The following is a 56,877-nucleotide window of genomic DNA, read 5'->3' on the forward strand; positions in this document are numbered from 1 at the left end:
TACCTCTGCGCTGGTGAGCTTCTACGGTCTGGATCCGAATGAAACCTATTCGGCCGAGATCCTGAAGATCACCAACGGCGTGTCGGATAACGTCACCTGGAGCGGTCTGGAGGCGGGCAACGGCAAAGAGGGCTACGTCCTGACGGCCGAAGCCGCCACCGGCGGACACAGCGGGACCATCACCGGGACCGGGTATAACGACACCTTTATCGCAGAGAACGGCTCCTATACCTACAACGGCTCCGGCGGCTGGAATACCCATTCCGACTACGACACCTGGAGCAACACCGGCGGGATGGACGTGGTGGATTACCGCAATGCGACCTCCGGCGTGACCGTTGATTTGCGCCTTTCTACAGCGCAGGACACCGGGTTCGGAACGTCACGACTGCTCAACATTGAGGGGATCAACGGCTCGAACTTCGACGACGTCATTACCGGCAACAGCGGTGATAACCAGTTCGAAGGCCGCGGTGGGAACGACACCTTCAACATCGGCAGCGGCGGTCACGATACGTTGCTCTACAAGCTGATCAACGCCTCGGATGCAACGGGCGGTAATGGCCACGACGTGGTGAACGGCTTTACGGTCGGCACCTGGGAAGGGACCGCGGATACGGATCGCATTGATCTGCGCGATCTGCTCTCCGGCAGCGGCTATACCGGCACGGGCTCGGCGAGCTACGTGAACGGCGTCGCCACCCTGGACAGCAGCGCGGGCAATATCAGCGATTACATCCGCGTGGTGCAGAACGGCAGCAATACCGAGATCCAGGTTGACCTGGACGGTACCGGCGGTCAGTTCTCGCCAACCACGCTGGTGACCCTGAACGGCGTCCAGACGGATCTGGCAACGCTGCTGGCGAACCATCAGCTGTTAATCGCGTAAACCAACGCCGCGGGGAGCGATCCCCGCGGCCTTTTGCGTTTCTTTACATGAATAGCGATAACCCTATATTTCACATGATTATTTTGCGGGCTCGTTTAGAAAGTGTTCGATTTTTAATCATTCCGTAAAGGTATCATTTCAGTGCGAAATTATCGCTCTGGACAGGACGTAGCATTATGAAGACACATCCACAGTACGAACCCTGGCTGCAGGGCATGCTCATCATCGCGAAGCACTACCGGCTGGATTTCTCAGCGGAGCATGTGCGGGTCACGATTAACCATGAAAGCCAGTCTCCGCGCCAGCTGGTGCTGGAGGAGATGGCGCGCCAGCTTGGGCTGGGGATGCGTATGGTGGCGGCTGAAGCGGTATCCCTCGATCCGTGGCGCCTGCCGCTGCTGGCGGAATTCACCGGCGGACAAATCGCGGTCATTAACCGCATGGACAGCGAAGGCAACGTCAGCCTGCAGTTTAGCGGCGACGGCGGCCTGGAGACCACGCTGACGCGTGACGAGCTCGGGGCGCGGTTAAAAGGGCTGATGGTGTTGCGCCCGCTCGAATCCACGCCGGATGCCCGCGTGGACGACTACATCAAACCCTATGAGAAAAACTGGTTCTGGCAGCTGGCGCTGAAGGACTGGCGACGCTACAGCGATATTATGCTGGTGGCGCTGGTCGCCAACGTGCTGGCGCTCTCCGGCATGGTCTTCTCCATGCAGGTGTACGACAGGGTGGTACCGTCGCAGTCGGAAGCCACGCTGTGGGTCCTGTTTGGCGGCGTGATGATCGCCATCGTGTTCGAATTCATCATGCGCATGCTGCGCGTGCATATTTCCGACGTGGTGGGGAAGCGCGCCGACCTGCGCATCTCTGAACGCGTTTTTGCCCACGCGCTGCGGATTAAAAACGGCGCGCGATCCAAATCAACCGGATCCTTTATCGCCCAGATCCGCGAGCTGGAGTCGGTGCGCGAGCTGATCACCTCGACCACCATTGCGGCGATTTCCGATCTGCCGTTCTTCCTGCTGTTCGTCTTTATTCTGTGGATGATTGGCGGGCCGCTGGTGCTGGTGGTCCTGCTCGCCGTGCCGCTGCTGCTCATCCCCGGCCTGCTGGTGCAGCGCCCGCTGGGGAAACTCTCCAGCGAAGGGATGCGTGAATCCGCCATCCGCAACGCCACGCTGGTGGAAGCGGTGCAGGGCATTGAAGACATCAAGCTGATGCGCGCCGAGCAGCGTTTCCAGAACCAGTGGAATAATACCAACGACGTTGCCGCCAGCGTCGGCATGAAGCAGCGCTGGCTGACGGGCCTGCTGCTCACCTGGACTCAGGAAGTGCAGTCCATCGTCTACGCGGTGGTGCTGCTGGTGGGCTGTTACCTGGTCATCAGCGGCGACATGACTACCGGTGCGCTGGTGGGAACCTCGATTCTGGCGTCGCGCACCATCGCGCCGCTGTCGCAGATCTCAGGCGTGCTTTCGCGCTGGCAGTCGGCAAAGGTGGCCCGCAAGGGGCTGGACGACCTGATGCAGCGCCCGATTGACGATCCGCAGCACGGCAAGAAGGTGCACAAAGCCCACCTGCGCGGCGACTATGCGCTTGAGGACGTCGGGTTTTATTACGACGAGGAAGAAAAACTCACCGTGCTCAATATCGGCAAGCTGCAGATCCGCGCCGGAGAGCGCGTGGCGGTGCTCGGGCGCAACGGTTCCGGTAAAAGCACGCTGTTACAGCTGCTGGCGGGCATGCAGGAGCCGCAGCAGGGCAGCATCCTGCTCGACGATATCGCCCTCAATCATCTGGACCCGGCCGACCTGCGTCGCGACATGCAGCTGCTCAGCCAGCAGGCCCGGCTGTTCTTTGGCTCCGTGCGGGACAACATCCTGATGGGGAACCCGTTAGCCACCGACGATGAGATTCATCAGGCGCTGGTTAACAGCGGCGCGCTGGAGTTTGTGCGCAAGCAGAAAATGGGGCTGAACTACATCATCAACGAGGGCGGGGCTGGCCTCTCCGGCGGACAGCGTCAGGCGCTGCTGCTGGCGCGAGCCCTGATTACCTCGCCGACTATCCTGCTGCTGGATGAGCCTACCGCCTGGCTGGACGAAATGAGCGAGAAGCAGTTTATTCAGCATCTTCACAAATGGCTGGGTAAACGCCGGACGCTGGTCGTGGCGACGCATCGCCTGCCGATCCTGGACCTGGTCGACCGCATCATCGTGCTGGAAAACGGTAAGGTGGTGATGGACGGCCCGCGCGATGCGATCCTGCATCAGCACGGCATGGCGCCGCAGAAAGCCGCGCAGCGCACCGTGACCATGAAGCCGGCGGCGGTTGCAGAGGAGGGCGCGGCATGAATGATTTCTCTCGTTTCAATAGCCGACTGAAGGAGCCACGCCTGCCGCGCTCGTCGCTGGTGGCATGGTCCCTGTTCGCCCTGCTGGCGGTGTTTATCGCCTGGGCAAGCCTGTTCCATCTGGATGAAGTGACGACCGGCAGCGGCAAGGTCATACCGTCTTCGCATGAGCAGGTCATCCAGTCCCTGGAAGGCGGCATCATTCACAGCCTGATGGTGCGTGAAGGCGACATCGTGGAACGCGGGCAGCAGCTCGCGCAGCTTGACCGGACAAAAACCGAGTCGAGCGTGCTGGAGAGCGAGTCTCGCCTGAATGCGGCGCTGGCGACCGCTGCGCGCCTGAAGGCTGAGGTGAACGACACGGAGCTCGCGTTTCCGGACGAGCTGGATGACGACGTTGAGCTGGTCAAACAGGAAACGGCGCTCTACCAGTCCCGTCGTGAAAGCCTCGAAAAAGGGCTGGCCGGGTTGCGTCAGGGCGCCGAGCTGGTGCAGCGCGAGCTGTCGTTAACTCGTCCTCTGGTGACCCAGGGGGCGGCCAGCAAGGTTGAGGTGTTACGTCTTGAGCGTCAAAAAAATGAGCTTGAGAATAAAATCACCGAGATGAAAAACCAGTATTACGTTCGCGCCCGTGAAGAGCTGGCAAAAGCCAATGCGGAGATTGAGGCCCAGCGTTCGGTGATGAAAGGGCGTGAGGACTCCCTGACCCGGCTGACCTTCAATGCCCCGGTTCGCGGGATCGTGAAGGATATTGACGTCACGACCGTGGGAGGCGTTATTCCGCCGAACGGCAAGCTGATGAGCCTTGTCCCGCTTGACGATCAGATGGTGGTTGAAGCGAAAATCTCGCCGCGTGATGTGGCGTTTATCCATCCCGGCCAGAAAGCGCTGGTGAAAATTACGGCCTATGACTACTCCATTTACGGCGGGCTGGAAGGGGAAGTGACCATGATTTCGCCGGACACCCTGCAGGATGAGGTGAAAAGGGATGTCTACTACTATCGCGTCTATATCCGTACCGACAGTAACCATCTGACCAATAAGCAGGGTCAGGAATTTCCGGTCTTTCCGGGCATGATTGCCACCGTTGATATTAAAACCGGCAGCAAAACCATTCTGGATTATCTGTTGAAACCTCTGAACAAGGCAAAAGAGGCGCTGCGGGAACGATAGGGGAATGGCGTTCGGAACTCCGAACGCCTGCTGGATTATACGGTTGACGTCACGTTGTGAGCGTGGCGTCGCTCTTTAGGCACAACGTTGATGTAATGCGTAACATACGCAAAATATAAACCGGCATAATTTTCGACAAGGTCGATAAACGCCGGGTATATCGACATCCGACCATCACCACGATCTTTAAGATAACCCGCCTCTTGTGCCGATTTGACAATTCGGTTGACATGGATGCGCGAAACAAAAAATTCCTTTGCGAGCGTGCTGGCTGAATAGTCAATGACCGCACCGTGAGCGGATTTATTTTTCATGGCCTGCAGATAGATATAAAGCATAATCATGCGGCCGCCATCTTTATCAATAAATAACCCCACCTCAGGTAACACCTTTCTGAACGTTAATCCCCGAAAAAGATATTCAGCCGCGCGGCGGAAAAAGTTGTTTCTCAAAATATCATTATCCAGCAGGTTAACATTAATATTAAATGCCGGATAAAGAATGCTGACGGGCAAAAAAGCGCCGGACATATAGCGCTTAAGTTCATTGAGTCCTTTTTCGGTTGGCGCGATTCTCGTTTTGCGTCGGTCATCCGTGCAGCGCCAGGTCCTGATGCGCCCGGTGGTTCTCAGTATCGTAATGATCGCAATCACGCTGTTGGGGCTGGCTATTTTATAGCGAGAGCATAACTCTTTAATCTCTGAAACTGACTCGGCCTGATTTCCAAAAATAAAACAACACATGGAGAGGATAATGTTAAACCGTGATTCCTGCAGCATTGTCTTATAGAACAAAGGTTGTTTTTTGTAGAAGGTGTCATTAATTGTGTAGTGCTCTAATATTGCCTCACCGAATCGCGGATTGTTCTTTATAACATCCCTTCGATGTAGCAAGGCCCTGGATGAGATGTGATTATCCATAGCATTTTTCTCGTATTTGAATGAGCCGATAGATGAAGTGTCCACTCTTCTTTTTCGGAATTTTCATTATACCCTGAGAATAAGATATTTGCCGTTGTTATTTGCAAAGAAAAGTATATTTAAACGACGGTGATTAACGCAAAGATGTTCCTGTGAGTTCAGCGGATAACTGTTTCTTACCCTGAGGCTGTACTGTAAAATTAATGTTTATAACAGGTGCGTTAAATTTTACGTATTCACAAATGGAAATGGCGCCTCAGTGCCCAGGAGCAGTTTATGACCCACACAATTTCTCTCAGAAATGAGGCGTGCGATGAACATAAATTTGTCATCTCCGCCTGCGGTTTTACGTTCCAGGGATATCGTCTGATCCTTAACCAGTACGGAATACAGGCTTCGCATATTCACTTTGACGGGGATGAGGTATCCCAACAGGATCTTGAAAATATCCTTATAAATCAGAGTGCTCATATTGTGGTGTTTCTCGGAAAAGGTATCGTCAGTCTCCTGGAGAGCCTGAAGAGACTGGCGTCCGTACTCAATGCACTTCCCGTTATTCGACGCGTCACCCTGTATGGCGACCTGCCGGATAGCTGGCTATATCGCACCCTGGGCACTCTTTTAAATAATAGCTATCAATTATCATTGATTCGACTGGCCCGCGTTTCAGATGTCATAACCTGTATTCATACACACCATCATGTTTTTAAAGATCGTTCGTACGTATTACGCGATCGCTACAAGGATAATTCTTCGCAAGAAACCGTAAAGTGGCTAACAAAAAGAGAAATTGACGTTTTATTAAATTTCTACCGCGGCATGTCCGTAAAAGAAATGTGCGACGAAATGGGGCTTTCTAATAAAACGGTTTATACCCACCGTAAGGAAGGCGTGCTGAAATTACGCTTAATTAAGCGGTGGCTAAACGATTCGCACAATTTCAGCGCGGAAAGACGTATCAAGCGGCGGAACCAAAATACGGATTTTACGGATAAAGAATCAGAAATTTTTAATGCATTATATAAAGAAGAGATCTTCCCCGCTTATCAGATCATTACCGATCGTGACAAAAAGGGCGTAGGCTTTGAGATACTGATCCGCTGGAATAAAAACGGTAAAATTGTCAAGCCGGCCAGTTTTCTCACGGATATTTCAAACCATGAGATATGGTTGAAAATAACGGCGTTAGTCATCCATGCCGCCGTGTCAGGGATTAATAAGTATAATGGAAAATACTATTTTTCTGTAAATATTCCGCCTCGTCTGGCTTCCGGAAATGCATTGCCTGATATGGCAAAGAAAGCTATCGACATGCTGCTCAAGCCGCAGTGGGCCGAAAAGCTGGTCTTTGAATTTGCTGAAGATATTGACGTGACGAAGGACAAAAGGATCCCTGAAACCATGCGGCATTTGCGTAATACGGGGTGTCGATTATTTCTGGATGACTGCTTCTCTAACCATCAAACCATGTTCCCGGTGCGGCAGGTGCATTTTGATGGACTCAAGCTGGATCGCGACATCGTTGAGCATTTTGTGGCAAACGACAATGACTATAACCTGATTAAAGCGATACAGATTTATAGCGACATGACCGGAACGGACTGTATTGCCGAGGGGGTTGATAGTGAAGAAAAGTTTGAAAAATTAGTCGCGCTGGGCGTCAAAAATTTTCAGGGGTATTATTTATCGCGGGCCGTGAAAGAGGAAGAGTTAGACCGCATGGTCAGAATTTTTAGCTAAGAAAAAATAAAGCCCCGAAGGGCCTTTTATTATTTTCGACCGAGCAGCAGGCCGAGAACAATACCGACCGCACCCGCTGCGACGAGGCCGGTGAGGGGGTTATTTCTGACAGCTTCAGTGACGTCGGAAACGGCATCGCTGGCCTGCGCGGCATATTTTCTGGCCGCACCTTTTACCTGATGCTTTGGTGAATCAACGAATTCACCAAACTGCTGCTGCGCTGAACCTGTAAGCTCGTCAAATTTATTTTTAGCTTTATCTTCAGCAAACTGGGTGTTTTTATCAGTACCGAAATCAGACATTTTTGCCTCCTTTTGTTGATTATTAAAGGATAGCCGCTCTTTGTGGATGTGGGAGACGTTAGGCTAAATTCGGTACATATCAGGGCTGTTTTCGGATATATCTCTATACCGGGAACCCGTTATTTCTCATTGTCATCCTGACCGTAATACAGTTTCCCGATGCGAATCAGCGGGCGGCCCTGAGACTTACGATGCAGGTTACTGTCCCTGAGCGAATAAACGCACCCGCAGTATTCCTGCTGGTAAAACTGCTCCCGCTTGCTGATCTCAATCATGCGAGAGGAGCCGCCCTGTTTACGCCAGTTATAGTCCCAGTAAACCATACCCGGATAGCGCGCGGCAGCACGCTGGCCGCAGTCATTTATCTGCTGCATGTTTTTCCAGCGGGAGATCCCCAGCGAGCTGCTGATGACGCGGAATCCATTTTCTGCCGCATAGAGCGCCGTACGCTCGAAACGCATATCGAAGCACATGGTGCAGCGGACGCCGCGCTCGGGTTCCCATTCCATGCCTTTCGCACGCTCAAACCAGTTATCGGTGTCGTAATCGGCATCAACAAACGGCACGCCGTGTTTTTCCGCAAAGCGAATATTCTCCTCCTTCCGAATGAGGTATTCCTTCTGTGGATGGATATTGGGGTTGTAGAAGAAAATCGTGTAGTCAATCCCCGAAGCCTGGATAGCCTCCATCACTTCACCCGAGCAGGGGGCGCAGCAGGAGTGCAACAGCAGCCTGTCGGCACCGTCTGGCAGGGAAAGTTGTGGGCGGATAAAAGGGGCTGTCGTCATGGCGTTCTGCAATATGTTTATGAAATTTATGGAAGGGTAGCATAAATTCATCATCTGTTGAGACGGGATTAAGGCAGGTCAGAGCGACCCCGCGGGGCGGGATCATCTCGGGTACCACGTGTTGCTATTCGGCAAAACTCAGCAGCGCGTCGCCATCAAGACGATAGCGAACCCATTCGGACTGCGGCAGCGCGCCTATGCTCAGGTAAAAATCAATGGCGGGCTGGTTCCAGTCCAGCACGCTCCATTCAAGGCGGCCGCACTGCCGTTTTACCGCGAGCTGCGCGATATGTTTCAATAGCGCTCTTCCCGCGCCTTTACCGCGATACTCCGGGGATACGTACAGGTCTTCCATATAAATCCCGTTGCGTCCGAGCCAGGTCGAATAGCTGGTGAAGAACACGGCATAGCCGGCGATCTTACCTTCACATTCCGCGATCAACGCTTCGGTTTGACTGCCGGTCCCAAAGAGCGTTTCCCGGATCTCCTCTGGCGTGGTCACCACTTCTTCCGGTGCTTTTTCATATATCGCCAGCTCATAGATCATGGCGTAAATTGCCGCCGCATCTTCGGGATGGGCCTGACGAATGGTGATGCTCATTGTTTTTCCTGTGTTTTAGCCTGTGTTCGATTGATGGCGTTAAGCATACGGAGTATTGTCCGAAGAATTAAGTGCAATGAAATCAACAGATGATGAATATTATGCATCCGGTACTAAGGCGTCTTGATTTAAACCTGCTGCCCGTTTTCGACGCGATTTACCGCCACCGTTCCGTTCGGCTGGCCGCTGACGAGCTGGCGATGAGCACATCGGCACTGAGCCATGCGCTGTCGCGTTTGCGCATCACCCTTAATGACCCGCTCTTTTTTCGGGAAGGGCATCGCATGTCCCCCAGCGTGTATGCCTCTCAGCTTGCGCCTTCCATTGCTTCCGCATTGTCGTTCCTCAATCATGAGCTGACCCCGCAGCCGGAGTTTGACCCGGCCAGCAGTACCGAAAGCTTACAAATTGGGATTACGGACTTTACCGCGCTGTGCATTTTCCCGGCGCTGATGCACAAACTGCAGCTTGCTGCCCCGGGCTTGCGTTTCGAATTGCGCTATCTGCCGCACAGCCCGGCGCTGACGGAACTGCTGGCGGGCGAAGTGGATCTCGCGCTGGGGTTCAGCACTCAGGATGATATCCGGCACCCGGAACTGGAAGAGATCGACTGGTTTGAAGATGAGTATGTGGTCATCGGCAACGCGCGCCGGACGCGTCTCACTCTGGAGGATTATCTCGCGGCCCGACATCTGGTGGTGACGCCATGGAATGAGAAGCAGGGCGTTCTGGACGTGCGGCTGGAACAGCTGGGCTATACCCGACAAATTGCGATCAAAACGCCGTCGATGTTGAGCGCGCCGTTTATCGTTGCGGAAAGCGACCTGCTGATGGCAATCCCCCGTTTTGCCGCTGAGAAGCTGGCTGCGGCAGCGGACCTGAGGATTTTTCCTTTACCGTTTTCGATACGCACGTTTGAAGTGAAAATTTACTCGCATAAACGCAGCGGCCAGCGGGGCGCAACGCGCTGGCTTAAGGATGAGCTGCAAACGCTGGCGCAGGCTTACATTGGGATCTTTTGAATGTGGAAGCACAAACTACTAAAGAACAATAAAACGTACCGTTCAATTTTCATTCATTGAAAATATTGCCCCTCATCATGATGTTTTTCTTATAAGAGTAGTTCCCCGAGTTGCACAGGAAGTGGAATCAAAATTTCCCAGCGAGGAACGTAGTCAGGGTACAAGTCTTTAGTTTCACCCATCCAATAAGCCATTGCTCGGCTTTGTACTTCATAAAGAGATCCATCACTTGCAAGAAGCGACATGTCTCCGCGATGGACTGCACCCGCATACTCAACGGAGTAAATATTCCTAATGGAAGTTTGTTGCATGGCCTGCTCACATCTATTTAAAGCCTCAAGACTCTCGCACGCAAACATACAGCAGAACCTAGTTGGTTTTTCTGGGAAATGTTGAGCACGAACCATTTCGAAAATTCCTTCGATCATTGCATTGTTGTTACGCACATCCATTGGAACGTACCTCAACCCATGCCTTGATACTGGGACATTGAAGATTTCACTGGTTCCTGATATTTGGATTCCTAGCATTTGATAAGTGAATTCTAGACCAGTCCTGCATTCACCAAGCCTATCTGACCTGCTCCCCGTTGATTAGTACACCCCGATGTTAGTAATGTCTTCATAAGCCACATGAGGACATCCCCATGAAGAAGCGTTTTTCCGACGAACAGATCATCAGTATTCTCCGCGAAGCCGAAGCTGGGGTACCCGCCCGTGAACTCTGCCGCAAGCATGCCATTTCCGATGCCACGTTTTACACCTGGCGTAAGAAGTATGGCGGTATGGAGGTGCCTGAAGTTAAGCGCCTGAAGTCGCTTGAGGAAGAGAACGCCAGACTCAAGAAGCTGCTTGCCGAAGCCATGCTGGATAAAGAGGCGCTTCAGGTGGCTCTTGGGCGAAAGTACTGACGACAGACCAGAAGCGGGAAGCCGTGATGTTGATGTGTGATGCGACCGGTCTGTCGCAACGTCGTGCCTGCAGGCTTACAGGTTTATCCCTGTCGACCTGCCGCTATGAGGCTCACCGTCCGGCTGCTGATGCGCATTTATCAGGGCGCATCACTGAGCTGGCACTGGAGCGCAGGCGTTTTGGCTACCGTCGTATTTGGCAGTTGCTGCGCCGTGAAGGGCTTCATGTTAATCATAAGCGCGTGTACCGGCTTTATCACCTCAGTGGCCTGGGCGTAAAACGCAGAAGACGTCGTAAAGGGCTGGCAACAGAACGTCTGCCGCTGCTCCGTCCGGCGGCGCCCAATCTGACCTGGTCGATGGATTTCGTCATGGACGCACTTTCCACCGGTCGCAGGATCAAGTGTCTTACCTGCGTCGATGATTTCACAAAGGAATGCCTGACGGTCACTGTTGCCTTTGGGATTTCAGGCGTTCAGGTCACGCGTATTCTGGACAGCATTGCACTGTTTCGAGGCTATCCGGCGACGATAAGAACTGACCAGGGGCCGGAGTTCACTTGCCGTGCACTGGATCAATGGGCCTTTGAGCATGGTGTTGAGTTGCGCTTAATCCAGCCGGGCAAGCCAACGCAGAACGGATTTATTGAGAGCTTTAACGGACGATTTCGCGATGAATGTTTGAATGAGCACTGGTTCAGCGATATCGTTCATGCCAGGAAAATTATTAATGACTGGCGGCAGGATTATAACGAATGCCGCCCGCACTCCACGCTGAATTATCAGACACCGTCTGAATTTGCAGCGGGCTGGAGAAAGGGTCATTCTGAGAATGAAGATTCCGACGTTACTAACTGAGTGTTGTATCTAATCGTGGGGGCAGGTCATATCAACTGTGTAGTACGTAGTCATAATAAAGTCCTTAAGAAAAGAATAATAATAACAAATTAATGAATAAAAGAAATGAATCGCTCCGGCTAACAACCGGCGTAAAGTTGGCACCAATGACAGAAAGGCAATCCAGCTTGTGCAACCATGGATAGAAATCGTTATATGAAAGAATGGATGAAATACTAATCGATACTTTGTCATATTTTCTGCTGAAGGATTAGGCTAGCGTAGCCGAAGTTGTGGATGGCGGGGAGTAGCCATTGAATACACACCAAAAAAGCGCACGGCACTGCTGAAATAGAAAGCTGATTTTTACTGATAGCCTTCTGGCTTAGGCTGCCAGGATTGCGAACAGCAAAGAGGTGCAAAAGCAAATAACTATAATAAGCCATAGCGGCACAAAATGGCTCAAACTGAATCCTTGGAGGAACAGGGTGACAAGAAAAGTTAAATCTCACATCGATATTAGAACCATAAACAGACGGAGCGACCTACGAAATCATGAATGCTTACGCCATTCTATCGCGTTCCAGGCAGTATGCCGGGATCACTGGCGCACTACTGTCAATATCGCTCAATGTTATTGAGCGATATCTTTTACCCTGTGAAATGGTCATCGATTACGACGAATTTCATGCATCTATTTTCTCGATAGATAGTGCATGGCAATAATCATGGGCAAGTAGTGAAATTAAACGAAAAAACTTTGATACTTTATGCCATTTTGTTTGCCAGCCTCTGTGCAACTAAGGGATCAATTGTCGGAAAGCACTCAATCAGTTCAGCAGGAGTTATGTCTGTCAGATTGGCATGCCTTGATCTTACTATCTTGACCGCTTCTGTCGGCTCTTCCGGAATTTTTTTAATCAATTCAAGTGCCTTTTTATACTTACCTGTTGCTGCGTTATATTTGTATCCATGCTTTTTGCACATTTCTTGTGAAAACCACACAGCGATACCTTCTTCGAGATAAGAGGCAGGTCCATTACGAGGATTCAGTGCGTGAACCGCTTCGTGTGCCATTTCGAACATAAAGCATGGCCACCCGATCATTGAATCACTGCTTAGGCATATGAAGCAGATTTTTTTTCCGTTTATCTCCATACCCGTGGCTCGAGGCGAATGATCACCATAAGCAATGCTTTGGTTAATAGCGTATTGCCCATCGCGCCGTCCAAACGCTGCTTCGGCTTCTGCAATGATCATCATCATTGCACTAATTCCTGCTGATAATTCAGATGAGGGTAAAACCGTGGGTTGTTGAAACATTCGAAACTCCTTTTAAGCTGTCTGTTGTGTAACTATATATCGGCAGCATTTACAAAAATTTTATGTCTGGTCATTTTGGTCTGTTTTTCCCGTGTTACGTCGATTTTTTCTTTATCTATTTACTCTTTAGTAGTTGGAAAAATTTTCTGCAACTGCGTTGTCGTGACAGTTACCACGATGGCTCATACTACCTTCCTGTTCGTGTGATTACAGGAACGGCTGCATTTCATAAATTGTAAACTTGCTACCTTGAACAGAATGTACAGGCACCTGTATTTTGGAAATTACGTCGTCACACGTCCATCATAAGCGCATTCGAGACAATATCTTTTTTGTTAGGTGTCACAACACTGACAAGCTTTTATAAAATCTGTTAGTATACCCCCCTATAGTATCAGGAGGGCGTATGCCACATTCACCCGAAGATAAAAAACGTATTCTTACTCGCGTCCGTCGCATTCGGGGCCAGGTTGATGCCCTTGAACGCGCGCTGGAGTCGGGCGACCCCTGCCTGGCCATTCTGCAGCAAATCGCCGCCGTGCGCGGGGCTGCCAATGGCCTGATGGGCGAAATGGTTGAAATTCACCTCAAAGATGAGCTGGTGACGGGGGAAACCACGCCGGATCAGCGAGCCGTACGCATGGCGGAAGTCGGCCATTTGCTGCGCTCTTATCTAAAATAAACCCACACACCTGACAAAAAGGGAAGACATGATGAAATCTCGCGCTGCAGTTGCATTTGGTCCCGGCCAGCCGCTGAAAATCGTTGAAATCGACGTGGCACCGCCGAAGAAAGGCGAAGTGCTGATCAAAATCACCCATACCGGCGTGTGCCATACCGATGCGTTTACGCTCTCCGGTGACGATCCGGAAGGCGTCTTCCCGGCGGTGCTGGGTCATGAAGGCGGCGGGATTGTGGTGGAAGTGGGCGAGGGCGTGACCAGCCTGAAGCCTGGCGATCACGTTATCCCGCTGTACACCGCGGAGTGCGGCGAGTGTAAGTTCTGTAAATCCGGTAAAACCAACCTCTGCCAGGCGGTTCGCGCCACTCAGGGGAAAGGGCTGATGCCGGACGGTACCACCCGTTTCTCCTATAACGGCGAGCCTGTTTATCACTACATGGGCACCAGCACCTTCAGCGAGTACACCGTTTGCGCGGAAATTTCCCTGGCGAAGGTGAACCCGCAGGCGCCGCTGGATAAAGTCTGCCTGCTGGGCTGCGGCGTGACCACCGGTATTGGTGCGGTGCATAACACGGCAAAAGTCAAAGAGGGCGACACCGTGGCGGTGTTCGGTCTCGGCGGCATTGGTCTGGCGGTGATTCAGGGCGCGGTGCAGGCGAAGGCCGGGCGTATCATCGCGGTCGACACCAACCCGGAGAAATTCAGGCTGGCGGGTGAAATGGGCGCGACCGATTTCGTTAACCCGAAAGATCACGAAAAACCGATTCAGGACGTCATCGTTGAGATGACCGACGGCGGCGTTGACTTCAGCTTCGAATGTATCGGCAACGTGAACGTGATGCGTTCCGCGCTGGAATGCTGCCACAAAGGCTGGGGCGAGAGCATCATCATTGGCGTGGCCGGCGCGGGCCAGGAGATTAAAACCCGTCCGTTCCAGCTGGTCACCGGTCGCGTATGGCGCGGTTCCGCGTTTGGCGGCGTGAAGGGCCGTACCCAGCTTCCGGGTATGGTTGAAGATGCTATGGTCGGCAAGATTCAGCTCGACCCGTTCATTACCCACCGTTTGCCGCTGGAGCAGATCAACGACGCGTTCGATCTGATGCACGAAGGAAAATCCATCCGTACCGTCATTCATTTCGGCGACAAGTAACTCTTCTGCCAGCGGTTTTTCACCGCTGGCGTTTCTTTAATAATCTTCTCTAAAGTGTGACCAGTGCGGCGTTTTTAGCCGTAATCTAAATCCCCACCGTGCCGATGACTATTTAACACGCATGTTTTTACGCATCTTACCTATAAGAGAGTCGACGGTCATGGACAACACTACTTCGATGCAGGCGCAGCGCAAGCTGAGCTTCTTGCATCACATCAGGCTGGTTCCGCTGTTTTCCTCCATTCTCGGTGGCATTATTCTTCTGTTCGCCTTGAGCTCGGGTCTGGCGGGGTATTTCCTGCTGCAGGCCGATAACGATCAGCAGGATGTCACGTCCGAAATTCAGGTGCGTATGGGGCTGTCGAACAGCTCAAACCATCTGCGTACCGCGCGTATCAATCTGATCCACGCCGGTGCGGCAAGCCGCATCGCGGAGATGGATGCGATGAAGCAGAACATCAGCGAGGCGGAAACGCGCATTAAGCAGTCCCAGGAGAGCTTTACCGCCTATATGAATCGTGCCGTGCGTACCGCTGAGGGTGCAGCGCTGGATGAGGATCTCAAGGCGCGGTACGACGCCTATATCGCGGGCATGCAGCCGATGGTGAAATTCGCCAAAAACGGCATGTTCGAAGCGATTATCAACCACGAAAACGAAACGGCGCGGCCGCTGGATGACGCTTATAACGCCGTGCTGCTGAAGGCGATTAAGATCCGCACCGAGCGTGCCAATGCGCTGACGGCGCAGGCGCACAGCCGCACGCAGCTGGGCCTGATGTTTATGGTGGGCGCGTTTGCGCTGGCGCTGGTGCTGACGGCGATGACCTTTGTCGTGCTGCGCCGCACGGTAATCAATCCTTTGCAGCGTGCAGCGAAACGTATCGAGAATATTGCCAAAGGCGACCTGACGATGCCGGACGACGTGGCCGGGCGCAGCGAAATTGGCCGCCTGACGCGCGATCTGCAAACCATGCAGCACTCGCTTGAAAACACGGTGGGCACCGTACGTCAGGGGGCGGAGGAGATCTACCGCGGCACGAGCGAGATTTCTGCCGGTAACACCGATCTCTCTTCGCGTACCGAACAGCAGGCTGCGGCCATTGAGCAAACCGCCGCAAGCATGGAACAGCTTACCGCGACGGTGAAACAGAACGCCGATAACGCCCATCATGCCAGCAAGCTTGCGGAAGATGCCTCCGGGAAAGCCAGCCGCGGCGGCCAGATGGTCTCCGGCGTGGTCAAAACCATGGGCAATATCTCCACCAGTTCGAAAAAAATCTCCGAGATCACCGCCGTCATCAACAGCATTGCGTTCCAGACCAATATCCTGGCGCTTAACGCGGCGGTAGAAGCGGCACGGGCGGGCGAGCAGGGACGCGGGTTTGCCGTGGTGGCAAGCGAAGTCCGAACCCTTGCAAGCCGCAGTGCGAATGCCGCAAAAGAGATCGAAAGCCTGATTAACGAATCGGTCTCGCTGATTGACCAGGGCTCCGGTGAGGTCGTGGCTGCCGGTAACACCATGAATGAAATCGTCGAAGCGGTTAAACGCGTGACCGACATCATGCTGGAGATTGCCGCCGCGTCCGATGAGCAGAGCCGCGGTATCGTGCAGGTGAGCCAGGCGATTTCTGAGATGGATAAAGTGACCCAGCAGAACGCCTCGCTGGTGGAAGAAGCCTCTGCGGCCGCCGCGTCTCTGGAAGAACAGGGCGCGCGTCTGACCGAGGCGGTCGGGGCGTTTCGTCTGAGCGGTGCAAAGTCGGGCCGCGTGGTGACGTCTGCGCCAGTGGCGAAGAACGCGCCGTTGCGTCCGGCGGCGACGGTTCCCGGGGATAACTGGGAGACGTTCTGAGTTGTCGGCAGTGTCGGGTGGCGCTTCGCTTACCCGACCTACAAAATCTGACCTACAAAAAAGGGACCTTTCGGTCCCTTTTTCACATCTTATTGCTTATCGGGTAACGCGTACGCGATAACGTAATCCCCGCGATCCGGTGACTGTCGGGCGCCCCCGGCGTTGATGATGATGTACTGCTTACCGGTTTTCGGCGACACGTAGGTCATCGGGCCGGACTGGCTGCCGACCGGCAGACGGTCTTTCCAGATCTCTTTCCCGGTGGCGGTATCAAACGCGCGCAGGTAGAAATCCTGCGTGCCGGCGAAGAACAGCAGGCCGGACTGGGTAGAGAGCGATGCGCCCAGCGTCGGCATGCCGATTGGGATTGGCATGTGCATACGAATGCCCAGCGGGCCGGTATCTTCCACCGTGCCGACAGGGACCTGCCACACCAGCTTGCCGGTTTTCAGGTCAACGGCCGACATGGTGCCAAACGGCGGCTTCTGGCACGGAATGCCCAGCGGCGACAGGAAGCGTTCGCGCATCGCGCCGAACGGCGTCCCGTCCATCGGTACGATACCCATCTCGATGCCGCTGGCGTTTTTCGCCACGTTAGCGCGCGGCACCATGTAGTTTGCCAGGCCCAGACGCATATCGTTGACGAACATCAGGCTGTTGTTCGGGTCAACGGAGACGCTGCCCCAGTTCATCCCGCCGAGCGAGCCGGGGAACTGCAGGGAACGGTCGAGACCCGGCGGGGTGAAGACGCCCTGATGACGCATCTCTTTAAACTGAATGCGGCACAGCAGCAGGTCGACAGGCGTCGCCCCCCACATGTCGGATTCGGTCAGCGTCTGGTTGCCAATCATCGGCATGCCCACGGAATACGGCTGGGTCGGCGAGTAGCGTTCACCTTCAACGTTACCCGCCGGGACAGGACGTTCTTCTACCTTCGCCACCGGCTTGCCGGTTTCGCGGTTAAGCATGAAGATCATGCCCTGCTTGCTGGTCTGCACCAGCACGGGCGTGGTGCCGCCCTTACCGTCGGGCAGATCGTACAGCAGCGGCTGGGAAGGCAGGTCAAAGTCCCACAGGTCGTGGTGGGTCGTCTGGAAATGCCAGCGCACCTGACCGGTGGTCGCGTCGACGGCGACGATGGAGGAACTGTACTTATCGTCCAGCGCGGTACGTTCGCCCGCCCAGAAGTCCGGGGTGGCGTTGCCGGTTGGCAGATAGATCAGGTTCAGCTTAGCGTCGTAGGACATCGCTGACCAGACGTTCGGCGTGCCGCGCGTGTAGGTCTGGCCTTCCGGCGGCAGGCCGGTCAGGTTCGGATTACCCGGATCCCACGCCCACGCCAGTTTACCGGTGTGAACGTCGTAGGCGCGCACCACGCCCGGCGGTTCGCCGGTGGAGTAGTTATCCGCGACGCGACCGCCGACGACAACAACATTGCCTGCGACCAGCGGCGTGGAGGTCTGCTGATAATACCCGGGCTTGATTTCGCCCATGCCGACGCTCAGATCCACGGTGCCATGGTCACCGAAGTCTTCGCAGACCTTGCCGGTATCCGCGTTGATGGCAATCAGGCGGGCGTCGGTGGTCGGCAGGAACAGGCGGCGTGAGCATGCCGCAGGCGGTGTCTCTGCCTGTGACGTTGTCACGCTGGAATGGTCTTCAAAATAGCCCAGACCGCGGCAGCGCTGCCAGTTAGGCGCCGTGGCTTTGGAATCGTAGCGCCATTTTTCTTTGCCGGAATCCACGTCCAGCGCCAGCACTTTACTGTACGGGGTACAGACGTACAGCGTGTCGCCAATCTGCAATGGCGTGTTCTGATCTTCCGCGCCGGAGCCGTTGCTCTGCGGAATATCGCCGGTGTGCGCAACCCACGCGACTTTCAGATCGCGGACGTTTTGCTTGTTAATCTGGTCCAGCGCGGCGAAACGGTCGCCGTGGGTGGTATTGCCCCAGTGCGCCCAGTTCTTTTGCTGCTCGCCGGGGGCGACGGGTTTCACCGGAACGGGCTCGTTCGCTGCCACAAGGGTCTGCGGCTTAAACATCCAGCCCAGGCTGACCAGCATCGCCACCGCGAGCACGGCCGCGACGCCAAAAGCGGGCGCCTTGTTCGCAACGCTGTGGTTTGCCGCGCGCAGGAAAGGCCAGACGATGGCGCAGAGGAAGGCCAGTACGGCAAAGGTAAACAGGCGAGAGAAGAGCGGCCAGAAATCCCAGCCCGCATCGCCTACCGCCCAGAACAGCGAGGCAATAAAGGCGATGCCGTAAAGCACGATCCCGCTGCTGCGATTGAGGAAAATCAGGATCGCGGCAATCACCATCACCGCGCCCATTATCAGGAAGTATCCGCTTCCGCCTACGGTGACGAGCTTAAAGCCCAGCCCGCCGACTGCCAGACCGATGAGCAACATCAGTCCGGCAAGGAGCCACTGCAGGATACGCGGTATCCCACGTGGCGCGCTGCCAAATGCCATTTCTGTCTCCTTAAGATCCCCCCGTCGTGCTGGGTGTGTACCAGTTGGGTAATAAATGCGGAGGGAAGAATGATTAATACGGGTGAATTCGGGGTTGTAAAATTATTTACGAACCATTTGGTGAACTCGTCGCTATGATAAAACTGTTAAATTGTTTTACGCAATTGTTAATGAATGATTTCGCATTAATTGATTAGGGCGCAGACGGCCCCTCTCCCTTGAGGGAGAGGGCTGGGGTGAGGGGGAACATACGGCTGTGGTGGTCATTCCGTTCACTTTATGTTTCTTGCTACTCTGTAACGACATGGCCTGTGAACGTGCCTGGGCGGCTCAATCGCCACCGCCCTGGCAACCCGGGCTCCCGGCGGTAAATCGCCGCTTCGCGGTGCCCTCAGCTTATTCCTTCAGGCTATCGGGTCGGGCATGAGCCTGCATCCCTGCAGGCCACGCCCTCTCGGCGCATCCCTGCGCCTCGCCCCGGCCTTGCGGAAACGCTTCGGCGATTTACAGCCGGACCAGAGCGTCGCTGTAAGTTCTTCATTTTCCTGAGGCAATATTTATCGCTTCGGGTGGAAAAATGGCTGGTGAACCCTCGCCCCGTTGGGGAGAGGGTTAGGATGAGGAGGGCGAAAGTTGTCAGACCGGCATTGATTTACGAATAGCGCTCAGCAGCGTCTGCGCGCCCGTTGAAAGCGGCGTGTCTACGCGGGTCAAAATGCCGATAGGTTCACCGGGGCCGGGGGAGGTAATCGGCAGGGCGATCAGCGTTCCCTGGCGTAAATCGTCTTTCACCGCACCGGAGGGGACGAACCAGACGTAGTCATAATCCAGCGTAAGCTGGCGCGAAAGCGAGGCCGACAGCGTTTCGATACACCCTGAGGGCAGCGTACACCCCTGCATTTGCAGCAAGGTTTCGGCGGTCTGGCGGGGAACGGTTCCTTTTGGGCAGACCACTACCGGCCACTCCATCACGCGGCTTAACGTGACCGTGTCCTGCAGCAGGGGGTGATCGGGACGAACCACCAGCTTCAGAGACTCCAGGAACAGCAGTTCATAGTTGAGGCCGCCCATCAGCTCAGGGTCGGACATGCGACCGATTCCGAGATCCAGTTCGCCGGATTTCAGCCCCGCGAGCAGCATGGTGTTATTCATGGTGGCGACCTGAATCGTGGTATGCCGCTGCTGCTTGTGGAACTGGCCGATAACGGGCGGAAGAATGCCCAGCGCCGCGGTAGGCAGAGCGCCCACGCGCACCACCTCACTGGATTGCTCTTCTTTTCGGTGCAGGGACTGGCCTGCGGTATTGAGCGCATCCAGCACTTTCACGGCGTGCGTGAGGAACTGTTCGCCCACAATGGTAAGCTGCGCCCCCAGCCGGCCGCGGTCAAAAAGACGGGCACCGGTCAGCTGTTCCAGCTCGTTGAGGGTTTTTGAGAGCGCAGGCTGGCTCAGGTTGAGAGTTTCAGCCGCACGCCCCAGCGTTCCCTGTTGAGCGACGGCCACAAATGTATGCAAATGGCGCAAGCGTATGCGCTGACTGAACAGACCATTTTTTTCCATAGGCGATGTTAAAAACAGAGCGATGCGGGTGACAAGTTAAGTTGTTTAATTTTGATAACCTGATAGCAAAATATTTTTAACATTTGATCTGTTTGAGTTACAACATGTTTTTTGGCGGGGGAATAAAAGCGAACATCCTTGTTCGTTTATTGCTCACTGCGGAGGGGTATTGTCTACCGGTTTAGATCACGCCGTCGCCGCCATCGGAGCACCACACCTGGCCGGACGTAAATGAACATTCATCCGAGGCCAGCGTGACGTACAGCGGGGCAATCTCGACGGGCTGGCCCGGACGTCCCAGCGGGGTGTCGCCACCGAACTCCTTCACTTTTTCCATCGGCTGCCCGCCGCTGGACTGCAGAACCGTCCAGTAAGGACCAGGAGCAACCGCGTTGACGCGAATGCCTTTCGGACCCAGCTGCTTGGCTAAGGATTTGGTAAACACCGCCAGACAGGCTTTCGTCTGGGCGTAGTCCAGCAGCACGGGGCTGGGCTTCACCGCCTGAACGGAGGAGGTATTAATGATAACGGACGACGCTTTCAGGTGGCGCAGGGCCGCCTTGGTGATCCAGAACGGAGCGTAAACGTTGGTTTTAAACGTTGCGTCAAAATCTTCCGTGGTCAGTTCCTCAAGCGATTCACGGAACTGCTGACGGCCGGCGTTGTTGACCAGAATGTCCAGCCCGCCCAGTTTCGACACGGCTTCTTCGACCAGATTCTGACAGAAGGTTTCGTCCCGGACGTCACCCGGCAACGCGATGGCCTTGCGGCCTTCCGCTTCGATCAGCTCGATGACCTCAGCGGCGTCTTTTTCCTCTTCGGGCAGGTAGTTAATGGCAACGTCAGCGCCTTCACGCGCATAGGCGATAGCGACCGCGCGACCAATGCCGGAGTCACCGCCGGTAATCAGCGCTTTTTTGCCGGCAAGGCGGCCATGCCCTTTATAGCTTTGTTCCCCGTGGTCGGGTACGGGCTGCATTTCGGATGCCAGTCCCGGCGGCGTTTGCGGCTGTTCCGGGAACGGGGGCTGCGGGTAAGCGTTCGTACGTTGTTTAGTATCACTCATAGCTGACTCCTTAAGCCAAGGGGTGAGATTTGATGGATAACTGCAGCGTTAACGCTTCGCTGAATTATTTCTGCAAACGATCTACACGGACGACGGCAGGAGATGATTTTTTATCAAGCGAACCGTTGATACTGATCATCTGGTCGGGTTTTACCGTTCTGCCGTCGAAGACTGCCTGGGGAATAATAACGTCGATTTTTCCGGTTTTATCCTGAAATACAAACTTATCGCCGCTACCGTCAATAAGATTACCGCGTAATGAAATTGTCGCACCATCGTGCAATTCTTTTGCCTGCTTGATGGTCATAATACGCGCGTCGTCGGTTCCGCGATATCCGCTATCAAGCGCGTGGGGAGGCGGTGGCGCTTCGCCTTTTTGTAAACCCCCGTTATTATCTGCCCATGCGGCCGGAACCAGAAATATCAATAAAGCGGAAATAAGTGATAATTTCATCCGATATCCTTCATTTTGCGTGTCTTGACTTATTAAGTATTGTTGCTATTCCTTTATGTGGCAAATGTGATAAGTCCTAAAAACATTCGCGTTAGAAATCAAAATTATCGGATAATAAGCGAAACGGTGACGATGACCATGAAGCGTGAAAATGAAAAGTTACCCGGGATAGATGAGAGTTACCGTTTGCTGACGTTTGAATACGCGTTTCGTCAGGTGGGTTTTATTGTTCTGCTGGGTATTATCGTCGCGGCGATTGCCGGTCTGTTTTCCAGCGGAATGGTCAGCGACACGGTCAAAACGAATTCCTCTAAATCATTGACCATAGACTATGAACGCTTTGGACGACGGGAGACAGAGACCCGGATGGCGCTCGCGTTTCCGGTGCAGAGCGAGGGGAAGTATGTCCTCAGCATGACCAGCGAGAGCAGCGATGCGTATGAGCCCGGCAGCGTCTGGCCGCAGCCGGACGCTATGTTCAGCCGCGGGAAGACTCTCTATTTTGTCTATAACAACCTGAAAAAAACAGACAGCTTCTCCGTGTTGCTCTTCACGACACCTTCCAGAGCCGGTAAATGGAACACCGTCATCCGCGTCAACAGCGAGCCGGAAATTAACATCTGGCAATTTATTTATCCGTAGGAGGCTGATATGGATATGGTCTTTCGCGCGCTGGCTATTTATCTGTTTCTGGTGGTGGTATTTAAAGTGGCCGGGCGTCGCGCGCTGCTGCAGATGACCAGCTTCGATCTCATTCTGCTCCTGATAATTAGTGAAGCCACGCAGCAGGCGCTTCTCGGACAGGATTTTTCCGTCACCGGCGCGATGATTACCATTACCACGCTGGTGGTAGTAGATATTATTTTCGGACTAATGAAGAAGTATTTTTCTCCGGTGGAGAATATTCTGGATGGCACGCCTGTTATTCTGGTGGAGAACGGCGTGCCGTTAGCCTATAAACTGAAAAAAGTTGACGTGTCATGTGATGATATTCTGGTGTCAGCGCGCCAAAATAATGGCATTACGGAAATAAGCGACATTAAATATGCCATACTTGAGCGCAATGGGCATATTTCAATCATTCCTTTCGAGAAATAAGAGGCGGCAAGATGAGCAATCTTTTTCACGACAGCAATAATACCGTGGGTGAACTGACGAAAAAGCTGGCGAGCAAATTAACCGATCTCGGGCTTCGCTTAACCACCGCGGAATCCTGCACGGGCGGAAAGCTCTCGGTGGCGCTTTGCGCAGAGGAAAACACCGCCGAATTTTATGATGTTGGGCTGGTCGTGTTCAGCGATGAAGCTAAAGCGCGGATCCTCGGCGTGCGTCCTGAGACGCTTGAGCGGTTTACGGCCGTGAGCGAGCAGACGGTAACCGAAATGGCCGCCAGTATCCGCGACATCGCCCAGGCCGATATCAGCATCGCCATCAGCGGCTACGCGGGCCCGGAAGGGGGCGACGACGGCACGGCGGCGGGGACGGTCTGCTTCGCGTGGAACATACGCGGCGAGACGAAGACCCGCACCGTGCTTTTCTCCGGTGACTGTCAGGATGTGGTCGAAAAAGCGGTGCATTACTCGCTGGCTGAACTGGTGACAACCTTGTCGGACGGGAATAACGGATAAACTCACGTGGAGGTTCTATGGCTGTCATAGTGATTACCGGCGGGACGGCGGGCGTGGGAAAAGCCACGGCGCTGCACTTTGCAAAGGCGGGTTACGACGTGGGGCTCATTGCCCGCGATGAAGCCAGCCTGCACTCTACCCAGGAGGAGCTGCGGCGCTTTGGCGTTAATGCCCACGCCGTGCAGGCGGACGTCGCCGACAACCAGGCGGTGGTGGATGCCGCTAACGAAATTGAGTATCGCCTCGGCGCGATTGATGTCTGGGTGAACAACGCGATGGGGGCCGTGCTGGCACCGTTTCGAACCCTCACACCGGACGAGTTCCGCCGCGTGACTGACGTGACGTACCTCGGCTACGTGAACGGCACCCGCGCCGCGCTCGAACTTATGGTTCCGCGCGACAGGGGGGTGATTATCCAGGTAGGTTCCGCGCTGGCCTACCGTTCCATTCCGCTGCAGTCAGCCTACTGCGGGGCAAAAGCGGCGATCCGTGGGTTCACCGATGCGGTGCGTACCGAGCTGATGCATGAGAACAGCCGGGTTCAGCTTTCGATGGTCCAGATGCCGGGGCTCAATACCCCGCAGTTCGAATGGGCGAGGAATAAGTTCGCCTGGGCGATGCGCCCGGTGCCGCCGGTCTTTGAGCCTGAGGTGGCCGCCAGCGCCATCTTCAGGGTGGCGCAAAAGCCGGTACGCGAGCTGTGGGTAGGCAGCAGCACCATCCAGTCCATCGTCGGGCAATTTTTCTTCCCAGGTTTTCTTGACCGGCTGATGGTGAAAAAGGCGTGGGAAGGCCAGATGACCGACGATCTCAACGCGCCGGATCGTCGGGACTATCTCGACCAGCCGGTTAACGATCTGCATAAAATCCATGGCCGCTTTACTGACGAGGCGAAAACCCGCGCGCCGTCCGTCACCTCCGGCATGCCGGGGAAAGTGGCCCTTGGCGCCCTCGCGGTGGCGGGAATAGTGCTGACGCGTCTGATAACTCGCCGGAAACCGTAGTCAGCGCAGCGCGCTACGGTGCGTCCAGAACCAGCGATAGCCGTAGCCGCCAAGGCTGAGCTGAACGGTTTTACCGCAAATCAGCGCGTCATCGTAGCGCTTGTCCTCGAGACAGGCGGTCCAGGTGGCGTTGCGGATCCCTTTGGCGGTGAACTGCACCGGCTGGTCGCTGAAGTTGACGAAGGTCAGGATGCTGCGCTCGTCGGTCTCGTAATAAAGCCCCAGCACCGCGTCATCATCGATTGTGATAATGCGAAAGGGCGCAACGGCTATTTCGGGGAACTCCGAGCGGGTAGTGGCAATATCGATGATCCGGTGCAGAAGCGAGTTGTGGTGAAGCAGCGAATCGGAGACGTTGACTTTCTGATAGCGGTAAGGGCCATGGTCGATAATCGGCGCGATAAATTTTTCCGGGTCGGCTGCAGAGAAACCGCCTCCTTGCGAACCTGCCCACTGCATCGGCGTGCGGACGGCGTAGCGCTCCTCCAGATCCAGGTCGTCACCCATGCCGATCTCGTCGCCGTAGCGCATCACCGGGACACCCGGCAGGGAAAACAGCACCGCGTGGCAGAACGCCAGCCGCTTCCGATCGCCGTTGAGCATCGGCGCCAGGCGGCGGCGGATCCCGCGCTGATAGACGTTCATCTCCTCATCAGGGGCGAAAGTATCGAGGACAAACTGTTTGTCTTTCTGACTGATGCCTTCCAGATCCAGCTCGTCGTGATTGCGCAGCCAGTTGGCAAAACAGCAGGAGTCAGGCGGGACGATCATCTTCTTCACCGCATTGCGCAGCGGGCGGGCGCTTTTGCGGGCCAGGCTGAAGTAGAAATACTTGTTGAGCCAGAAATTGAGCACCAGATTCAGGCGGTCGTTATTGCCGAAGTAGTCTTTATAGGCCTCAACGTCTACGTCCACTTCACCCAGCAGGATCGCGTCCGGATTGCGCTGTTCGATAAGACGCCGCATATGTTCGAGGATCCACAGACCCTTTTTTTCATCGCCGTTTCCCGCCTGCGTGGTGAGGTGGGATGCGGCGTCGAGGCGAAATCCCGACACGCCCAGCTTGAGCCAGAAGAGGATGATGTTTTCAATCTCTTTAAGCACCGCGGGCGAGGTAAGGTTCAGATCCGGCTCGTGGCGATAGAACATGTGCCGGTAGTATTGTCCCGCCTCGTCGTCCCAGGTCCAGATGCTCTTTTCCACGCCGGGAAACATGGGGGGCGTATCGTCCTCGTCGTTATCCGACCAGAGGTAATAATCACGATAGGGTGACGCCGGGTTGCGGCGCGCCTGCTGGAACCAGGGATGCGCGTCCGACGTGTGCTGGATCAGCAGCTCGATAATGACCTGCATGCCCAGCTCGCGGGCCTGCTCGATAAAGGCGATGATATCGGCCAGCTTTCCGAAGCGGGGATCCACCTGAAGGTGGTCGCTGACGTCGTAGCCTTCATCGAGAAAGGGCGTGAGGTAAAACGGGGTGATCCAGATGACCGTCGCCCCCATGCGGCGTATATAGCGCAGCTTGGCCGCGATCCCGGCGATGTCCCCGCAGCCATCGCCGTTCAAATCATAAAATAGCGCGGTATCAATCTGATAAATAATGGCTCGTGTATGCCAGTCGGTCATAGCGTTCCTCAGTGATAGCCTTCAGTATCCGACACTTTGCCCCGGAAGACGTAGTAGCTCCAGGCGGTGTACACCAGGATCACCGGAATAATCAGCAACGTGCCTACCAGCATAAACAGCTGGCTGGCAGGCGGGGCCGCGGCTTCCCACAGGGTGATGCGCGGCGGAATAATGTTCGGCCAGAGGCTGATGCCGAGCCCGCTAAACCCGAGGAAAATAAGCCCCAGCGTCAGCAGGAAGGGGCGGGAGTGGCTGGCCGGGTTGCGGGTCAGGCGCCAGATCAGCACGCTGAAAAGCGCAACCAGCAGAGGCACCGGCAGGAACCAGAAGAAGTTGGGCAGGGTAAACCAGCGGTCGGCCACGTACTGCCAGCCGAGCGGCGTCCAGATGCTCACTACCGCAATCACCACGACCAGCGCCAGCAGCACGTGGCGGGTCAGCTCGCGCATGCGGGCCTGCAGCGCGCCTTCGCTTTTCATGATGAGCCAGGTAGTGCCCAGCAGCGTGTAGGCCACAACCAGCCCGATGCCGCAGAAGAGGTTAAAGGGGGTGAGCCAGTCAAGCGCGGAGCCGACGAAACGCCGCCCCTCAACGTCGAAGCCGTTAATTACGGCGCCCACTACCACGCCCTGGCTGAAGGTGGCGAGCAGAGAGCCGCCGGCAAAGGAGTAGTCCCAGAATTTGCGGTGCGACGGCGTGGCTTTGAAGCGGAACTCAAAGGCGACGCCGCGGAAGATGAGGCCGATCAGCATCGCGGTGAGAGGAATGGTGAGCGCATCAATAATCACCGCATAGGCCAGCGGAAACGCGCCGAACAGGCCCGCGCCACCGAGCACCAGCCAGGTCTCGTTGCCGTCCCAGACCGGCGCCACGCTGTTGACCATCACATCGCGCTCCTTCGCATCGCCCACGAAGTTAAACAGCAGGCCGATGCCCAAATCAAAGCCATCCATGATGATGTACATCAGCGTGGCAAAGACGATGATGGCAAACCAGATAACTGAGATATCGACGCCCATCAGTTTCTCTCCTGTTCAGGAACAGACTCAGCGGCAGACAGCGGACGGGCGGGTGTGCCCGAGGTGTTTGACGTCAGCGTATCGACAGGCTGCGGTCCTTTCTTAATCAGCCGGATGAGGTAAACATAGCCCACCCCAAACACCGACGAGTAGACGACGAAGAACGCCAGCAGGCTGATGCTCATCTGCAGGGTGCTGTGCAGCGATACCGCGTCGATGGTGCGCAGATAGCCGTAGACCACCCACGGCTGACGGCCCACCTCGGTGGTGACCCAGCCAGCGAGCAGCGCCAGCAGCCCGGCAGGCCCCATGCAGAGGGCAAACCAGTGGAACGGGCGAGAGTGGAAAAGTCGATGACGATAGCGCAGCCAGACGCTAATCAGCCCGAGGGTAATCATCAGCAGCCCCATCCCAACCATGACGCGGAACGACCAGAAGACGATGGTCGAATTAGGGCGATCTTCTTTCGGAAAATCCTTCAGCGCCGGGACCTGCTTATCCAGACTGTGGGTCAGGATAAGGCTGCCAAGCGCGGGGATCTCCAGACCGTATTTGGTGCGCTCCTCCTCCATATCCGGCAGGCCAAACAGCAGCAGTGGGGTGGCCTCGCCCGGCGGGTTTTCCCAGTGTCCTTCAATGGCGGCAATTTTGGCAGGCTGATGCTCAAGCGTGTTCAGGCCGTGCATATCGCCCACGACCGCCTGGATGGGGGCGACCAGCAGCGCCATCCACATCGCCATGGAAAACATGGTGCGGACGGCGGGGGTATCGTTACCGCGCAGCAGGTGCCATGCGCCCGACGCGCCGACAAACAGCGCGCTGCTCAGAAACGCGGCGATAGCCATATGAATAAGGCGATAAGGGAAGGAGGGATTAAAGACGATCGCCAGCCAGTCCTGCGGAATAACCTGTCCGTTCTCGATAGTGAAGCCCTGCGGCGTATGCATCCAGCTGTTGGAAGCGAGGATCCAGAAGGTCGACATCAGCGTGCCGAGCGCCACCATGCAGGTTGAAAAGAAGTGCAGGCCCGGGCCGACCTTATTCCAGCCGAACATCATGACGCCAAGGAAACCGGCTTCAAGGAAGAAGGCGGTTAAGACTTCATAGGTCAGAAGAGGGCCGGTAATACTGCCCGCGAACTGTGAGAACCCGCTCCAGTTGGTGCCAAACTGGTACGCCATGACCAGGCCGGAAACGACACCCATCCCGAAGTTAACGGCAAATATCTTGAGCCAGAAATGGTACAACGATCGCCAGACGTCGTTTTTTGTACGCAGCCACATGCCCTCCAGCACCACCAGATAGCTGGCGAGGCCGATGGTGATCGCAGGAAAAAGGATATGAAACGAGACGGTAAAAGCGAACTGAATTCTGGCCAGATGGAACGCGTCGAGTTCGAACATGGTCCGTACCTCTGAAACGATGGGGCACGAGAATTGCCGGGCAGTTTATGGCTGCCCGGCAAAACCGATTACGGTTTAGTCTTACCGGCACCCAGCTCGGCACCGGTCAGCGGGTCAGAATGTGGATCGGACTTCGTGCGGGCAGACATCGCCTTGACCAGGGTTGCCTGTTCGGTCGTGAGCGTGACGCTTGCGCTGCCATCGCCGCCGTCAACCGCAGGCTGGGGGGACTCAACGTAATCGAAATGTTTATCGCTGTTCCAGCTTCCGCGAACCTCTCCACCTTCAGACATATTGTAGTACTTGTTGGTGAATTCCTCGATTGGCGGCAATTTTCCCGGTGGGAAATTATTACGGATGGACTGCAGCGCCTTCTCAAAGGAGAGCTGGTGCGCCGCCTCGCGCGTCATCAGAAACGCCAGGGCATCCTTTACGCCGGGATCGTCGGTCACGTTGATCAGCCGTTCATAGATGATTTTCGCTCTGGCCTCTGCTGCCACGTTTGAGCGCAGGTCCGCCGTCGGTTCGCCGATGGTGTCGACGTAGGCCGCCGTCCAGGGCACGCCCGCCGAGTTAGTGAGCGGGGTGCCGCCACCGTAGAGCAGGGAGGTGATGTGGCTGTCATTGCCGTTTTCGGTCATGGAGCGATACAGCTCGGCCTCGTTTTCCACCCCTTCCGCCAGCGCGCCTTTGGCACCTTTATTCAGCATGCCGACCAGGGTACCGATGATTTCGAGGTGGCTTAGCTCCTCGGTCGCGATATCCATCAGCATATCTTTACGGCCCGGATCGTCATCGCTCAATCCTTGCGTAAAGTACCGGCAGGCGGCAGCCAGTTCGCCCTGAGGCCCACCGAACTGTTCCAGTAAAAGGTTGGCGAGGCCTGGGTTCGGTTCGGCAACGCGAACCGTGTATTGCAGCTGTTTGACGTGTCGGAACATGGCGATTCTCCCTGATTATTTTTTTGCTTCGACGCCCGATGCGTCTGAACGCAGCAGGAACTGTTCCGTGGTCTGCGGAATATGGCGAATCAGCCAGTCGGCCATTTCGCGTTCTTCCGCCAGAATCGTCTCGATGGCAGGTACCGAGGCCGTGTCGCCTGCTTTCTTCGCCGCCGCGAGCAGGGAGGTATAACAGGCTATTTCAAACTGTTCGAAAACATAGCCGCTGATCGAACCCTTCACGATCTCATCAGACGGGAACATGCCGCCGATGGACTGGCCGAGCGCCGCCATTTTGCTCATCGAATCTTTTAAAACCGAACGAGAAATATCATTACGGTCGAGGATTTCTTCCAGCAATGTAATTTGCCGTTTTGTCTCATTAATATGCTGCTCAATTCGGGCGCGAACATCAGGATAATTATCGATACGGCTGGCCATGGATTCCAGCATAGATTCGGCTTGCTTTTCCATCGCATGGGCATCGCGTAGCCAGTCATGGTAGTGTTCTACGTGATTCATCATTGTATTCTCATTAGGGGTTCGCTTATTTGGTCTCACTTTCAGCAGCCTGATCGGCACGCGCGGCACTGTAGCCAGATAAATGGCCGACAATATTGGCGTAAATGCTGATGATAATGACCCATAGCACGCTGTTCTTCCACCATATTACGGAAGGGATGGCGAGAATGAACCATATTATGGCTGCCGCTAAATGGCACCGTTTAATTGTCCTGGGACTGATGCTCATTTTATTTAACCTGTATTATTGCGTCATTTCTGCGCTTTTTGGTTAATATTTCCTACGGCCAGGTCGGTGAGTTTAAGGTCGGTCTCTTTTTCTTCTTCCAGCGTTTCGGCAAGAAGCTTAACGGCTTTTTTATAGCCCAGTTGTTCAGCTAGTGTTGCAAGGGTACCGTAGCTGGCAATTTCGTAATGTTCGACTTTTTGCGCGGCGGCAATAAGTGCGGCATCACGTACTTCATTTTTTTCCGTGCTTTCGATGACTTCGTTGGCTTCTTCAATTAAGCCTTCCATCGCCACGCACTTCATGCGCTTAAGCTTGATACCGTCTTCCTGCTCGACGATCTGGTCGATACGTTCGATCTGACCCTGCGTCTCCTCAAGGTGTGCGGTAAAAGCGGCGCTCAGCTTCTCGCTGGAGGCGGCGCGGGCAAGTTTGCTTAACGCACGGGTAAGCTGCTTTTCTGCGCTGTAGGTATCCGAGAGAAGATGAATAAAGACATCCTCGACGCTTTTCATATTCATAATAATTACGCTCCGGTAAAATAAAGAAAGGGTACTGCGAGCTTTTCAGCCCGCAGCATGCTCTCTGGTTTTATTAAAAGAGTATTAAATAAGATCAGGAGTTATCAGATTTACGATCTCCGCCGTGACTGTTCTGTCCTCCTTTCTTACCCGCTTCAGAAGCGCGTTGCGGATCGTTTTTAAAGTTCCCACCGCTATGCTGGCCACCTTTACGTCCAGCTTCTGATGCTTTTTCACGGTCTTCAGCGAAATTACCGGAACCACCACGATGCTCTGCCATATTAAACCTCATAGTCATATATTGGTTATGTCAGTACGATACGAAAATATTCCGTATCACTCGTCGTTCGAGTAATAACTCTAGTCGCTGTGCGTCATCCGTCAAATGCGTTTTGCTATTTGCGGTTGCGTTATTTTTAAATATTTGTAAATTTGCGCTTCGCTTAAAATGGAAATATGGATAGACAGGAAGGACTTGTAAACAACCATTCAGATTAATCCTAACTTCGAGCTAAAAATTTGAAAGAAGAGGATAAAAATAATGGCGTACTCGAATTGGTTAATTTGCACTCAGAAGAGAGCCAAAAAATACTCCTTTATAGATAGAAAGCGGAACCCTAAATAATTATAAGGAAAATCCTGGATAAAAGCGTTCAGGTTGAAAGGGCGGTTCCGTTCGGCGCTGTTCAGGGGCCTGATAGCACACGGTTTGACCACTGTCGTCTTAAGATCACAATTCAGAAATTCTTCCCCCCGGAAGGAACGGGTTTCTCTACACTCCAGGTAATATTCACTGGAGGCATGACATCATGGCGAACACCATCACGGCTGATGACATTCGGGAACACTTTTCGCAGGCTATGTCGGCGATGTACCAGCAGGAAGTTCCGCAGTACGGCACCTTGCTTGAACTGGTTGCGGACGTAAACCTGGCGGTTCTGGAAAATAATCCACTATTACATGAACAACTGGCTAACGCCGATGAGCTTGCGCGCCTGAACGTGGAGCGTCACGGGGCGATCCGCGTGGGCACGGCACAGGAACTTTCAACCCTGCGCCGTATGTTTGCCATTATGGGTATGTACCCGGTCAGCTATTACGATCTCTCTCAGGCGGGGGTGCCCGTCCACTCAACGGCGTTTCGTCCGATAGAGGATGCGGCGCTGTGCCGAAATCCGTTTCGTATTTTTACCTCGCTGCTGCGTCTTGAGCTGATTGAAAACGTCGCGCTGCGCGAGCGGGCCGCGGAGATCCTGTCTCACCGCAACATCTTCACCCCGCGCTGCCTGGAACTGATCGACCTCCACGAGTCGGAAGGGCAGTTTACTGACGCACAGGCGCACAAATTTGTGCAGGAAGCGTTAGAAACCTTCCGCTGGCACCGCCATGCGACGGTCGATCAGGAAACCTATCTGGCGCTGCACAACGAGCACCGTCTGATTGCCGACGTGGTCTGCTTCCCGGGCTGCCACATTAACCACCTCACGCCGCGCACGCTGGACATTGACCGGGTGCAGGAGCTGATGCCGAAGTACGGCATCGAGCCAAAAATTCTGATCGAAGGTCCGCCGCGTCGCGAGGTGCCCGTCTTATTGCGTCAAACCAGCTTCAAGGCGCTGGAAGAGCCGGTGCTGTTTGCCGGTGAACATAAAGGCACCCACACCGCGCGCTTCGGTGAGATTGAACAGCGCGGCGTGGCGCTGACCCCGAAAGGCCGTGAACTGTACGATAGCCTCCTCGCCCAGGCCGGTACCGGTAAAGATAACCTGACCCATCAGCTGCATCTGCGGGAGATCTTTAGCGCCTTCCCGGACAGCGAAATGCTCATGCGTCGTCAGGAGCTGGCTTATTTCCGCTACCGCCTGACGCCAGCCGGGGAAGCGCATCGGCATGCGTTTCGTCCGGGCGACGATCCGCAGCCGCTGATCGAGCGCGGATGGATGGTTGCCCAGCCGATCACCTACGAAGATTTCCTCCCGGTCAGCGCCGCGGGGATTTTCCAGTCCAACCTCGGGAACGAAACCCAGGCCCGCAGCCACGGTAACGCCAGCCGCGATGCGTTTGAAGACGCGCTGGGATGCCCGGTGTATGACGAGTTTACGCTTTACCAGGAGGCTGAAACGCGCAGTAAACAGCGTTGCGGTTTGCTCTGAAATCGTTACTCTGCTGGGGTGTGATGGAAAAATTAAGGTCGTTATGCAAAATCCTTCCGCCCCTGTGGTTGAAACGCGCCAGGGCGCACTGTCTGGTTTAACCGATGAAAACGTCCACGTCTGGTGCGGTATTCCCTACGCCGCGCCGCCCGTGGGGGAGTGGCGCTGGCGCTCGCCCCGGCCGCCTGAACGCTGGGATGGCCTGCGCGAGGCCACGGCCTTCTCGCCCTCAAGCTGGCAAAGCAGCGAGTATTGTCAGGAGGTCGGCGGCGGCGATCCGGGCCAGTTTTCCGAAGATTGCCTCTACCTTAACGTCTGGTCTCCCGCAGAGCGGGCCGAGCCGCTTCCGGTTATGGTCTGGCTGCACGGAGGCGGGTTTACGATTGGTGCCGGAGGCCTGCCGCCGTATAACGGCAAAGCGCTGGCCACGCGCGGCGTGGTTGTGGTCACGATCAACTACCGTCTCGGCCATCTCGGCTTTTTCGCCCATCCCGCGCTGGAAGGTGAGGAAGGGCGCGTGGTGCATAATTTTGCCCTGCTGGATCAGATCGCCGCGCTCGAATGGGTGCGGGATAACATCGCCGGGTTTGGCGGCGATCCCGCCAATGTGACCCTGTTTGGCGAATCCGCTGGCGCGCGGAGCGTGCTCTCGCTGCTGGCCTCTCCGCTGGCAGCAGGATTGTTCCACAAGGCGATTGTGCAAAGCGGATACACCTTACCGGACACGCCGCGCGAGCAGGCGCTGCAAAAAGGGGAAGCGCTGGCCGCCCATTTCGGGCTGGAAAATGCGACCGCCGGGCAGCTGCGCGCCATTCCGCCCGAGGCGTTCTGGCCGCTCACCGCGCCGCTGAACGTCGCTCCGGCGCCTATCGCAGGAGACTGTGTTCTGCCGGAAGCCATGCTTGACGTCTTTTTCGCCGCCCGTCAGCATCCGGTGCCGGTGATGATTGGCTCCAACAGCGATGAAGCCAGCGTGATGGCGGTGTTTGGCATCGATCTCGCCGGACAAATCCAGAAGCTTCGCCGGGAGCGCCGCTTCGGGCTGGGGCTGATTAAGCTGCTCTACCCGGGCGTGAAGGGCGATGAAGAGCTGGGCAGGCAGGTGTGTCGCGACATGGCGTTTACCACGATGGGCTACGTGGTGATGCAGGCCCAGCAGCGCGTCGGTGGGTTGTGCTGGCGTTACTGGTTTGACTATGTCGCAGAGGCGGAACATGCCACGTACATCAACGGTGCCTGGCACGGCAACGAAGTTCCCTACGTCTTCGATACGCTCGGTCAGGTGGAGCCTTCACGACAGTACGTCAGTGAGCGAGATCTGCAGTTTGCTGCACAGGTGGCGGATTACTGGGTGAGCTTTGCGCGTGACGCGGGTCGTCGCGACATCCTACCCGGGCCGACGCACTGGCCCGCGTGCCGTAAAGGGCGGGACGTTCTGTTACGCATTGGCGTGAATAAACATGCAGCTTTCAGGCTTGAAAACCGCTTTATGCGCGCCCGCATGAGCCTCTTCAAACGGGTGATGAAGCACCACGTCAGCCTCGATTAAGCAAACAGGCGCGAAACGCCGCCAGTCCATTTTCCTCGCCTGGCGTTTCGCGCAGCACCAGCCGGTAGCTTGCGCCGGTTTTTATGCTTGTCTCATAGGGCCGTACCAGCCTTCCCGCGTGAATATCTTCTGCCACCAGCGTTTCGTCGGCGATGGCGACGCCGAGCCCCTGAATGGCGGCCGTAATGGCGAGATCCATCGTATCGAAGTGTTGATTTTTATGCATGGCAAAGCCCGGACCTTCCTGTTTCGTCAGCCACAGCGACCAGTCTGTCTTGTCCCTTGTCGGGTGCAGAAACGTCAGCGAACCCAGCGCAGCACCCGCCCGCACCGGGCTTATCACCGGGGTGAGCGCCTCTTCGAACAGCAGATCGCCTGCGCTCATGTGCGTGCCGAACACGATGGCCGCGTCGTAAGATTCGGTTTTGAAATTGACGTTGTGATCGGTGGTGGTGGTCAGCGCGATCTGCAGATCCGGATGCTCGAGCTCCACCTCCAGCAGGCGCGGCACCAGCCAGCGCATGGCGCAGGTGGGGGCCTTCAGCCGGATCACGGTGTGCTGGCTGCGGGCCTGGTCGGCCACGGACAGCAGCTGCTCGAAAGCGGACTGTAGCTCCGGAAGCAGGGCGCTGCCCTGCGGTGAGAGGCGCAGCCCGCGCGCGTGGCGTTCAAAAAGCGGAAAGCCAAACCACGCCTCAAGGGAGGCAATCTTACGGCTCACGGCCCCCTGCGTCAGACACAGTTCCGCCGCGGCATGGGTAAGATTGAGGTGACGCGCGGTGACTAAAAAAGCGTCGATGGCATTAAGGGGGAGCGAACGGCGTGACATAGAAAACACCTCAGCTATGCATTTTTCTCATGGCTATTATGACAACAATTCGATTGTCCCGACAGCACAGATGTTGTTTGAATAGTTATGCAATGTCCATGAGAAGGGAAAGAGGATGACTTTACGAACGCCAGTGCAAACGCGCTCCAAACTGCCGGATGTGGGAACCACCATTTTTACCGTTATCGGCCAGCTCTCGGCGCAGCATAACGCGATTAACCTTTCTCAGGGCGCACCGAATTTTTCCTGCGACCCGAAGCTGATTGCGGGCGTCACCCGCGCAATGGAGGCGGGGCATAACCAGTACGCATCGATGACCGGTCTGCAGCCGCTCAGAGAACGTATTGCCGATAAAATTGCCACGCTCTACGGCACGCAGTACGACCCTGCCAGCGAGGTGCTGGTGACCGCCAGCGCCAGCGAAGGGCTCTATTCGGCGATAAGCGGGCTGGTGCATCCGGGCGATGAGGTGATCTACTTTGAGCCGTCCTTTGACAGCTACGCGCCGATTGTCCGTCTGCAGGGGGCAACCCCGATTGCCATCAAGCTCACCGTGCCGGATTTTGCCGTCAACTGGGATGAGGTTCGCGCTGCGATCACCCCGCGCACGCGCATGATCATCATCAACACGCCGCACAACCCGAGCGGTCAGGTCTTCTCCGCCAGTGACCTGCAGCAGCTGGCGGCGCTGACGCGCAATACCGACATCATTATTTTGTCTGACGAAGTGTACGAACACGTCGTTTTTGACGATGAGCCGCACCACGGGATGGCCACGCACCCGCAGCTGGCGGAGCGCAGCGTGATTATTTCCTCTTTCGGAAAAACCTATCACGTCACCGGGTGGCGCGTGGGTTACTGTGTTGCACCGGCGGTACTGATGGACGAGATTTGTAAAGTCCATCAATTTTTAATGTTTTCTGCCGATACGCCAATGCAGCACGCGTTTGCTGAGCACATGGTCGACCCGCAAACCTGGCTGTCTCTGTCGGCGTTTTACCAGCGCAAGCGCGATCTGCTGCACAGCCTGCTGGCCGATTCGCCGTTTACCCTGCTGCCGAGCGCCGGATCGTTCTTCATGCTGGCGGACTACAGCCAGTTCAGCGACGAGCGCGACAGCGAGCTGGTGAAACGGCTGATCGTTGAGTACGGCGTTGCCACCATTCCGCTGTCGGCGTTTTATGCGGACGGTACGGATAATAAATTGATTCGTCTCTCTTTTGCGAAAGATGAGGCGACGTTACGGGCAGGTGCCCAGGCCCTGTGTCGGGTTAAACCACGCTGAGGAGTATGAGATGAAATTACGCGCGTTAGTTGTCGGCATGGGATTGCTGTGTACTTTTTCTTCCTTCGCGGCCACCGAGCTGCGTTACGGTTTGGAAGCGGAATATCCGCCGTTTGAGAGCCGCAATGCGGCGGGCGAACTGGAAGGGTTTGACGTTGAGCTGGGGAATGCCATCTGCAAAGCGGCAGCGCTGAAGTGCAGCTGGGTTGAAACCTCCTTTGATGCGCTGATCCCGGGCCTGGTGGCGAAGAAATTTGACGCCATCAACTCGGCGATGAACATCACCGAGCAGCGCCGCAAGAGCATTGATTTTACCCAGCCGATCTACCGTATTCCGTCGCAGCTGGTCGGCAAGGCCGGCACGGCGGTTGAGGCAACCCCAGAAGGGCTGAAGGGGAAAACCATCGGCGTGCTGCAGGGATCCATCCAGGAAACCTATGCCAAAGAGCACTGGGAAAAGCAGGGTGTCACCGTGGTGTCTTATAAAGATCAGAATATGGCCTGGGGCGATCTGCTGAATGGCCGTATCGACGCCTCGCTGGTCATGTCCGCGGCCGGGCAGGCAGGTTTCCTCAGCAAGCCGCAGGGGAAAGGGTTTGGCTTCATCGGCAAACCGGTGTCTGACGACACTATCCTCGGCAGTGGGATCGGTTTTGGGTTGCGTAAGGGCGACGAGGCCACCAAAAAGCAGCTTGATGCCGCGATTGATAAAGTACGTGCCGACGGCACGATCGCTAAACTCGCTGATAAGTACTTCCCGGGTATCGATGTCAGCGTAAAATAACCGCCTCATTAGCCCCGGCGAACGATGTCGCGCCGGGGCATTTTTAATACACTTCATCCTTCAAGCTGCCTCTGCGTTGGCTACGTCTGTTCACCCCAGTCACTTACTTAAGTAAGCTCCTGGTGATTCTCAGACTTGCCGCCTTGATCCAGCATGAATGATTTTGTGTATTTACTGTTTTTTACACCACTTTCGGGCCGTTCTGGTCGACAGAAAATATTTCTCACTTTGTTCATATAATCACCGGCCAACAATTGGATTCTTAACCATTTTTGTTTAGGCTGTGCGTTCTTTCTTGCCGTCATTTCGCCGAGCGCGAAACACATTCACACGACCATAAGGACGTTTTTCCAGGCATGAATCGCAGACGTTTTCTAAAAGGCTCGCTGGCAGTGGCAGCCCTGAGCGGCACATCTGGCCTTGCTTCCCTGTTTTCCAAAGCGGCATACGCTGCCGACTCTGACATTGCTGACGGACAGAGCCGTCGGTTCGACTTCTCCGTACTGCAATCCATGGCGCTTGACCTGGCGAAAACCCCGTGGGGTGGCGCGCCGCGTCCGCTGCCGAACACGCTGGCAACCATGACGCCGCAGGCGTACAACGCCATCCGCTACGATGAAAAACAGTCACTGTGGAACAACATTGAAGGGCGTCAGCTGGACGTGCAGTTCTTCCATATGGGGATGGGGTTCCGTCGCCGCGTGCGGATGTTCTCGCTGGACCAGTCAACCTCTATGGCGCGCGAGATCCACTTCCGTCCGGAGCTGTTCAGCTACGGTGAAACGGGTGTGGATACCAAACAGCTGGAAGGGCAAAGCGATCTCGGCTTTGCGGGCTTCCGCGCCTTTAAGGCGCCTGAGCTGGCGCGTCGCGATATTGTCTCTTTCCTGGGCGCGAGCTATTTCCGCGCGGTGGATGACACCTACCAGTACGGCCTTTCCGCGCGCGGTCTGGCGGTAGACACCTTTACCGACACGCCGGAAGAGTTCCCGGACTTTACCGCCTTCTGGTTTGAAACCGTCAAGCCCGGCGACACGACTTTTACCGTCTACACGCTGCTGGACAGCCCGAGCATCACCGGTGCCTATAAATTCGTGATCCACTGCGAGAAGAGCCAGGTGATTATGGAGGTGGAAAACCATCTCTATGCGCGGAAGGACATCAAGCAGCTCGGCATCGCGCCGATGACCAGCATGTTCAGCTGCGGCAATAACGAACGCCGCATGTGTGACACCATTCACCCGCAAATTCATGACTCCGACCGCCTGGCAATGTGGCGCGGCAACGGGGAGTGGATCTGTCGTCCGCTGAACAACCCGCAGAAGCTGCAGTTTAACGTCTATATGGACAAAAACCCGAAAGGGTTCGGCCTGCTGCAGCTCGACCGCGATTTCTCGCACTATCAGGACGTGATGGGCTGGTATAACAAACGCCCGAGCCTGTGGGTTGAACCGCGTAACGACTGGGGTAAAGGCGCGGTTGGCCTGATGGAGATCCCGACCACCGGCGAAACGCTGGATAACGTGGTCTGCTTCTGGCAGCCGGAAAAAGCGGTGAAGGCGGGCGACGAGCTGGACTTTAAATATCGTCTGTACTGGAGCGCCATGCCGCCGGTGCGTTCTCCGCTGGCCAACGTCTTCGCCACCCGTACCGGTATGGGCGGCTTCCCGGAAGGCTGGGCACCGGGCGAAAATTACCCGAAAGTGTGGGCCCGTCGCTTTGCCATCGACTTCGTCGGTGGCGACCTCAAGGCCGCTGCGCCAAAAGGCATCGAGCCGGTGATTACGCTCTCCAGCGGTGAAGCGAAGCAGGTTGAGATCCTCTACGTTGAGCCGTTTGACGGCTATCGCATCCTGTTTGACTGGTACCCAACCTCGGATTCGACGGAGCCGGTGGATATGCGCCTGTTCCTGCGCTGCCAGGGCGATGCCATCAGTGAAACCTGGCTGTACCAGTATTTCCCGCCTGCGCCGGATAAACGTAACTACGTTGACGACCGGATAATGCGTTAACGATCGATTCCCTCTCCCTTCGGGAGAGGGTTAGGGTGAGGGGCAATGACCGCAGCAAAATCCGAAATTATCCCGGTATCTGACGCTCTCGAGCTTCGCGCCGTCGAAGAGCGCTACGCCGCCGAACTGCATAATCTCGTCGTCAAAAACAAAACCTTTCTGCAAACCGCCTTTGACTGGGCGCAGCACGTGGGCAGCGAGGACGATACCCGCCGCAACGTGCAAAGTAACCAGATGCTGCACCAGCGCGGCTACGCCAAAATGTTTCTGATCTTCAAGTATGATGCGCTGGTTGGCGTGCTGTCGTTCAACACGATTGAACCGACCAACAAAACCGGCTATATCGGCTACTGGCTGGATGAAGGCCATCAGGGGCAGGGCATTCTTTCCCGGTCACTGCAGGCGTTTATGCGCTACTACGTCGAACGTGGGGAGATCCGCCGTTTTGTGATCAAGTGTCGGGTGGCGAATCAGCACAGCAACAGCGTTGCCGTACGCAACGGTTTTACGCTGGAAGGGTGCCTGCGGGAAGCGGAATACCTGAACGGTCGCTTTGACGATGTGAATATCTACGGGAAGATCTACGCCCTATAACGCCCCCAGCAGCGGGGTGCGGGTGATGCGCTGGTCGCCGTTAATCACTTTTTCGCCGCGCAGGTGAATGCTCTCCCCGGTAAACGCTTCGATGACCGCATCGTCGGTGATTTCAACCCGGTGCTCGATGAGCACATCTCCGCTGATCCGCGCGCGTCCCTGGATCACCACCTTATCGTCCAGCATGATCGGCCCGCCGCGCAGCCATGCCTGACCGCCAATCAGAACGTGGTGCTTGATGACGCAGTTTCCTTCCACCACGGCATTCTCCGCAATCTGAGAGCTGTAGCGCACCGTCGGAATAGCATCCTCGTCATAACCGGCAATCACGCGGGCGTTGCCATAGACCTTTGCGCAGTCGCAGACCCAGACGTTATTTATGTCGTTACCTTCGAGGATGGCGTTGTCGAATATTTCGGCGCGGTGCTCAACAAAGGCAAAATTCACCATCGCCTCGCCGTAGATTTGCGCCTGGTGCACAATGCGCGACTGGCTGACGGTCGCCTTATCGTAGATTTGCAGGATCTGGTCATGGTCCGGCGTCAGCCCTTTGGCGGCGATGATAACGCTGTTGTGCAGAACGCGGGCATCGCCGTAGAGATGGCATTCGCCCCGCACGCAGGAGTGCTGAATAGTGACGTTGTCACTTATTTGTGCCCCGTGGCTGACCTCTGCCGCGTCCAGCCAGCAGCTGCCGCTGATATGCGCATCGTGACTAACGATGCACGGCAGGGTAAGGCGCGCGTTGCCGGACACGACGGCACCGGCGAACACCACGCTGTTTTCGTCGTAGATCCAACAGTCGCCGTCCTGCGCGAGGGCGCGCTCATCGTCAACCCAGCCGCCTTTCGTACCAACCGTCACGTCGTTAAAATCCACTGTCGCGATAATCTGCCGCAGCGTGACGGAGCGGGTAGTGTCACCGTTTTTCCATTGCCAGAGGCGGGTTTCGTCGCTAAGGCGATATTTGTTCATCTTTAGGTCTCTGATAAGCGTCTTAACTAAACGTAGCAAATTTTTCGGTTTTCGAACGGCTGGCAACCAGACGGTAAACGCCTTAAAATGGCATTCAGAATGCACTTTCAAATTATGTAGGCTCAGGAAAAAATAATGACCGTCGACGAGAATTACTTCACAGAAAAATATGGCTTAACCCGCACCCATTCAGAGGTGCTGTTCAGTGCGGCACAGATTAAACCGGGTAAAACGCTGGATCTGGGCTGCGGCAACGGCCGCAACAGCCTTTATCTGGCGGCCAACGGTTACGAGGTGACCGCGTGGGATAAGAACCCGATGAGCATCGAGAATATCGAGCGCATTAAGTCGGAAGAAGGGATCGATAACCTCCACACGGCGATTAAAGATCTCAACAAGCTGAGTTTTGACGGCGAGTACGATTTCATTCTCTCCACCGTGGTGCTGATGTTCCTGGAGTCAAAAACCATCCCGGAACTTATCGCCAACATGCAGCGCTGCACCAAACCCGGCGGCTACAACCTGATTGTTGCCGCGATGGACACGGCGGATTACCCGTGCACCGTCGGCTTCCCGTTTGCGTTCAAAAGCGGTGAGCTGAGCAACTACTACGAAGGCTGGAAGTTGCTCAAATACAACGAAGACGTTGGCGAACTGCACCGCACCGACGAAAACGGCAACCGCATCAAGCTGCGCTTTGCCACGATGCTGGCGCGCAAGCCCGCTTAGCGGGCAGCAAGCAGGCAGATCTGCAGGGCGGTGTTGTAAGACGCCTCGAACGACGACAGCGGCAGGAATTCAAACTTCGAGTGGAAGTTATGCGCGCCGGTGAAGAAGTTCGGCGTGAGCAGCCCTTTTGCCGAGAGCGCCGCGCCGTCGGTACCGCCGCGCATGGGCGTTGGCTTCGGCGTGATGCCGAGCGATTCCATCGCCTCGAACATCAGATCGATGGCGCGCCTGTCTTCACCAATCGCATTGCTGATATTGCTGTAGGTATCTTCAATGCGATAGTCCACCCTGGCCGTTGGATGTTGGGCGGCAACCAGCGCGGCTACGTCGGCAATCTGCTGCTTGCGGGCGGCAAAGTTGTCCTTGTCAAAGTCGCGGATATTGGCCTTAAGAATGGCCTCGTTTTGCCCGGCCTGAATGCCGTTAAACCAGATATAGCCCTCACGCCCCTCGGTGCACTCCGGCGTTTGCTGGCGGTCAAAATGGTTGATGTAGTCAGTCGCCATCAGCAGGGGATTCACCAGCACGCCTTTGGCGGACATCGGGTGCGCCGTTACGCCGGTAAAGCGGATCTCAGCGGCTGCCGCATTAAAGTTCTCGTAGACAATTTCCCCCAGCTCGCAGCAGTCGATGGTCCAGGCGAAGTCCACGTCAAAGCGCTTAAGGTCCAGCGCTTTTGCCCCGTTCAGGCCGATCTCTTCGTCAGGCACAAACGCCACGACGATATCCCCGTGCTGATGTTCCGCCGTCAGGTTTTCCAGCACCGTCATGACCACCGTGACCGCCGATTTATTATCCGCGCCCAATACGCTGGTTCCGTCGCTGAAAATAATCTCCTCATTCGGATACGCCAGAATTTCAGGGTGCTCGTTAACCCGCAGCCAGATGTCTTTCTCTTTATTCAGGCAGAGATCTTCACCGGTAAAGGTTAATATTTGTGGATGAATATCCGGTGATAATCCCACGTCCACGGTATCAATATGGGTAATAAAGCCGATGCGCGGCGCACCGGGCACGTTGCCTTTTTTAACCGCCGTTACCGTGGCGAATTCATCAATCACAATATCGTCTAACCCCAGCTGTGCCAGCTCCTGCGCCAGCTCCCGGGCCATGTCGTGCTGGCCCGGCGTTGAGGGCAGGGTTTTGACCTTTGGGTCGCTCTGGCTGGTGATCGCGAGATAGCGGAAAAAACGGTGCGTTAATTGTCTGGAAAGCGGCGAGCCCATAGTGATTTATTCCTTATTTATTTTTCAGGTGTTTGCCACATCACTTTAATGTTATTTATGAAATGGCAAAAGAATTAATTAGCCGTCGAATTAAAAAGACAGGAATAAATGATGAAAAGCAAACTCACAACTATAACGCTGGCGCTTGCTGTACTCACGGTCAGTTCCACCGTCGCCGCGAAAACGCTGGTGTATTGCTCCGAAGGATCGCCGGAAAACTTTAATCCTCAGCTATACACCTCGGGAACCAGCGTGGACGCCAGCGCCGTGCCGGTCTATAACCGGCTAGTTGATTTCAAACCCGGCACCACGGAGCTGGTGCCAAGCCTGGCGGAGCGCTGGGAGGTGAGCGACGACGGCAAGGTTTACACCTTCCATCTGCGTAAGGGCGTCAAGTTCCAGAGCAATAAATCCTTCACGCCGACCCGGGACTTTAACGCCGACGACGTGATTTTCTCGTTTATGCGCCAGAAAGACGTGAATCATCCGTATCACAACGTCTCTAACGGCAGCTATTCCAACTTCGAAAGTCTGGAGTTTGGCAGCCTGATTACCGGCATTGATAAAGTTGATGACCACACCGTGCGCTTTACCCTGGCGCACCCGGAAGCGCCGTTTGTCGCCGATCTGGCATGGTATTTTGCCTCTATCCTGTCCGCGGAATATGCCGACGCGATGCTCAAAGCGGGCACGCCGGAGAAGGTGGATATGGAGCCTATAGGTACCGGGCCGTTTAAGCTGGCGCAGTATCAGAAGGATTCGCGGATCCTGTTTACGGCGTTTGCCGACTACTGGCAGGGGAAATCGAAGCTGGATCGGCTGGTGTTTAGCATCACGCCGGATGCCTCCGTGCGGTTTGCCAAAATTGAGAAGAACGAATGTCAGGTGATGCCGTTCCCGAACCCGGCGGACCTGCCGCGCATGAAGGCGAACAAAGACATCAACCTGATGAGCAAAGCCGGACTGAATACCGGCTTTCTGGCGTTCAATACCCAAAAGCCGCCGCTGGATAACGTAAAAGTCCGTCAGGCGCTGGCGATGGCCATCAATAAACCGGCCATTATTGATGCGGTTTTCCACGGCACCGGCACTGCGGCAAAGAACCTGCTGCCGCCGGGCGTCTGGAGCGCAGACAGCGAGCTTAAGGATTACGATTACGATCCTGAAAAGGCGAAAGCGCTGCTGAAAGAGGCCGGTTTTGCCAACGGCGTGAGCGTCGACCTGTGGGCGATGCCGGTGCAGCGTCCGTACAATCCGAATGCAAAACGCATGGCGGAGATGATTCAGGCCGACTGGGCGAAAATCGGCGTACAGACCAAAATCGTCACCTACGAGTGGGGCGAATACCTTAAGCGCGTGAAGGGCGGGGAACACCAGGCCGCGCTGATGGGCTGGACGACCGCAACGGGCGATCCCGACAACTTCTTTGGTCCGCTATTTACCTGTACCTCGGCAAACGGTGGCTCAAATTCGGCGAAATGGTGCTATAAGCCCTTCGATAAAATTATTGCGGAAGCAAAATCAACCACCGATCGCGATAAACGCGTGGCGTTGTATAAAGAGGCTCAGCAAATGATGCATGATCAAATGCCGGCGGTGATGATTGCGCATTCAACCATTTTCGAACCGGTGCGCAAGGAGGTGACGGGCTATGAAATTGACCCGTTTGGCAAACATCTGTTCTGGCAACTGGATATAAATCAGTAATTTTTCACTGCCCGGCACGCTTGCGGGCAGTCTTTTCGCAATTTGTGCTCCCCGCATCATTTTTTGTCACAACAAACCCGCCGGTCTTTTGCTATAACTTCAAATGCATACTTGCAGATAACATGGAAAACTATCATGCGTACTCAAACTTTTTTTAAAGTTGCAGTGCTTACTGGTCTGTTGGCGTTGGCGGGCTGTTCTTCAAAAGTCGCGGCTCCCGAACAATATTCTGGCTTTTTAAAAGACTATTCAGGCTTGCAGCAGACGACGTCTGCGACGGGTAAACCAACGCTGCGTTGGGTTGATCCTTCTTATAACGAAGCTAATTACGACAGTATTCTCTGGACGCCGATTACTTATTATCCTGCGCCTAAACCGACCACTCAAATTGGTCAAAAAACGCTTGATGAGCTGTTGAATTACACCAATAACAAAATGAAAACCGCTATTGGTACCCGTAAGCCAGTCGTGACCACGCCGGGTAAACACAGCCTGATTTTCCGCGGTGCAATTACCGGGGTGAGTTCGCAGAAAGAAGGTCTGCAGTTCTATGAAGTGGTGCCGGTCGCGCTGGTTGTAGCAGGTACGCAGATGGCAACCGGGCATCGCACCATGGATACGCATCTCTTCTTTGAAGGCGAACTGATCGATGCGGCCACCAACAAACCGGTCATGAAGGTGGTGCGTAAAGGCGAAGGTAAAGATCTGAACAACGAAAGTACGCCGATGACCTTTGCGACGCTGAAGCAGGTAGTTGATGACATGGCGACGGACGCCACCATGTTTGATGTGAAAAAGACCGCGAAATAAAATAAAACGGTCTGCTTAATGCAGGCCTTTTTATTTACGCCATTCGTAAGCGTCTGAACCAGGTTTCTGGTTTGGTAAACATCACCATATTTCCCCCCAGAATCAGCAATAACCCCACGATACCGTTGATATGCCAGACGTAGCCTTCATACACCGTTGAGATCGTCAGCGCCACCAGCGGGAAGAGCAGCGTACTGTAGGCCGCTTTGCCCGGACCGATACGTCCCACCAGCGTGAAGTAGGCACCAAAGGCAATCACCGAACCAAACACGGCCAGATAGAGCAGCGCGCCAATGTAGCTGATGGTCCACTCTGGCGCGAAGCTGTCGCCTCTGAACAGGGCAATGCAGCCCATTACCAGCGTGCCGTAGAGCATCGCCCAGGCGTTGGTGGTCATGGTTTCAAGGCCTTTTCGCTGGTGACGCATGCTGATCATGTTGCCCAGCGAGAAGCCGTAGGTGCCGAGCGCGGAGAGACCAATCCCGGTCAGGAGCGACGCGCTCCAGCCGCTGGCCAGCAGATCGTCCCAGAAGAGGGTGACGATCCCAGTCAGGCCCAGTGCCGCCGCCGTCCAGAAACGCGCGGGCGGGCGCTGCCCGAAGAAAATAAAGCTGTTAATAGCGTTATAGAGTACGGCCATGGAAAAGATCACCGATTCCAGCCCGGTGTTGATGTGCGAGGCTGCGGCGTAAAAACACCAGAAGTTAAAGCAGAAAACGCAGCATCCCTGGAGCATACAAAAGAGGTGATCCCGCAGCGCCAGCTTGCGCAGGCGGCGCAGGGCGATTAACACCACCATCATCGTGAGGCTGGCGACGGCGAAACGCCAGAAAATCGAGACGGGCGCCGCTACGGGCCCCTGCTGCAGGAAAATCGCAATCCAGGTGGTTCCCCAGATGACCACCACCAGTCCGTATAATAATGCGTTCATATTTTTCTCTTCTCAAACCACGGAAGCCCGCAGTATGCCGCTGAGATCGGTCAGGGGCTTTCACCGGCTTGCGGTCGACTTGCAAAATCTTGCGCTTTTTTCTTACCCGGGGGCTGGCAACGGGAGACAACTCTTCTTAGACTGATATTCCAGTCAATCACGCGCTTACGGTCATGTCTCACGCTTACGATACCTTTGAAACGCTTTGCCAACAGAATGCGGTCCTGCGGGAAACCGTCTCGCTGAATTCGGGCATTCAGCTGGCAGCGTGGTACAACAAGCACGATACGATAACGGTAAAAAGTAACCACCATACCCTGAGCCTGTACGTGGCGGACGGCTACGAAAGCTACCAAAAAACGCCGGGCGGCTGGAAGAACGGCGGGGGGCCGGACCGTTTCTGCTTGATGCCAAAAGAGAGCGAATCGACGTGGGATATCCGTGATGACCTGTCGTTTGTGCATCTCTACTGCACCGATGAACACCTGCGCGACGTGGGGGAAAAGATCTGGGACAAGCGCCCGCTTTCGCTGACGCTCGACGAGCGCATTTTTGGTAGCGATCCGAAAATCACCGCGCTGTATCGCCAGTTTTTGCTCGGCTGCGACTGGCAGCAGCACGCTAACCAGCTCACCCTGAGCACGGCCTCTACGCTGCTCCTGACCCATCTGCTGCAAAACTACTCTAACGTTCAGTGGAAGCTGCCGGTCGTCACCGGCGGGCTATCGCCATTCGTACTGCGTAACGTGCTGGCCTTTATCGAAGAGAACCTCGGGCAACCCCTGACGCTGGCTGAACTGGCGGCGCAGGCCGCCCTCAGCGAATACCATTTTGCCCGCATGTTCCGCCAGTCGACGGGGCTGGCGCCGCATCAGTACGTGATGCAGAGGCGAATGGAAAAAGCGAAGGCCCTTGTGCAGAACACGGCGACGCCGCTAACGGACATCGCCCTTGCCTGCGGGTTTAACTCCGCCAGCCACTTCAGCAACCGCTTTCGCAGCGCGACGGGCATGACGCCTTCGCAGCTACGCGCGGCGAGCGCGTGAAAACAGGGCATAGCACACGCCGCCCAGCACCAGCCCCCAGAATGCCGAACCGATGCCCAGGATTGTCACGCCGCTTGCGGTCATCAGAAATGTGACGATGGCCGCGTCGCGCTCCGCCTCGTGGCTCAGTGCCTGATATAAACTCCCGCTGATAGTTCCCAGCAGCGCCAGACCTGCGAGCGTCTGGATCCAGCTGAGCGGCAGAGCGGCCATCAGCCCGGTAATCGAGCCGCCGAAAATCCCCGCCAGCAGATAAAATCCTCCGGCTGCGGTGGCCGCCAGCCAGCGTTTACCGGCATCCGGATGCGCATCCGGGCTTTGACAAATGGCGGCAGTAATGGCCGCGATACAGATAGAAAAGACACCAAAAGGGGAAAACAGCAGCGCCAGCGCTCCCGTAAAGATGATAAGCGGCGAGACCGCCAGCGGGTAACCGGAGGCTTTCATCGTGGCGAACCCCGGCGCGTTTTGTGAGGCCATGGTTACCAGGAAGAAGGGCACGCCAATACTCACCAGGCTGGTGAAGGTGAACGTGGGGGCGATAAATTCAGGCATCACAAGCGAGAGCGTAAGCTTATCAGTGACAACGTCACCGCCCGCCCATGCCACGATACCGCCGACCAGCAGCGTGACCACGATGGCGTAGCGCGGTGCCAGCGCTTTTGCGATCAGCCACGCCGCAATCATGCTGCCGCACAGCAGAAAGTGACCCTCAAGATGCGCAAATGCGTGCAGGCCAAACTGCAGCAACACGCCTGCCAGCATGGCGGCAGCAAGCGAATGGGGGATCAGCCTCATCAGACGGGCGAAGAGCCCGGTGATGCCGCAAAGTAAAATGAGCGCGTTAGCAAAGATGAACACGCCGATCGTTTCCGGCAGCGTTACGCCGTGCAGGCTGGTGGCGAGCAGCGCCGCGCCGGGCGTTGACCAGGCGGTCAGCACCGGCGCTTTGTACCACCAGGAAAGCGCCAGCGTGCTGACGCCCATCCCAATCCCCAGCGCGGTCATCCAGCCTGCGATCTGCTGTGCGCTGGCACCAGCCGCCGCGGCGGCCTGCCAGATGATGGCGGCCGAGCTGGCGTAACCGACCAGCACGGCGACAAAACCAGCCAGGGCGACTGGAACAAGGTGAGAGGAAGGGCGCATGAAAACTCCGTTGTGCGTTATAACGTCCGATATAAGGTAACACTGTGCGCTATAGCGTACAAGTGGTATGCTGATCGCCATCAGGAGGGACTATGGACATCACACTACACCTTGCAACAACGCTGAAAACGCTGCGCCAGACGCGCGGCTGGAGTTTATCGAAGCTCGCGGACGAGACCGGCGTGTCAAAAGCGATGCTGGGGCAAATCGAGCGCAATGAATCCAGCCCGACGGTGTCGACGCTGTGGAAAATTGCCACCGGGCTGAACGTGCCGTTTTCCGCGTTCATCACGGCAGAGGCGGACCGGCATGCGGTGTTTGACCCGCAGCAGCAGGCGATGGTGGTCAAACCGCTTTTTCCGTGGGACGAGACGCTCGGGTTTGATTATTTCTCCATCACGCTGGCACCCGGCGCGCTGAGTGAATCCACGCCGCATGAGGCCGGGGTGATTGAACATGTGGTGGTGGTCAGCGGCGAGCTGGATATGAAGATTGAGGGCACGTGGCAGACGATTTCTGCCGATTCGGGCGTCCGTTTCGCCGGCGATAAACCGCACGCCTACCGCAACAGCAGCGACCGGACGGTGCATTTTCACTCTCTGATTCATTATCCCCGCTGACGCTACGCAAAACTGTTTCGCTGACGCATACTTCTGACTACAATAGCCGCCATTTTGACCATAACGGATAACGACGAAGTATGCGCCTGCAATCCCATCATCTTGAACTTTTAAGCCCGGCCCGCGACGCCGCCATTGCCCGTGAAGCGATCCTTCACGGCGCTGATGCCGTCTACATTGGCGGCCCGGGCTTCGGTGCCCGCCATAACGCCAGCAACAGCCTGAGCGATATTGCTGAACTGGTGCCGTTCGCCCACCGCTTCGGGGCGAAAGTGTTCGTGACCCTGAACACCATTCTTCATGATGATGAGCTGGAGCCTGCGCAACGTCTGATTACCGATCTCTACCAGGCCGGCATTGATGCCCTGATCGTCCAGGATATGGGCGTGCTTGAGCTGGATATTCCGCCCATTGAACTGCATGCCAGTACCCAGTGCGATATCCGCACGGTCGAGAAGGCGAAGTTTCTCTCCGACGTCGGCTTTTCGCAGATCGTTCTGGCGCGTGAGCTGAACCTGAATCAGATCCGCGATATTCACCAGGCGACAGACGCGACGATCGAATTCTTTATCCACGGCGCGCTGTGCGTGGCTTACTCCGGTCAGTGCAATATTTCCCACGCGCAGACGGGCCGCAGCGCCAACCGCGGCGACTGTTCTCAGGCCTGCCGCCTGCCATATACCCTGAAAGACGATCGGGGCCGCGTCGTGGCGTTCGAAAAACACCTGCTCTCCATGAAGGATAACGATCAGACGGCCAACCTGGGCGCGCTGATCGACGCGGGCGTGCGTTCCTTCAAGATTGAAGGGCGCTACAAAGATATGAGCTACGTGAAGAACATCACCGCGCACTATCGCCAGATGCTGGACGCCATCATCGAAGATCGCGGCGACCTGGCGCGCGCGTCGGCCGGGCGCACCGAACATTTCTTTATTCCGTCGACGGACAAAACGTTCCACCGCGGCAGCACGGACTATTTTGTGAATGCCCGTAAAGGGGATATCGGCGCGTTTGACTCACCGAAGTTTATCGGTTTACCGGTGGGCGAAGTGCTGAAAGTGGCGAAGGATCACCTTGATGTTGAAGTGACGGAACCGCTGGCGAACGGAGATGGCCTTAACGTGATGATTAAGCGTGAGGTCGTAGGCTTCCGTGCCAATACGGTCGAGAAAACCGGCGAGAACCGCTACCGCGTCTGGCCGAATGAAATGCCCGCCGATCTCTACAAGGCGCGGCCGAACGCGGCGCTTAACCGTAATCTCGATCATAACTGGCAGCAGGCGCTGCTGAAAACCTCCAGCGAACGTCGTATCGCCGTGGACATTGAGCTGGGCGGCTGGGAAGAGCAGCTGATTCTGACCATGACCTGCGAAGACGGCATCAGCGTGACGCATACGCTCGATGGTCATTTCGAGGTGGCAAACAACGCCGAAAAAGCGCTTAACAGCCTGAAGGATGGCGTGGCGAAGCTGGGCCAGACGATCTACTACGCGCGTGCGATCGACGTGGCTCTGCCGGACGCGCTGTTCGTGCCAAACAGCCTGCTTAACCAGTTCCGCCGCGAAACGGCAGAGATGCTGGATGCCGCGCGCCTGGCGCAGTATCCGCGCGGAAGCCGTAAAGCGGAAACCGTCCCTGCGCCAGTTTACCCGGACACCCATTTATCCTTCCTCGCCAACGTCTACAACCATAAAGCGCGTGAATTCTATCATCGCCACGGCGTGCAGCTGATCGACGCAGCCTATGAAGCGCATGAAGAGAAGGGCGATGTGCCGGTGATGATCACCAAGCACTGCCTGCGCTTTGCGTTTAACCTGTGTCCTAAGCAGGCGAAAGGGAACATTAAGAGCTGGAAGGCCACCCCCATGCAGCTGGTAAACGGCGATGAGGTTCTGACCCTCAAGTTCGACTGCCGTCCTTGCGAAATGCATGTGATTGGTAAGATGAAAAACCACATCTTCAAAATGCCGCAGCCCGGCAGTATCGTGGCGTCCGTCAGTCCGGACGATCTGATGAAAACGCTGCCGAAACGCAAGGGCAGCTAATTACCGAACGTGCGTGTCCGGTTTGCGCGACTTCTGCCACAGGTGGTGCTCGCGCAAACCCTCCGCCGACTCTTCCGCAGCGCTTCGCAACTCATCGCTGTCGGCTTCATGACGAAGCTGATGCGCCACATTCTTGACCAATAAATATTCGTGTCCTTTGTGCCCGGCCATAAGCTGGCCGGAAAACAGCGCACAGATAAGCATGACGAAAGATAACCCTTTTTTAATCATGGATTCACCGCTGAAAAAGAATGCGGGATAATCATGTCGATTATTTTTTAGGGTTATTATTCAAAAATTAAAATTAGCGAAAAGAAAATGTCAAATAATGTGGGTTCGGAATTACGGCTAAGATATTTCCTAAAAAACCATGACGCTTTGTAAAGTATCATTTCTGGACCTCAATTAGATATTTGCATTAAGGATAAACCTTATATAATAGTAAGTCTCTGGCTAAGGAACAGGTCATTTCTAAATGAAAAAAATAATAGCGCTTGCGCTTCTGGCGGTTGCTGTTGTGGCCGCTGCAGGGATTCGTTATGCAGGTAATGACGAACCAGAATATATTCGTTCTGCGGAAATTCGCGTGGGTTCCTATTTAACCAGCGATTATGGTGGCGTTGCCTGCTCCAGCAAAAAAATAAACGATCGGCGCTGGGAATTAGATTGTACTCATCAGGCACGAGGAAAAATATTCCAGTTTGCGGTGTATCCCTCTGAAAAAGCACCTTATGGTGTCGCCCGTTCCTTTTATCTTGAAGCCCTTAATGACGACGCAAAACAGAGCGCTGAGCAGGGGCTTATGCGTTATTTGCAGATCAATACCCATGCAGGTTAATAAGGTTGTTTAGCGTTCGTTAAGACAACAGGTGTTAGGTTGTAAGGGATCCGCAGCCCGGCCACGGAGTGTCGGGACGTAGAGACCAAAACACAAATCTATCCATGCAAGCATTTACCGCCAGTTATTGGCGGTTTTTTTTTGCGCAGGCCGTCGCGATAGGGTTATGGCATCAGTCGATAATGTGACTGCACCAGACCCGAAGGGAAACTGCGGCTGGATACCAGAATTAAATCGATATCCTGAGGAAGGGTTCCGAAAAGCGGTTTTCCCGCTCCGAGCAGGACAGGAACGGTCGTGATCACCATATCGGCCACCAGCCCTTCGCGCAGGAATGACTGGATCACCTGTCCGCCATCGAGATAGACCCGATGAACGTTCTGCGCAGCGAGATCGTCCAGCACCTCCTTTGGCGTCCGGGATGAAAACTGCACTTTTCCCTTTAGCGCCACAGGTACGGGCGTACCGGCCAGCTGTCGGGAGAGTACCAGCACGGGCCGTTCATAAGGCCATGCGTCAAAGGTCAGTACTTTCTCATAGCTACCCCGGCCCATCACGATCCACTCTTTGTCCGCGATGAACGCCTCATAGCCATGATCTTCTGTGGGATCGTCGCGCTGCAGCAGCCAGTCGATATCGTCATTCTGTCGGGCGATGTAACCATCAAGACTGACCGCGATAAAAACGTGTGTGGTGACCATCAGGTGCTCCGTATTACGAAAATTAAAAAATGAATCTTCCTCTTAGCGGAGAGGGGCCCCTTTGTAAACGTGTATTCTGAAGCAATAAGACTGTCTTCAGAATAATGACAGACTTACAGCGATGCCCTGGTCCGGCTGTAAATCGCCGAAGCGTTTCCATAAGGCCGGGGCGAGGCGCAGGGATGCGCCGAGAGGGCGTGGCCTGCAGGGATGCAGGCTCATGCCCGACCCGATAGCCTGAAGGAATAAGCTGAGGGCACCGCGAAGCGGCGATTTACCGCCGGGAGCCCGGGTCGCCAGGGTGGTGGCGATTGAGCCACCCTGGCACGTTCACAGGTTATGTCGTTAAAGAATAGCAAGGAACATAAAGTGAACGGAATGACCACCAGAGCCGTATGTTCCCCCTCACCCCAGCCCTCTCCCTCAAGGGAGAGGGGGGCGTCCGTGCAGGCATTATTTTGTGGGGAACCCTCAACCGTTAGCGGGCAGTACCCGGACGTGAAAATTGTTTGCGATACTGAGCCGGGGAAAGCGCGAACTGCTGGCGAAAATGATGACGCAGTGTCGACGCCTGACCAAACCCGGTCTGTTCAGCGATGCTGTCGATGCTCAACCGGCTGCTTTCCAGATAATCTTTTGCTCTCAGCAGGCGTTCATTGATTAACCAGCGTGCGGGCGTCGTCCCCGTTGCCGCCTCGAAGCGACGAAGGAAGGTGCGCTGGCTCATTCCGACCCGACGCGCCAGGGAGTCGACGCTGTGCGCCTCGATAAGATGCGTGTGCAGAAAGTCAAACAGCTGGCCGAGACGCTGGCTTTCCCGCAGCTGGGCTACCGGGCGGCTCAGCTGTTGTGGCTGTGAACCATCCCGGTGAGGGGGAATGACCAGCCGACGCGCCACGCTGTTGGCGGTTTCCATGCCATAATCCCGCCGCACAACGTGCAGACAGAGATCGATTCCCGCCGCGCTGCCCGCGGACGTCAGAATATCGCCTTCGTCCTGGTAGAGCACATCCTCAACCACGTCGATGTCTGGATAACGGGCTTTAAGCGCGTCGATGTAGCGCCAGTGGGTTGTGGCTTTGCGGCCGTTCAGCAGCCCCGTAGCGGCCAGCACAAACACCCCCGAACAGATGGAGAGCAGCCGGCATCCTCGCGCGCTGGCCTGGCGTAGTGCCTCGCAGAGCGCGTCCGGAACCGTTGAATCCAGCCCCCGCCAGCCGGGAACCACAATCAGGTCCGCAGACGCAAGCAGGCTTAAATCACCATCGGTAACGATGCGGATCCCGCCAGTTGCCCGAAGTTCACCGCTGTCCACGCTCGCCACCGCAAAACGATACCATTCATCGCCAAGCTCGGGACGCGGCAGGCCGAAGATCTCCACCGCTACGCCAAACTCAAAGGTACACAGACCGTCATACGCCAGCACGACTACCTGCGGGCGGGCAATTTGTCTTAAGTTTGTCATCTTTTTGCTGTTTTCTGGCATAAGCGAACGCATTCACGGGCTGAATTTGTGGATAGAGTAGTGTTAACACAAACGCCAAAGATGAGGAAGGATCATGAGCTATGTTACTGAATTTCCGGCTGCCGAGCCGCAGGAAGCCGTTACCCATTTTCTGCGCCGCCTGAGCGTTGAAACCGACTGCGCGGATGTGCATCACGCCATCGCCAATAATGAGCAGGACTTCGTGTTGCTGCACGTGGTGGGCAGCCCGGAGCAGTTTGCCCGCCGTCACGTGCCCGGCGCACTGCACCTGCCGCGGAGCCAGATGACCGCCGAGCGCATGGCCCAATGGCCTGAAGGCACGCTGTTCGTCGTTTACTGCGCAGGGCCGCACTGTAACGGCGCGGACAGAGCCGCGCTGAAGCTGGCGCGCCTCGGGCTGCCGGTCAAAATCATGCTCGGGGGGATCACCGGCTGGGAGGATGAAAAGTTCGCCTTTGCCAGCAGCGAAACCGCCGTCGCGCTGTGAAGATGAATTTTTTTCAACACCCGTGAAATTTTCTCGTTTGCCGGAGCAGGACAGGTATGACATCTTTTTTGGACATTTAGACATCCAGAAGTCTAAAACTTCAAATGATGAATTATCACTGCTGGCAATTATCGCCGGCAGACTGAGGAGATTTCCATGCAACGACAGCACGCCCCGTACCGCGCCGATGTAGTCGGCAGTTTTTTACGCCCGGATGCCATCAAAGAGGCTCGCCTGAAGTTCGCCAGCGGCGAAATTGACGCCGGACAGCTTCGCGCGGTAGAGGATGATGCCATTCGCCACGTCGTTGAGCAGCAGTGTGCGTGCGGCCTGCATGTGGTCACCGACGGTGAATTCCGCCGTGCCTGGTGGCACTTCGACTTCTTCGACGGTCTGCAGGGCGTTGAGCGTTACGATTCACAGCAGGGCATTCAGTTCAACGGAGTACAAACCAAAGCCCACGGCGTGCGCGTGACCGGCAAGCTGGGCTTTGGCGACCATCCGATGCTCGAAGATTTCCGCTACCTGAAAAGCATCAGCGGCAATGCTCAGCCGAAGATGACCATTCCCAGCCCAAGCGTGCTCCATTTCCGCGGCGGGCGTAAAGACATCGATGCGACGGTCTACCCGGATCTGAATGACTATTTCGACGATCTGGCGACCACCTGGCGCGACGCCATCCGCGCATTTTACGACGCGGGCTGCCGTTACCTGCAGCTGGACGATACAGTCTGGGCCTATCTCTGTTCGGACGAACAGCGCCGTCAGATCCGCGAGCGCGGTGACGATGCCGATGAGCTGGCACGCATCTATGCCCGCGTTCTGAACAAGGCGCTGGAAGGCAAGCCGGACGATCTGACCATCGGCCTGCACGTCTGCCGCGGTAACTTCCGTTCAACCTGGATTTCCGAAGGCGGCTATGAGCCGGTGGCGGAAGTGCTGTTCGGGACGGTCAACGTTGACGCGTTCTTCCTTGAATACGACAACGACCGCAGCGGGGATTTCGCGCCATTGCGCTTCATTCGCCCGGGCAAGCAGCAGGTGGTGCTGGGCCTGATCACCACGAAAAACGGCGAGCTGGAGAACCCGGAGGGGATTAAAGCCCGTCTGGAAGAGGCGGCGAAATACGTGGCAAAAGAGCAAATTTGCCTCAGCCCGCAGTGCGGCTTTGCCTCTACCGAAGAGGGCAACAGCCTGAGCGAATCCCAGCAGTGGGACAAGGTCCGTCTGGTCACGCAGATCGCCAGCGAAGTCTGGTAAAGCCTCATCCACAGCGCTGCATTATAAAAGTGCAGCGCTGTGCCATTCTGAGACGTTCTCTTTACATCCCGCGTTCCCCCTCCAGAAATAGCGCTACCTCCATTCTGGCATCCTTTTTGCTCCTGCTTCGCTGACACATTTTTTCCGCGTCCACGCCGTAACGGACGTTTTCGCACAGCGTTCTTTTTCAGGAGTGAAAATATGCAGCGTCGTACCTTATTAAAAGCCTTTGCGTTATCCGCATCCGTCGTGGCGATGGGAATGAGTTTTGGCGTGCAGGCGGCCGATACCATCAAAGTGGGGATCATGCATTCTCTTTCCGGCACCATGGCCATCTCCGAAACGCCGCTGAAAGACGTCGCGCTGATGACCATCGACGAGATCAACGCCAAAGGCGGCGTGCTGGGTAAAAAACTGGAACCGGTGGTGGTGGATCCCGCCTCAAACTGGCCGCTGTTTGCCGAGAAGGCGCGCCAGCTGTTAAGTCAGGATAAAGTGGCGGTGGTATTCGGCTGCTGGACGTCGGTATCGCGCAAATCCGTGCTGCCGGTCTTCGAGGAGCTGAACGGCCTGCTGTTCTATCCGGTGCAGTATGAAGGCGAAGAGATGTCGCCAAACGTCTTCTATACCGGCGCCGCACCGAACCAGCAGGCCATTCCGGCGGTGGAATACCTGATGA

55 protein-coding genes and 1 pseudogene (2 of these 56 running past the window's edge) are annotated in these 56,877 nt (G+C 55.7%); 29 read left to right on the top strand and 27 right to left on the bottom strand.

Features of this window, described 5'->3' with window-relative positions; translation table 11 throughout:
* The 3 genes from LBF07_RS22875 to LBF07_RS22885 all read left to right on the top strand — a co-directional run.
* Positions 1-889, top strand: partial view of an Ig-like domain-containing protein gene (locus LBF07_RS22875; protein ID WP_094935260.1) — the final stretch only. 17,117 nt of this gene lie to the left of the window's left edge; only the last 889 of its 18,006 coding nucleotides appear in the window; its start codon lies off the left edge, out of view; it ends in the stop codon at positions 887-889.
* Between the two features lie 176 nt (positions 890-1,065).
* The gene (locus LBF07_RS22880) at positions 1,066-3,246 is read left to right on the top strand and encodes a type I secretion system permease/ATPase (protein ID WP_094935261.1); all 2,181 of its coding nucleotides are present in this window, start codon (positions 1,066-1,068) and stop codon (positions 3,244-3,246) included.
* Entirely contained in the window at positions 3,243-4,418 is a 1,176-nt protein-coding gene (locus LBF07_RS22885) for an HlyD family type I secretion periplasmic adaptor subunit (protein WP_048978818.1), read from the top strand. Before LBF07_RS22880 ends, LBF07_RS22885 begins: the two co-directional genes overlap by 4 nt.
* Before the next feature lie 35 nt (positions 4,419-4,453).
* Here LBF07_RS22885 and LBF07_RS22890 read toward each other — a convergent pair whose 3' ends face one another.
* Positions 4,454-5,338, bottom strand: a complete 885-nt coding sequence (locus LBF07_RS22890; RefSeq protein ID WP_206462085.1) for a MarR family transcriptional regulator — start codon at positions 5,336-5,338, stop codon at positions 4,454-4,456.
* A gap of 276 nt (positions 5,339-5,614) precedes the next feature.
* Here LBF07_RS22890 and LBF07_RS22895 point away from each other — a divergent pair, with 276 nt between their 5' ends.
* A complete protein-coding gene (locus LBF07_RS22895) occupies positions 5,615-7,078 on the top strand; it encodes an EAL domain-containing protein (protein WP_206462086.1) in 1,464 nt (487 codons plus the stop codon).
* A gap of 29 nt (positions 7,079-7,107) precedes the next feature.
* On the opposite strand, the gene LBF07_RS22900 is transcribed toward LBF07_RS22895, so the two are convergent.
* The 3 genes from LBF07_RS22900 to LBF07_RS22910 all read right to left on the bottom strand — a co-directional run bounded on the left by LBF07_RS22900 (position 7,108) and on the right by LBF07_RS22910 (position 8,769).
* Positions 7,108-7,380, bottom strand: coding sequence for a YqjD family protein (locus LBF07_RS22900; protein WP_033145484.1), 273 nt, complete (start codon positions 7,378-7,380; stop codon positions 7,108-7,110).
* A 119-nt stretch (positions 7,381-7,499) separates the two neighbouring features.
* Positions 7,500-8,168 (bottom strand): epoxyqueuosine reductase QueH, encoded by a 669-nt coding sequence (locus LBF07_RS22905; protein WP_045142955.1) that lies wholly within the window; start codon positions 8,166-8,168, stop codon positions 7,500-7,502.
* Between the two features lie 124 nt (positions 8,169-8,292).
* Entirely contained in the window at positions 8,293-8,769 is a 477-nt protein-coding gene (locus LBF07_RS22910; RefSeq protein WP_094935263.1) for a GNAT family N-acetyltransferase, read from the bottom strand.
* 89 nt (positions 8,770-8,858) lie between these two features.
* Here LBF07_RS22910 and LBF07_RS22915 point away from each other — a divergent pair, with 89 nt between their 5' ends.
* Positions 8,859-9,791: a LysR family transcriptional regulator gene (locus LBF07_RS22915; protein WP_094935264.1), complete on the top strand. Its 933-nt coding sequence runs from the start codon at positions 8,859-8,861 to the stop codon at positions 9,789-9,791.
* Positions 9,792-9,880: 89 nt separating this feature from the next.
* Here LBF07_RS22915 and LBF07_RS22920 read toward each other — a convergent pair whose 3' ends face one another.
* Entirely contained in the window at positions 9,881-10,243 is a 363-nt protein-coding gene (locus LBF07_RS22920) for a DUF2441 domain-containing protein (RefSeq protein ID WP_048977809.1), read from the bottom strand.
* 194 nt (positions 10,244-10,437) lie between these two features.
* Between LBF07_RS22920 and LBF07_RS22925 the strand changes: the two genes are divergently transcribed.
* A protein-coding gene (locus tag LBF07_RS22925) for an IS3-like element ISSen4 family transposase (protein WP_087451024.1) occupies positions 10,438-11,558 on the top strand; the annotation gives its coding sequence in 2 pieces (ribosomal slippage) (positions 10,438-10,696 and positions 10,696-11,558; 1,122 coding nt in all).
* A gap of 747 nt (positions 11,559-12,305) precedes the next feature.
* Here the strand turns inward: LBF07_RS22925 and LBF07_RS22930 are convergent.
* On the bottom strand, positions 12,306-12,860 hold the full coding sequence (locus tag LBF07_RS22930; RefSeq protein ID WP_126327794.1) for a hypothetical protein: 555 nt from the start codon (positions 12,858-12,860) through the stop codon (positions 12,306-12,308).
* Between the two features lie 138 nt (positions 12,861-12,998).
* Positions 12,999-13,133 (bottom strand): annotated as a pseudogene (locus LBF07_RS22935) (IS3 family transposase); the annotation flags it as partial.
* A 133-nt stretch (positions 13,134-13,266) separates the two neighbouring features.
* Between LBF07_RS22935 and LBF07_RS22940 the strand changes: the two are divergent.
* The 3 genes from LBF07_RS22940 to LBF07_RS22950 all read left to right on the top strand — a co-directional run bounded on the left by LBF07_RS22940 (position 13,267) and on the right by LBF07_RS22950 (position 16,544).
* The gene (locus LBF07_RS22940) at positions 13,267-13,542 is read left to right on the top strand and encodes a metal/formaldehyde-sensitive transcriptional repressor (protein WP_003857256.1); all 276 of its coding nucleotides are present in this window, start codon (positions 13,267-13,269) and stop codon (positions 13,540-13,542) included.
* A 31-nt stretch (positions 13,543-13,573) separates the two neighbouring features.
* Positions 13,574-14,692, top strand: a complete 1,119-nt coding sequence (locus LBF07_RS22945) for an S-(hydroxymethyl)glutathione dehydrogenase/class III alcohol dehydrogenase (RefSeq protein WP_033146534.1) — start codon at positions 13,574-13,576, stop codon at positions 14,690-14,692.
* A gap of 160 nt (positions 14,693-14,852) precedes the next feature.
* On the top strand, positions 14,853-16,544 hold the full coding sequence (locus LBF07_RS22950; RefSeq protein WP_094935460.1) for a methyl-accepting chemotaxis protein: 1,692 nt from the start codon (positions 14,853-14,855) through the stop codon (positions 16,542-16,544).
* Between the two features lie 89 nt (positions 16,545-16,633).
* Here the strand turns inward: LBF07_RS22950 and LBF07_RS22955 are convergent, their stop codons facing one another.
* From LBF07_RS22955 to LBF07_RS22970, 4 genes are all read right to left on the bottom strand, one after another.
* Complete coding sequence (locus LBF07_RS22955; RefSeq protein WP_112778143.1) at positions 16,634-19,015, bottom strand: glucose/quinate/shikimate family membrane-bound PQQ-dependent dehydrogenase; 2,382 nt, start codon at positions 19,013-19,015, stop codon at positions 16,634-16,636.
* Between the two features lie 636 nt (positions 19,016-19,651).
* Positions 19,652-20,575 carry a LysR substrate-binding domain-containing protein gene (locus LBF07_RS22960; protein WP_033145495.1) on the bottom strand — a complete coding sequence of 308 codons (924 nt, stop codon included), beginning with the start codon at positions 20,573-20,575 and terminating at the stop codon, positions 19,652-19,654.
* Between the two features lie 181 nt (positions 20,576-20,756).
* Positions 20,757-21,641: an SDR family oxidoreductase gene (locus LBF07_RS22965; protein ID WP_033145496.1), complete on the bottom strand. Its 885-nt coding sequence runs from the start codon at positions 21,639-21,641 to the stop codon at positions 20,757-20,759.
* A 64-nt stretch (positions 21,642-21,705) separates the two neighbouring features.
* The gene (locus LBF07_RS22970; RefSeq protein ID WP_023311669.1) at positions 21,706-22,095 is read right to left on the bottom strand and encodes a YdeI family stress tolerance OB fold protein; all 390 of its coding nucleotides are present in this window, start codon (positions 22,093-22,095) and stop codon (positions 21,706-21,708) included.
* A gap of 138 nt (positions 22,096-22,233) precedes the next feature.
* Here LBF07_RS22970 and LBF07_RS22975 point away from each other — a divergent pair, with 138 nt between their 5' ends.
* From LBF07_RS22975 to LBF07_RS22990, 4 genes are read left to right on the top strand one after another with little or no spacing between them, the layout of a single operon-like run.
* A complete protein-coding gene (locus LBF07_RS22975) occupies positions 22,234-22,737 on the top strand; it encodes a hypothetical protein (protein ID WP_045142963.1) in 504 nt (167 codons plus the stop codon).
* Positions 22,738-22,746: 9 nt separating this feature from the next.
* On the top strand, positions 22,747-23,193 hold the full coding sequence (locus LBF07_RS22980) for a DUF421 domain-containing protein (RefSeq protein ID WP_094935461.1): 447 nt from the start codon (positions 22,747-22,749) through the stop codon (positions 23,191-23,193).
* A gap of 11 nt (positions 23,194-23,204) precedes the next feature.
* Entirely contained in the window at positions 23,205-23,723 is a 519-nt protein-coding gene (locus LBF07_RS22985; RefSeq protein WP_032657136.1) for a 2-oxo-tetronate isomerase, read from the top strand.
* A gap of 17 nt (positions 23,724-23,740) precedes the next feature.
* Entirely contained in the window at positions 23,741-24,727 is a 987-nt protein-coding gene (locus LBF07_RS22990) for an SDR family oxidoreductase (protein WP_094935462.1), read from the top strand.
* Here the strand turns inward: LBF07_RS22990 and LBF07_RS22995 are convergent, their stop codons facing one another.
* The 8 genes from LBF07_RS22995 to LBF07_RS23030 form a co-directional block, all read right to left on the bottom strand.
* Positions 24,728-26,353 (bottom strand): alpha-amylase family protein, encoded by a 1,626-nt coding sequence (locus LBF07_RS22995; RefSeq protein ID WP_094935463.1) that lies wholly within the window; start codon positions 26,351-26,353, stop codon positions 24,728-24,730.
* An 8-nt stretch (positions 26,354-26,361) separates the two neighbouring features.
* The gene (gene cydB, locus LBF07_RS23000) at positions 26,362-27,372 is read right to left on the bottom strand and encodes a cytochrome d ubiquinol oxidase subunit II (RefSeq protein ID WP_094935464.1); all 1,011 of its coding nucleotides are present in this window, start codon (positions 27,370-27,372) and stop codon (positions 26,362-26,364) included.
* Positions 27,372-28,775 (bottom strand): cytochrome ubiquinol oxidase subunit I, encoded by a 1,404-nt coding sequence (locus tag LBF07_RS23005; protein WP_033145500.1) that lies wholly within the window; start codon positions 28,773-28,775, stop codon positions 27,372-27,374. The genes cydB and LBF07_RS23005 overlap by 1 nt, the downstream gene beginning before the upstream one ends.
* A 68-nt stretch (positions 28,776-28,843) precedes the next feature.
* Entirely contained in the window at positions 28,844-29,716 is an 873-nt protein-coding gene (locus tag LBF07_RS23010; protein WP_008502274.1) for a manganese catalase family protein, read from the bottom strand.
* Positions 29,717-29,731: 15 nt separating this feature from the next.
* Complete coding sequence (locus LBF07_RS23015) at positions 29,732-30,238, bottom strand: ferritin-like domain-containing protein (RefSeq protein ID WP_014831871.1); 507 nt, start codon at positions 30,236-30,238, stop codon at positions 29,732-29,734.
* A gap of 25 nt (positions 30,239-30,263) precedes the next feature.
* Complete coding sequence (locus LBF07_RS23020; RefSeq protein WP_008502273.1) at positions 30,264-30,467, bottom strand: hypothetical protein; 204 nt, start codon at positions 30,465-30,467, stop codon at positions 30,264-30,266.
* 23 nt (positions 30,468-30,490) lie between these two features.
* Entirely contained in the window at positions 30,491-30,985 is a 495-nt protein-coding gene (locus tag LBF07_RS23025) for a ferritin-like domain-containing protein (protein ID WP_008502272.1), read from the bottom strand.
* A gap of 94 nt (positions 30,986-31,079) precedes the next feature.
* A complete protein-coding gene (locus LBF07_RS23030) occupies positions 31,080-31,265 on the bottom strand; it encodes a general stress protein (protein ID WP_094935465.1) in 186 nt (61 codons plus the stop codon).
* A 529-nt stretch (positions 31,266-31,794) separates the two neighbouring features.
* Here LBF07_RS23030 and LBF07_RS23035 point away from each other — a divergent pair.
* Both LBF07_RS23035 and LBF07_RS23040 read left to right on the top strand, forming a co-directional pair.
* Complete coding sequence (locus LBF07_RS23035; RefSeq protein WP_094935466.1) at positions 31,795-33,138, top strand: VOC family protein; 1,344 nt, start codon at positions 31,795-31,797, stop codon at positions 33,136-33,138.
* A gap of 43 nt (positions 33,139-33,181) precedes the next feature.
* Positions 33,182-34,687, top strand: coding sequence for a carboxylesterase/lipase family protein (locus LBF07_RS23040; RefSeq protein ID WP_094935467.1), 1,506 nt, complete (start codon positions 33,182-33,184; stop codon positions 34,685-34,687).
* On the opposite strand, the gene LBF07_RS23045 is transcribed toward LBF07_RS23040, so the two are convergent.
* Entirely contained in the window at positions 34,674-35,516 is an 843-nt protein-coding gene (locus LBF07_RS23045; protein WP_094935468.1) for a LysR family transcriptional regulator, read from the bottom strand. The genes LBF07_RS23040 and LBF07_RS23045 overlap by 14 nt on opposite strands.
* A gap of 115 nt (positions 35,517-35,631) precedes the next feature.
* On the opposite strand from LBF07_RS23045, the gene LBF07_RS23050 reads away from it, so the two are divergent.
* From LBF07_RS23050 to rimL, 4 genes are all read left to right on the top strand, one after another.
* The gene (locus LBF07_RS23050) at positions 35,632-36,801 is read left to right on the top strand and encodes a pyridoxal phosphate-dependent aminotransferase (protein ID WP_094935469.1); all 1,170 of its coding nucleotides are present in this window, start codon (positions 35,632-35,634) and stop codon (positions 36,799-36,801) included.
* A 10-nt stretch (positions 36,802-36,811) separates the two neighbouring features.
* On the top strand, positions 36,812-37,585 hold the full coding sequence (locus LBF07_RS23055) for a transporter substrate-binding domain-containing protein (protein ID WP_025756391.1): 774 nt from the start codon (positions 36,812-36,814) through the stop codon (positions 37,583-37,585).
* Positions 37,586-37,941: 356 nt separating this feature from the next.
* Positions 37,942-39,597, top strand: a complete 1,656-nt coding sequence (locus tag LBF07_RS23060) for a glucan biosynthesis protein D (protein ID WP_094935470.1) — start codon at positions 37,942-37,944, stop codon at positions 39,595-39,597.
* A 45-nt stretch (positions 39,598-39,642) separates the two neighbouring features.
* Entirely contained in the window at positions 39,643-40,191 is a 549-nt protein-coding gene (gene rimL, locus LBF07_RS23065) for a 50S ribosomal protein L7/L12-serine acetyltransferase (RefSeq protein WP_094935471.1), read from the top strand.
* Here the strand turns inward: rimL and ydcK are convergent.
* Positions 40,186-41,166 (bottom strand): YdcK family protein, encoded by a 981-nt coding sequence (ydcK, locus tag LBF07_RS23070; protein ID WP_094935472.1) that lies wholly within the window; start codon positions 41,164-41,166, stop codon positions 40,186-40,188. The two genes, rimL and ydcK, sit on opposite strands and share 6 nt — an antisense overlap.
* 132 nt (positions 41,167-41,298) lie before the next feature.
* On the opposite strand from ydcK, the gene tehB reads away from it, so the two are divergent.
* Positions 41,299-41,895 (top strand): tellurite resistance methyltransferase TehB, encoded by a 597-nt coding sequence (gene tehB / locus LBF07_RS23075; RefSeq protein ID WP_094935473.1) that lies wholly within the window; start codon positions 41,299-41,301, stop codon positions 41,893-41,895.
* Here tehB and pepT read toward each other — a convergent pair.
* Positions 41,892-43,121, bottom strand: a complete 1,230-nt coding sequence (pepT, locus tag LBF07_RS23080; protein WP_094935474.1) for a peptidase T — start codon at positions 43,119-43,121, stop codon at positions 41,892-41,894. The genes tehB and pepT overlap by 4 nt on opposite strands.
* Positions 43,122-43,232: 111 nt before the next feature.
* Between pepT and LBF07_RS23085 the strand changes: the two genes are divergently transcribed.
* On the top strand, positions 43,233-44,828 hold the full coding sequence (locus LBF07_RS23085; protein ID WP_094935475.1) for an ABC transporter substrate-binding protein: 1,596 nt from the start codon (positions 43,233-43,235) through the stop codon (positions 44,826-44,828).
* 135 nt (positions 44,829-44,963) lie between these two features.
* Positions 44,964-45,638, top strand: coding sequence for a DUF3313 domain-containing protein (locus tag LBF07_RS23090; RefSeq protein WP_033145514.1), 675 nt, complete (start codon positions 44,964-44,966; stop codon positions 45,636-45,638).
* Between the two features lie 34 nt (positions 45,639-45,672).
* Here LBF07_RS23090 and LBF07_RS23095 read toward each other — a convergent pair whose 3' ends face one another.
* On the bottom strand, positions 45,673-46,569 hold the full coding sequence (locus LBF07_RS23095) for a DMT family transporter (RefSeq protein WP_045888391.1): 897 nt from the start codon (positions 46,567-46,569) through the stop codon (positions 45,673-45,675).
* Between the two features lie 173 nt (positions 46,570-46,742).
* Between LBF07_RS23095 and LBF07_RS23100 the strand changes: the two genes are divergently transcribed.
* The gene (locus LBF07_RS23100; protein WP_032657103.1) at positions 46,743-47,615 is read left to right on the top strand and encodes a helix-turn-helix transcriptional regulator; all 873 of its coding nucleotides are present in this window, start codon (positions 46,743-46,745) and stop codon (positions 47,613-47,615) included.
* On the opposite strand, the gene LBF07_RS23105 is transcribed toward LBF07_RS23100, so the two are convergent.
* The gene (locus tag LBF07_RS23105; protein ID WP_094935476.1) at positions 47,595-48,761 is read right to left on the bottom strand and encodes a benzoate/H(+) symporter BenE family transporter; all 1,167 of its coding nucleotides are present in this window, start codon (positions 48,759-48,761) and stop codon (positions 47,595-47,597) included. The genes LBF07_RS23100 and LBF07_RS23105 overlap by 21 nt on opposite strands.
* A gap of 92 nt (positions 48,762-48,853) precedes the next feature.
* On the opposite strand from LBF07_RS23105, the gene LBF07_RS23110 reads away from it, so the two are divergent.
* Positions 48,854-49,381, top strand: a complete 528-nt coding sequence (locus LBF07_RS23110; RefSeq protein WP_094935477.1) for a helix-turn-helix domain-containing protein — start codon at positions 48,854-48,856, stop codon at positions 49,379-49,381.
* An 80-nt stretch (positions 49,382-49,461) separates the two neighbouring features.
* A complete protein-coding gene (locus LBF07_RS23115; RefSeq protein WP_039262504.1) occupies positions 49,462-51,426 on the top strand; it encodes a U32 family peptidase in 1,965 nt (654 codons plus the stop codon).
* On the opposite strand, the gene LBF07_RS23120 is transcribed toward LBF07_RS23115, so the two are convergent.
* A complete protein-coding gene (locus tag LBF07_RS23120) occupies positions 51,427-51,657 on the bottom strand; it encodes a DUF2554 family protein (RefSeq protein ID WP_033145520.1) in 231 nt (76 codons plus the stop codon).
* Between the two features lie 244 nt (positions 51,658-51,901).
* Here LBF07_RS23120 and LBF07_RS23125 point away from each other — a divergent pair, with 244 nt between their 5' ends.
* Positions 51,902-52,264, top strand: a complete 363-nt coding sequence (locus LBF07_RS23125) for a hypothetical protein (RefSeq protein WP_094935478.1) — start codon at positions 51,902-51,904, stop codon at positions 52,262-52,264.
* Between the two features lie 164 nt (positions 52,265-52,428).
* Here LBF07_RS23125 and LBF07_RS23130 read toward each other — a convergent pair whose 3' ends face one another.
* Both LBF07_RS23130 and ftrA read right to left on the bottom strand, forming a co-directional pair.
* Positions 52,429-52,965 (bottom strand): dihydrofolate reductase family protein, encoded by a 537-nt coding sequence (locus tag LBF07_RS23130; protein ID WP_094935479.1) that lies wholly within the window; start codon positions 52,963-52,965, stop codon positions 52,429-52,431.
* 478 nt (positions 52,966-53,443) lie between these two features.
* Positions 53,444-54,451 carry a transcriptional regulator FtrA gene (gene ftrA, locus LBF07_RS23135; RefSeq protein ID WP_048981370.1) on the bottom strand — a complete coding sequence of 336 codons (1,008 nt, stop codon included), beginning with the start codon at positions 54,449-54,451 and terminating at the stop codon, positions 53,444-53,446.
* Positions 54,452-54,524: 73 nt separating this feature from the next.
* Here ftrA and LBF07_RS23140 point away from each other — a divergent pair, with 73 nt between their 5' ends.
* From LBF07_RS23140 to urtA, 3 genes are all read left to right on the top strand, one after another.
* The gene (locus LBF07_RS23140; RefSeq protein WP_047060853.1) at positions 54,525-54,938 is read left to right on the top strand and encodes a rhodanese-like domain-containing protein; all 414 of its coding nucleotides are present in this window, start codon (positions 54,525-54,527) and stop codon (positions 54,936-54,938) included.
* Positions 54,939-55,094: 156 nt separating this feature from the next.
* On the top strand, positions 55,095-56,198 hold the full coding sequence (locus tag LBF07_RS23145; RefSeq protein ID WP_094935480.1) for a cobalamin-independent methionine synthase II family protein: 1,104 nt from the start codon (positions 55,095-55,097) through the stop codon (positions 56,196-56,198).
* A gap of 201 nt (positions 56,199-56,399) precedes the next feature.
* Positions 56,400-56,877: the beginning of an urea ABC transporter substrate-binding protein gene (urtA, locus tag LBF07_RS23150; RefSeq protein WP_014883816.1), read on the top strand. It continues 794 nt past the right edge of the window; 478 of the gene's 1,272 nt are visible here — the first part of the coding sequence; the start codon lies at positions 56,400-56,402; its stop codon lies off the right edge, out of view.

This window comes from Enterobacter cloacae complex sp. ECL352, from assembly GCF_020149545.1.
Taxonomy (GTDB): Bacteria; Pseudomonadota; Gammaproteobacteria; order Enterobacterales; family Enterobacteriaceae; genus Enterobacter; species Enterobacter asburiae_B.

Coding starts and splice junctions, on each gene's coding strand:
- LBF07_RS22920 (WP_048977809.1), bottom strand. CDS start 10,243: ATGGATGTGCGTAACAACAATGCAATGATCGAAGGAATTTTCGAAATG.
- LBF07_RS23030 (WP_094935465.1), bottom strand. CDS start 31,265: ATGGCAGAGCATCGTGGTGGTTCCGGTAATTTCGCTGAAGACCGTGAA.
- LBF07_RS22955 (WP_112778143.1), bottom strand. CDS start 19,015: ATGGCATTTGGCAGCGCGCCACGTGGGATACCGCGTATCCTGCAGTGG.
- LBF07_RS23020 (WP_008502273.1), bottom strand. CDS start 30,467: ATGAGCATCAGTCCCAGGACAATTAAACGGTGCCATTTAGCGGCAGCC.
- LBF07_RS22940 (WP_003857256.1), top strand. CDS start 13,267: ATGCCACATTCACCCGAAGATAAAAAACGTATTCTTACTCGCGTCCGT.
- LBF07_RS22970 (WP_023311669.1), bottom strand. CDS start 22,095: ATGAAATTATCACTTATTTCCGCTTTATTGATATTTCTGGTTCCGGCC.
- LBF07_RS23110 (WP_094935477.1), top strand. CDS start 48,854: ATGGACATCACACTACACCTTGCAACAACGCTGAAAACGCTGCGCCAG.
- LBF07_RS23145 (WP_094935480.1), top strand. CDS start 55,095: ATGCAACGACAGCACGCCCCGTACCGCGCCGATGTAGTCGGCAGTTTT.
- LBF07_RS23115 (WP_039262504.1), top strand. CDS start 49,462: ATGCGCCTGCAATCCCATCATCTTGAACTTTTAAGCCCGGCCCGCGAC.
- LBF07_RS22910 (WP_094935263.1), bottom strand. CDS start 8,769: ATGAGCATCACCATTCGTCAGGCCCATCCCGAAGATGCGGCGGCAATT.
- LBF07_RS22890 (WP_206462085.1), bottom strand. CDS start 5,338: ATGGATAATCACATCTCATCCAGGGCCTTGCTACATCGAAGGGATGTT.
- LBF07_RS23005 (WP_033145500.1), bottom strand. CDS start 28,775: ATGTTCGAACTCGACGCGTTCCATCTGGCCAGAATTCAGTTCGCTTTT.
- rimL (WP_094935471.1), top strand. CDS start 39,643: ATGACCGCAGCAAAATCCGAAATTATCCCGGTATCTGACGCTCTCGAG.
- LBF07_RS22980 (WP_094935461.1), top strand. CDS start 22,747: ATGGATATGGTCTTTCGCGCGCTGGCTATTTATCTGTTTCTGGTGGTG.
- LBF07_RS22995 (WP_094935463.1), bottom strand. CDS start 26,353: ATGACCGACTGGCATACACGAGCCATTATTTATCAGATTGATACCGCG.
- LBF07_RS23090 (WP_033145514.1), top strand. CDS start 44,964: ATGCGTACTCAAACTTTTTTTAAAGTTGCAGTGCTTACTGGTCTGTTG.
- LBF07_RS22950 (WP_094935460.1), top strand. CDS start 14,853: ATGGACAACACTACTTCGATGCAGGCGCAGCGCAAGCTGAGCTTCTTG.
- LBF07_RS22985 (WP_032657136.1), top strand. CDS start 23,205: ATGAGCAATCTTTTTCACGACAGCAATAATACCGTGGGTGAACTGACG.
- LBF07_RS23105 (WP_094935476.1), bottom strand. CDS start 48,761: ATGCGCCCTTCCTCTCACCTTGTTCCAGTCGCCCTGGCTGGTTTTGTC.
- LBF07_RS22915 (WP_094935264.1), top strand. CDS start 8,859: ATGATGAATATTATGCATCCGGTACTAAGGCGTCTTGATTTAAACCTG.
- LBF07_RS23085 (WP_094935475.1), top strand. CDS start 43,233: ATGAAAAGCAAACTCACAACTATAACGCTGGCGCTTGCTGTACTCACG.
- ftrA (WP_048981370.1), bottom strand. CDS start 54,451: ATGCCAGAAAACAGCAAAAAGATGACAAACTTAAGACAAATTGCCCGC.
- LBF07_RS22885 (WP_048978818.1), top strand. CDS start 3,243: ATGAATGATTTCTCTCGTTTCAATAGCCGACTGAAGGAGCCACGCCTG.
- LBF07_RS23040 (WP_094935467.1), top strand. CDS start 33,182: ATGCAAAATCCTTCCGCCCCTGTGGTTGAAACGCGCCAGGGCGCACTG.
- LBF07_RS23120 (WP_033145520.1), bottom strand. CDS start 51,657: ATGATTAAAAAAGGGTTATCTTTCGTCATGCTTATCTGTGCGCTGTTT.
- LBF07_RS22990 (WP_094935462.1), top strand. CDS start 23,741: ATGGCTGTCATAGTGATTACCGGCGGGACGGCGGGCGTGGGAAAAGCC.
- LBF07_RS22975 (WP_045142963.1), top strand. CDS start 22,234: ATGAAGCGTGAAAATGAAAAGTTACCCGGGATAGATGAGAGTTACCGT.
- LBF07_RS22960 (WP_033145495.1), bottom strand. CDS start 20,575: ATGGAAAAAAATGGTCTGTTCAGTCAGCGCATACGCTTGCGCCATTTG.
- LBF07_RS23015 (WP_014831871.1), bottom strand. CDS start 30,238: ATGAATCACGTAGAACACTACCATGACTGGCTACGCGATGCCCATGCG.
- LBF07_RS22965 (WP_033145496.1), bottom strand. CDS start 21,641: ATGAGTGATACTAAACAACGTACGAACGCTTACCCGCAGCCCCCGTTC.
- LBF07_RS23100 (WP_032657103.1), top strand. CDS start 46,743: ATGTCTCACGCTTACGATACCTTTGAAACGCTTTGCCAACAGAATGCG.
- LBF07_RS23025 (WP_008502272.1), bottom strand. CDS start 30,985: ATGAATATGAAAAGCGTCGAGGATGTCTTTATTCATCTTCTCTCGGAT.
- LBF07_RS23125 (WP_094935478.1), top strand. CDS start 51,902: ATGAAAAAAATAATAGCGCTTGCGCTTCTGGCGGTTGCTGTTGTGGCC.
- LBF07_RS22945 (WP_033146534.1), top strand. CDS start 13,574: ATGAAATCTCGCGCTGCAGTTGCATTTGGTCCCGGCCAGCCGCTGAAA.
- LBF07_RS23060 (WP_094935470.1), top strand. CDS start 37,942: ATGAATCGCAGACGTTTTCTAAAAGGCTCGCTGGCAGTGGCAGCCCTG.
- LBF07_RS23045 (WP_094935468.1), bottom strand. CDS start 35,516: ATGTCACGCCGTTCGCTCCCCCTTAATGCCATCGACGCTTTTTTAGTC.
- LBF07_RS22905 (WP_045142955.1), bottom strand. CDS start 8,168: ATGACGACAGCCCCTTTTATCCGCCCACAACTTTCCCTGCCAGACGGT.
- LBF07_RS23010 (WP_008502274.1), bottom strand. CDS start 29,716: ATGTTCCGACACGTCAAACAGCTGCAATACACGGTTCGCGTTGCCGAA.
- LBF07_RS23055 (WP_025756391.1), top strand. CDS start 36,812: ATGAAATTACGCGCGTTAGTTGTCGGCATGGGATTGCTGTGTACTTTT.
- LBF07_RS23035 (WP_094935466.1), top strand. CDS start 31,795: ATGGCGAACACCATCACGGCTGATGACATTCGGGAACACTTTTCGCAG.
- LBF07_RS23130 (WP_094935479.1), bottom strand. CDS start 52,965: ATGGTCACCACACACGTTTTTATCGCGGTCAGTCTTGATGGTTACATC.
- LBF07_RS22895 (WP_206462086.1), top strand. CDS start 5,615: ATGACCCACACAATTTCTCTCAGAAATGAGGCGTGCGATGAACATAAA.
- cydB (WP_094935464.1), bottom strand. CDS start 27,372: ATGGGCGTCGATATCTCAGTTATCTGGTTTGCCATCATCGTCTTTGCC.
- ydcK (WP_094935472.1), bottom strand. CDS start 41,166: ATGAACAAATATCGCCTTAGCGACGAAACCCGCCTCTGGCAATGGAAA.
- LBF07_RS23095 (WP_045888391.1), bottom strand. CDS start 46,569: ATGAACGCATTATTATACGGACTGGTGGTGGTCATCTGGGGAACCACC.
- LBF07_RS22900 (WP_033145484.1), bottom strand. CDS start 7,380: ATGTCTGATTTCGGTACTGATAAAAACACCCAGTTTGCTGAAGATAAA.
- LBF07_RS22930 (WP_126327794.1), bottom strand. CDS start 12,860: ATGTTTCAACAACCCACGGTTTTACCCTCATCTGAATTATCAGCAGGA.
- pepT (WP_094935474.1), bottom strand. CDS start 43,121: ATGGGCTCGCCGCTTTCCAGACAATTAACGCACCGTTTTTTCCGCTAT.
- LBF07_RS23050 (WP_094935469.1), top strand. CDS start 35,632: ATGACTTTACGAACGCCAGTGCAAACGCGCTCCAAACTGCCGGATGTG.
- LBF07_RS22880 (WP_094935261.1), top strand. CDS start 1,066: ATGAAGACACATCCACAGTACGAACCCTGGCTGCAGGGCATGCTCATC.
- LBF07_RS23140 (WP_047060853.1), top strand. CDS start 54,525: ATGAGCTATGTTACTGAATTTCCGGCTGCCGAGCCGCAGGAAGCCGTT.